The sequence below is a fragment of the Rhodohalobacter mucosus genome (genome assembly GCF_003150675.1).
In the GTDB taxonomy this organism is placed as follows: Bacteria; Bacteroidota; Rhodothermia; order Balneolales; family Balneolaceae; genus Rhodohalobacter; species Rhodohalobacter mucosus.
This window is the reverse complement of the sequence record NZ_QGGB01000001.1, coordinates 57,672-115,342: the sequence shown is the minus strand read 5'-3', so window position 1 is coordinate 115,342 and position 57,671 is coordinate 57,672. Positions and strand designations below refer to the sequence as shown.

The 57,671-nt window shown below is 47.5% G+C and carries 44 protein-coding genes (2 of these 44 cut by a window edge); 26 read left to right on the top strand and 18 right to left on the bottom strand.

The window, feature by feature from the left end; translation table 11 throughout:
* From DDZ15_RS00425 to DDZ15_RS00410, 4 genes are all read right to left on the bottom strand, one after another.
* Positions 1-399 carry the 5' portion of a cupin domain-containing protein gene (locus tag DDZ15_RS00425; protein ID WP_199222838.1) on the bottom strand. It extends 69 nt beyond the left edge of the window, so 399 of the gene's 468 nt are visible here — the first part of the coding sequence; the start codon lies at positions 397-399; its stop codon lies off the left edge, out of view.
* Positions 400-584: 185 nt separating this feature from the next.
* Entirely contained in the window at positions 585-2,345 is a 1,761-nt protein-coding gene (locus DDZ15_RS00420; protein ID WP_109643744.1) for a tetratricopeptide repeat protein, read from the bottom strand.
* Positions 2,346-2,409: 64 nt separating this feature from the next.
* Positions 2,410-3,516, bottom strand: coding sequence for an aminopeptidase (locus tag DDZ15_RS00415; protein WP_109643741.1), 1,107 nt, complete (start codon positions 3,514-3,516; stop codon positions 2,410-2,412).
* 11 nt (positions 3,517-3,527) lie between these two features.
* On the bottom strand, positions 3,528-4,142 hold the full coding sequence (locus DDZ15_RS00410) for an ABC transporter ATP-binding protein (RefSeq protein WP_109643739.1): 615 nt from the start codon (positions 4,140-4,142) through the stop codon (positions 3,528-3,530).
* 138 nt (positions 4,143-4,280) lie between these two features.
* On the opposite strand from DDZ15_RS00410, the gene DDZ15_RS00405 reads away from it, so the two are divergent.
* Positions 4,281-5,966, top strand: a complete 1,686-nt coding sequence (locus DDZ15_RS00405; protein ID WP_109643737.1) for an ICP22 family protein — start codon at positions 4,281-4,283, stop codon at positions 5,964-5,966.
* A gap of 15 nt (positions 5,967-5,981) precedes the next feature.
* Positions 5,982-7,532 (top strand): acyl-CoA carboxylase subunit beta, encoded by a 1,551-nt coding sequence (locus tag DDZ15_RS00400; RefSeq protein WP_109643735.1) that lies wholly within the window; start codon positions 5,982-5,984, stop codon positions 7,530-7,532.
* Positions 7,533-7,717: 185 nt separating this feature from the next.
* On the opposite strand, the gene DDZ15_RS00395 is transcribed toward DDZ15_RS00400, so the two are convergent.
* The gene (locus tag DDZ15_RS00395; protein ID WP_109644004.1) at positions 7,718-8,155 is read right to left on the bottom strand and encodes a CBS domain-containing protein; all 438 of its coding nucleotides are present in this window, start codon (positions 8,153-8,155) and stop codon (positions 7,718-7,720) included.
* A gap of 107 nt (positions 8,156-8,262) precedes the next feature.
* Here DDZ15_RS00395 and DDZ15_RS00390 point away from each other — a divergent pair, with 107 nt between their 5' ends.
* A complete protein-coding gene (locus DDZ15_RS00390) occupies positions 8,263-9,612 on the top strand; it encodes a replication-associated recombination protein A (RefSeq protein ID WP_109643733.1) in 1,350 nt (449 codons plus the stop codon).
* A 349-nt stretch (positions 9,613-9,961) separates the two neighbouring features.
* A complete protein-coding gene (locus tag DDZ15_RS00385; RefSeq protein ID WP_109643731.1) occupies positions 9,962-10,528 on the top strand; it encodes an NADPH-dependent FMN reductase in 567 nt (188 codons plus the stop codon).
* Here DDZ15_RS00385 and DDZ15_RS00380 read toward each other — a convergent pair.
* The 5 genes from DDZ15_RS00380 to DDZ15_RS00360 all read right to left on the bottom strand — a co-directional run bounded on the left by DDZ15_RS00380 (position 10,521) and on the right by DDZ15_RS00360 (position 17,139).
* Positions 10,521-11,225: a response regulator transcription factor gene (locus tag DDZ15_RS00380; RefSeq protein WP_109643729.1), complete on the bottom strand. Its 705-nt coding sequence runs from the start codon at positions 11,223-11,225 to the stop codon at positions 10,521-10,523. The two genes, DDZ15_RS00385 and DDZ15_RS00380, sit on opposite strands and share 8 nt — an antisense overlap.
* Positions 11,215-12,939, bottom strand: coding sequence for a sensor histidine kinase (locus DDZ15_RS00375; protein WP_109643727.1), 1,725 nt, complete (start codon positions 12,937-12,939; stop codon positions 11,215-11,217). Before DDZ15_RS00375 ends, DDZ15_RS00380 begins: the two co-directional genes overlap by 11 nt.
* 93 nt (positions 12,940-13,032) lie before the next feature.
* Positions 13,033-15,069, bottom strand: coding sequence for a M1 family metallopeptidase (locus tag DDZ15_RS00370; RefSeq protein ID WP_109643725.1), 2,037 nt, complete (start codon positions 15,067-15,069; stop codon positions 13,033-13,035).
* A 127-nt stretch (positions 15,070-15,196) separates the two neighbouring features.
* Complete coding sequence (locus DDZ15_RS00365) at positions 15,197-15,577, bottom strand: response regulator (RefSeq protein WP_199222837.1); 381 nt, start codon at positions 15,575-15,577, stop codon at positions 15,197-15,199.
* Between the two features lie 179 nt (positions 15,578-15,756).
* Complete coding sequence (locus DDZ15_RS00360; RefSeq protein ID WP_158278567.1) at positions 15,757-17,139, bottom strand: GWxTD domain-containing protein; 1,383 nt, start codon at positions 17,137-17,139, stop codon at positions 15,757-15,759.
* Between the two features lie 202 nt (positions 17,140-17,341).
* On the opposite strand from DDZ15_RS00360, the gene pyk reads away from it, so the two are divergent.
* Together pyk and porW are read left to right on the top strand one after the other, a co-directional pair.
* Positions 17,342-18,778, top strand: coding sequence for a pyruvate kinase (gene pyk, locus DDZ15_RS00355; protein WP_109643721.1), 1,437 nt, complete (start codon positions 17,342-17,344; stop codon positions 18,776-18,778).
* 72 nt (positions 18,779-18,850) lie between these two features.
* Positions 18,851-21,514, top strand: coding sequence for a type IX secretion system periplasmic lipoprotein PorW/SprE (gene porW, locus DDZ15_RS00350; RefSeq protein WP_109643719.1), 2,664 nt, complete (start codon positions 18,851-18,853; stop codon positions 21,512-21,514).
* On the opposite strand, the gene DDZ15_RS00345 is transcribed toward porW, so the two are convergent.
* Complete coding sequence (locus tag DDZ15_RS00345) at positions 21,492-22,601, bottom strand: quinone-dependent dihydroorotate dehydrogenase (RefSeq protein WP_242978805.1); 1,110 nt, start codon at positions 22,599-22,601, stop codon at positions 21,492-21,494. The genes porW and DDZ15_RS00345 overlap by 23 nt on opposite strands.
* Before the next feature lie 92 nt (positions 22,602-22,693).
* On the opposite strand from DDZ15_RS00345, the gene DDZ15_RS00340 reads away from it, so the two are divergent.
* Together DDZ15_RS00340 and DDZ15_RS00335 are read left to right on the top strand one after the other, a co-directional pair.
* Positions 22,694-24,007 carry an anthranilate synthase component I family protein gene (locus tag DDZ15_RS00340; protein WP_158278566.1) on the top strand — a complete coding sequence of 438 codons (1,314 nt, stop codon included), beginning with the start codon at positions 22,694-22,696 and terminating at the stop codon, positions 24,005-24,007.
* Between the two features lie 70 nt (positions 24,008-24,077).
* On the top strand, positions 24,078-25,565 hold the full coding sequence (locus DDZ15_RS00335) for a sigma 54-interacting transcriptional regulator (protein ID WP_109643713.1): 1,488 nt from the start codon (positions 24,078-24,080) through the stop codon (positions 25,563-25,565).
* Positions 25,566-25,763: 198 nt separating this feature from the next.
* Here DDZ15_RS00335 and proC read toward each other — a convergent pair whose 3' ends face one another.
* Positions 25,764-26,573 (bottom strand): pyrroline-5-carboxylate reductase, encoded by an 810-nt coding sequence (proC, locus tag DDZ15_RS00330; protein WP_109643711.1) that lies wholly within the window; start codon positions 26,571-26,573, stop codon positions 25,764-25,766.
* Positions 26,574-26,798: 225 nt separating this feature from the next.
* On the opposite strand from proC, the gene DDZ15_RS00325 reads away from it, so the two are divergent.
* From DDZ15_RS00325 to DDZ15_RS00290, 8 genes are all read left to right on the top strand, one after another.
* Positions 26,799-27,278 (top strand): Lrp/AsnC family transcriptional regulator, encoded by a 480-nt coding sequence (locus DDZ15_RS00325; protein ID WP_109643709.1) that lies wholly within the window; start codon positions 26,799-26,801, stop codon positions 27,276-27,278.
* Positions 27,268-28,554, top strand: coding sequence for a trans-sulfuration enzyme family protein (locus tag DDZ15_RS00320; protein ID WP_109643707.1), 1,287 nt, complete (start codon positions 27,268-27,270; stop codon positions 28,552-28,554). The genes DDZ15_RS00325 and DDZ15_RS00320 overlap by 11 nt, the downstream gene beginning before the upstream one ends.
* A gap of 165 nt (positions 28,555-28,719) precedes the next feature.
* Positions 28,720-31,197 carry a bifunctional aspartate kinase/homoserine dehydrogenase I gene (thrA, locus tag DDZ15_RS00315; RefSeq protein WP_109643705.1) on the top strand — a complete coding sequence of 826 codons (2,478 nt, stop codon included), beginning with the start codon at positions 28,720-28,722 and terminating at the stop codon, positions 31,195-31,197.
* On the top strand, positions 31,184-32,149 hold the full coding sequence (locus DDZ15_RS00310) for a homoserine kinase (protein WP_109643703.1): 966 nt from the start codon (positions 31,184-31,186) through the stop codon (positions 32,147-32,149). Before thrA ends, DDZ15_RS00310 begins: the two co-directional genes overlap by 14 nt.
* The gene (thrC, locus tag DDZ15_RS00305; protein ID WP_109643701.1) at positions 32,146-33,459 is read left to right on the top strand and encodes a threonine synthase; all 1,314 of its coding nucleotides are present in this window, start codon (positions 32,146-32,148) and stop codon (positions 33,457-33,459) included. Before DDZ15_RS00310 ends, thrC begins: the two co-directional genes overlap by 4 nt.
* A gap of 56 nt (positions 33,460-33,515) precedes the next feature.
* Positions 33,516-34,232, top strand: a complete 717-nt coding sequence (locus tag DDZ15_RS00300; protein ID WP_146198469.1) for an HAD family hydrolase — start codon at positions 33,516-33,518, stop codon at positions 34,230-34,232.
* 36 nt (positions 34,233-34,268) lie between these two features.
* Positions 34,269-35,462 carry a phosphoglycerate kinase gene (locus DDZ15_RS00295; protein ID WP_109643697.1) on the top strand — a complete coding sequence of 398 codons (1,194 nt, stop codon included), beginning with the start codon at positions 34,269-34,271 and terminating at the stop codon, positions 35,460-35,462.
* Between the two features lie 115 nt (positions 35,463-35,577).
* Entirely contained in the window at positions 35,578-36,858 is a 1,281-nt protein-coding gene (locus tag DDZ15_RS00290; protein WP_109644001.1) for a metal-dependent hydrolase family protein, read from the top strand.
* A 178-nt stretch (positions 36,859-37,036) separates the two neighbouring features.
* Here DDZ15_RS00290 and DDZ15_RS00285 read toward each other — a convergent pair whose 3' ends face one another.
* The 3 genes from DDZ15_RS00285 to DDZ15_RS00275 are packed head-to-tail and all read right to left on the bottom strand — an operon-like array spanning position 37,037 to position 40,860.
* Positions 37,037-37,939: a universal stress protein gene (locus DDZ15_RS00285; protein ID WP_109643695.1), complete on the bottom strand. Its 903-nt coding sequence runs from the start codon at positions 37,937-37,939 to the stop codon at positions 37,037-37,039.
* 8 nt (positions 37,940-37,947) lie between these two features.
* Entirely contained in the window at positions 37,948-39,570 is a 1,623-nt protein-coding gene (locus tag DDZ15_RS00280; protein ID WP_109643693.1) for a BCCT family transporter, read from the bottom strand.
* Between the two features lie 48 nt (positions 39,571-39,618).
* Positions 39,619-40,860, bottom strand: coding sequence for a hypothetical protein (locus DDZ15_RS00275; protein ID WP_109643691.1), 1,242 nt, complete (start codon positions 40,858-40,860; stop codon positions 39,619-39,621).
* A 145-nt stretch (positions 40,861-41,005) separates the two neighbouring features.
* Between DDZ15_RS00275 and DDZ15_RS00270 the strand changes: the two genes are divergently transcribed.
* Positions 41,006-42,427 carry a DASH family cryptochrome gene (locus tag DDZ15_RS00270; RefSeq protein WP_109643690.1) on the top strand — a complete coding sequence of 474 codons (1,422 nt, stop codon included), beginning with the start codon at positions 41,006-41,008 and terminating at the stop codon, positions 42,425-42,427.
* Positions 42,428-42,510: 83 nt separating this feature from the next.
* Positions 42,511-44,253 (top strand): DUF885 domain-containing protein, encoded by a 1,743-nt coding sequence (locus tag DDZ15_RS00265; RefSeq protein WP_109643688.1) that lies wholly within the window; start codon positions 42,511-42,513, stop codon positions 44,251-44,253.
* On the opposite strand, the gene DDZ15_RS00260 is transcribed toward DDZ15_RS00265, so the two are convergent.
* On the bottom strand, positions 44,242-44,745 hold the full coding sequence (locus DDZ15_RS00260) for a GNAT family N-acetyltransferase (protein WP_109643686.1): 504 nt from the start codon (positions 44,743-44,745) through the stop codon (positions 44,242-44,244). The genes DDZ15_RS00265 and DDZ15_RS00260 overlap by 12 nt on opposite strands.
* Positions 44,746-44,972: 227 nt before the next feature.
* Here DDZ15_RS00260 and DDZ15_RS00255 point away from each other — a divergent pair, with 227 nt between their 5' ends.
* A complete protein-coding gene (locus tag DDZ15_RS00255) occupies positions 44,973-45,887 on the top strand; it encodes a DUF697 domain-containing protein (RefSeq protein WP_109643683.1) in 915 nt (304 codons plus the stop codon).
* A 110-nt stretch (positions 45,888-45,997) separates the two neighbouring features.
* Here DDZ15_RS00255 and hisS read toward each other — a convergent pair whose 3' ends face one another.
* On the bottom strand, positions 45,998-47,281 hold the full coding sequence (gene hisS, locus DDZ15_RS00250) for a histidine--tRNA ligase (protein WP_109643681.1): 1,284 nt from the start codon (positions 47,279-47,281) through the stop codon (positions 45,998-46,000).
* Between the two features lie 311 nt (positions 47,282-47,592).
* Between hisS and DDZ15_RS00245 the strand changes: the two genes are divergently transcribed.
* The 7 genes from DDZ15_RS00245 (at position 47,593) to DDZ15_RS00215 (ending at position 56,892) form a co-directional block, all read left to right on the top strand.
* Complete coding sequence (locus DDZ15_RS00245; RefSeq protein WP_109643679.1) at positions 47,593-49,518, top strand: CBS domain-containing protein; 1,926 nt, start codon at positions 47,593-47,595, stop codon at positions 49,516-49,518.
* A 25-nt stretch (positions 49,519-49,543) separates the two neighbouring features.
* Positions 49,544-51,436 carry a glutamate-cysteine ligase family protein gene (locus tag DDZ15_RS00240; RefSeq protein WP_109643677.1) on the top strand — a complete coding sequence of 631 codons (1,893 nt, stop codon included), beginning with the start codon at positions 49,544-49,546 and terminating at the stop codon, positions 51,434-51,436.
* The gene (locus DDZ15_RS00235) at positions 51,429-52,595 is read left to right on the top strand and encodes a succinylglutamate desuccinylase/aspartoacylase family protein (RefSeq protein WP_109643675.1); all 1,167 of its coding nucleotides are present in this window, start codon (positions 51,429-51,431) and stop codon (positions 52,593-52,595) included. Before DDZ15_RS00240 ends, DDZ15_RS00235 begins: the two co-directional genes overlap by 8 nt.
* Positions 52,596-52,729: 134 nt before the next feature.
* The gene (gene scpB, locus DDZ15_RS00230) at positions 52,730-53,551 is read left to right on the top strand and encodes an SMC-Scp complex subunit ScpB (protein ID WP_109643673.1); all 822 of its coding nucleotides are present in this window, start codon (positions 52,730-52,732) and stop codon (positions 53,549-53,551) included.
* 207 nt (positions 53,552-53,758) lie between these two features.
* Positions 53,759-54,202 carry a MerC domain-containing protein gene (locus DDZ15_RS00225; protein WP_158278565.1) on the top strand — a complete coding sequence of 148 codons (444 nt, stop codon included), beginning with the start codon at positions 53,759-53,761 and terminating at the stop codon, positions 54,200-54,202.
* Positions 54,199-54,531, top strand: coding sequence for a hypothetical protein (locus DDZ15_RS00220; protein ID WP_109643669.1), 333 nt, complete (start codon positions 54,199-54,201; stop codon positions 54,529-54,531). The genes DDZ15_RS00225 and DDZ15_RS00220 overlap by 4 nt, the downstream gene beginning before the upstream one ends.
* A 189-nt stretch (positions 54,532-54,720) precedes the next feature.
* On the top strand, positions 54,721-56,892 hold the full coding sequence (locus tag DDZ15_RS00215) for a S46 family peptidase (protein ID WP_109643667.1): 2,172 nt from the start codon (positions 54,721-54,723) through the stop codon (positions 56,890-56,892).
* Positions 56,893-57,077: 185 nt separating this feature from the next.
* Here DDZ15_RS00215 and DDZ15_RS00210 read toward each other — a convergent pair whose 3' ends face one another.
* Positions 57,078-57,671 carry the final stretch of an FG-GAP repeat domain-containing protein gene (locus DDZ15_RS00210; RefSeq protein ID WP_158278564.1) on the bottom strand. It continues 1,182 nt past the right edge of the window, so 594 of the gene's 1,776 nt are visible here — the last part of the coding sequence; its start codon lies beyond the right edge, outside the window; it ends in the stop codon at positions 57,078-57,080.

Sequence of the window (57,671 nt, the reverse complement as noted above, 5' to 3'; positions counted from 1 at the left end):
ATCCGACAGGCAGGAAGCACGATGCGGTTTTTCAGGGGGACCGTATGCGTAGGAACCGGTCGTGATTATTTCGGCTTCTTGCCCCTCGTATTTGACTTCCATCTCTCCGGAAACCAATACCATTCTTTCTGCTGAGTTATGCCAGTGGGCGGGTACAGTGGTATTGCCCTGCATTTTGAAAAAAACGTCTGCATTGGGATTGGCCGGGTTGCCGTGCAGAACTGCAATTCTGCAACTTTCAGTCATGAATGCAGGACAGCTGCCCCACTCCAGTTTGTCATCATCAGCGGTGTGTGTAAACGACATCACTTGATCCTGTGCGGATAAAGGCTGGTGACCCAGCAAGAAAAGGGCAAAAATGAAAAGTATCGAAGTTGTGAGTTGTGCCTTCATGTTCATGTAGCTCCTGATTGCTTAATTTTATTGATTGAAAGTGAAATGGATTACCATGTGCATGACCCGGTTGCGGAAACCATCCGGGTTCCCGGAAATGGGTCTGCAAAAACCTATGCGCTGTGAGTCAGAAGGGCAACTTTCAGCGGGTCAACAATCGGTAAACAAAAAGGGTGAACCGTGACGTACGGCTATCTGATGGAGGATTTTAAATTCTTTTTTTCAAAATCGGCCAGGAACCCGGACAGACTGTCTTTAGTATTCAGCCCCAGTTTTTTACGAAGACGATACCTTGCAGTTTTTACGCTGGCGGGTGTAATGCCCAAAATAGTGGCTGTTTCTTTGACGGAGAGACGCAATTTTGCCAATGCGGCAAGCCTTAATTCATTGGGCGTAAGATCCGGGCAGGCAGACTTAAGGGAATCGAAAAACCCAGAGTGAACAGCTTTGAAATAGTGTCGGAACTGTTCCCAGTCATCATCCAGATTGAAACTGTAGTCAACAATATTCTCGAGGCTTTGCAACTCCCTGCCGTTAACTTCACTTTTAAGGCGAATTTCTTTGATTGTCTCTTTCAACTCTTTCATCATCTCATTCTTCTGAACAAGATGGAGTGACTGATTTGTCAGTTCTCTTTTTTTATGGGCAAGATCTTTTGAGAGCTGATCTTCTTTCAGCTTCTTGTTTTCAAGCTCGGTACGGTTTTTCTCAATTTTCAGCTTTTGACGATTATAGATCAGAAGACCAATGATCGCAACCAGAATGAGGCCCGATAGAAATACATTTCGAAGCATGGCTTCCCGCTGTCTCTCTTCCTCAAGAAGGGCAATCTCCTTCTCCTTTTGGGCTGTTTCGTACTTCGTCTGAAGTTCGTTGATTTGACGCGACATTTCTATATTCAGAATAGAATCTTTTATGGATGTCATACTCCGCTGGGATTCGTAAGCCTCTTCGAACCTGCCCATTTTGCCGTAAATTCCGGCCATCAGCTCATATCCAACCTGTACACCAAGCATCGTACCATACTCTTCCGAAAGCGTCCTGGTTTTACGTGCATGAACCAGTGCAGAATCAAGCATACCCGCCGATTCATATGATCGGGCAAGGTTTTCGTGAATGATACTGGAAAGCTCCGGATCGCTGTCCTGGTTTATCTGCATGGCCGTATGCAACGAGTCGATGGCCCTCACGTTTTCGCCCTGTTGCATGAGCAGCCGGCCGATATTGTTCAGGCTGTTTGCAATTTCAATTGTATAACCCAGTTCTTTGCGGAGTTTAAGTGCCTTTTCGTGGTAATTTTGTGCCTGCTTATACCTTCCCTCGTCACCGTGTAACAGGCCGATGTTGTTATATGTTTTGGCCAGAGAGCTCTCATCTCCAAGCGTTTCATTTAGTTCAAGTGCCTGTGTATAATATTCAAGAGCACGGTCATTCCGATCCATTTCAAAGTAGGAGAGACCAATATTACCCAGCGTTACCGCCACTCCACGCTGAAGGTCAAGTTCCCGACAAAGACGCAGGGCTTCAAAGTAGAGTTCAATGGCCGATTCGTATTCATTTCTGGATTTATAAATAGAGCCCAGGTCGTTAATCTTAGAAACCCATCCCAGGCTGTCCCCGATAGCGCGGCTTATTGCGATTCCATGATTTAAATGATCAATTGCCTTGCGAAAATCTCCTTTCACGCTGTAAGCATACCCCAGTTCGCCATGGGCACCGGCAATTCCTTTTTTGTAGGAGTTCTCTTTTGACAGGCGAAGAGCGCTGTCTGCAAACATAAGGGCACGGTCCGGATTGGAAAAGGCGTTCTCGTAACTGGAGTCGATAAGCGAATGAATGAGTAAAGAATCGGAGGCTGCAGCTTGCAGAGCCTCTCGGGTGGAAACTTCAGCCTCTTGCACCTGCCACACAATAAAAAGAATGGTTATTATTGTGATGACAGAATTGTGCATGTAATACTCCCGCAATGAGTTATACGTACACTATAATAAGTGGGGTTATTGGCCCAAAATCAAATTATGGTGCTGTAAGCTTGTCAATATTCAACCCCAGAAGGTCATCGGCAATAAAATTACGGCCCTCCCGAACAAGTTTGCCGTCGAAGTATACATTCGCGCCGATACAAACCAGGTCCCAATGGATACTGCTCGAATTGCCGTTTGGCGCGATCTCATAATCCTTACCCAGTGTGAGATGATTTGAACCGTATATTTTCTCATCAAAAAGTATGTCATACATCGGCTCCCTGATGATGGGGTTGAGTCCGAAACTAAACTCTCCAAACCTTCTGGCACCCTCATCGGTATTCAGAATTTCTTCAAGTGCCTGATTATTGGAGGAATCGAAATCGATAACTACTCCGTTTTTCACAATCAGTTTCACATATTCGAACGGTTTCCCCTGGTACACCGACGGGGCATAGGTAATCTGGCCGTTCACGGAGTCCAGAATGGGTGATGAAAAGAGTTCACCATCCGGGATATTGCGTTTTCCATAGCACGGAATCCAGTTTTGGCCTTCTACGGAAAACTCAATATCCGTACCTACTCCCTCCAGGCGGATGATGCCTGTTTTCCGGAGCCGTTCTTCCAGGGGCTTCATGGCTTCATGGAGCCTGTTGTAGTCGAACAGGCAGGCATCATAATAAAATGTCCGGAAGCGTTCGGTCGGCATTTTCGCGTTCATGGCGAAAGCAGCGGATGGGTAGCGCAAAACTGCCCATTTGGTGTTGTTTACACGCTCCTCAAAATGTACTGGATTCAGAAATTTGTCACTGTAGGCTTTATTCGCTTCACTGCTTACATTCGAATTCTCGTAGATATTTTCTGCCCCCCGAATACCGATAAAGGCATTCATCTGTTTCATCAGCGGCAGCTGGTCTGTGATGGCCTGATTCTGCCAGAAAGCGTCGTCTCCGTTTTCAAGCAGAATTCTGTTGGTTTCAGGATCCTCTAATTTTATAAAAGGATGGGCATTTCTGTTCCTGGTTTCCTCAGCAAGGGCGCGGATCAGTCCGATTCCGTTCAGCCCGATGAGCTGCAGCATTACATTTTCTCCCTCCTTAAGTTCAATGCTGTGTTCAAGTAATTTTTTTGCAAGCTTGAGGTCGTCAGGTGTGTACATGGATAAATGATTTATTTGTTCAGATCAATAATTTTATCGCATAATTTCAGCTCATCCAGCTGGTTTGAAGCAATGATGGTCATTTTGCCCCGGCTGGAATAGTCGTGAACCATATCTTCAACCAGCTTTTTACCTTTTGCATCCAGATTTGAGCCGGGTTCATCGAGTATTAAAATGGACGGATCCTTGACGGCAGACGCAGCAAGTTTGACTCGCTGCTGCTGACCTGTTGACAAATTACCGTAAAGTGAATCAGAAAATTCAGCCGAATCATACGTTTTAAGAAGTCCAGTCAGGTCGCTCTGTCTTGCATGGTTTCCAAGATCCGATAAAAACTGTAAATTCTCGGCAACGGTAAGTTCTTCATATAGCTGGATGTATGGAGCAGCATAGCCAAGATGAGATTTTAAATCAGCCTGGTTTATAATTATCCCCTCGATTTGCCAGGTAACGGATCCTGAAGAGGGTTTCAGTAATCCTGTGAGGCATTTTAATAACGTTGTCTTGCCAGACCCGTTTGCTCCTGCAATACCCAGTATTGTACCCTCATATGAGAAACTAATTCCGTTTAGAACGGATTTCTTTCCATATCGCTTGGTAAGTGAGTCGGCCTGCAGCTGAATCATTTTATTAGTTTTGAATATAATCTGACGCATTAAAGAGCGAAAGGCAAAAAAGTAAAGAAATTTACAATGATATGACTGATCTAAAGTTGAAGTTGTATATTACAGAACCCCTAATAAAATCATCATAACCCTGCTGCTATGGAGCAGATGATACGAGACATAACGATGCGGCTTACAGGCAGGTTACCTGAAGACAGAGAGTTTTACACTCCTGAAGATCTTCAGGTTCTTGATATTCCTGAATTCGTAACGGAGAGAGTCGTTATAGAGATGAACCAAAACCTGAATGAATCCCTGGTACCGCCCGATACCGAATGGGCTAATATGGACAGCCCTGCGGTACAGTTTGCGTGGAAAAACTTTATTGAGGCTATTAAGGCAGAAGTTATGATGCCTGCTTCATACAGTAAATCCATTTTTGAAGCTGCTGTAGCCGATACGATGGATCTGGCCCTCAGGCCCAGACGGGCAATCCCGGATTCTCTTTTTGGCGCTGATACGGAACTCACAATAAGTCAGGTAAAAAAACGGATTCGATACATTACGGTTGGACGGCAACTCGCCGCAGCATTGGTTCGGTACATGGAGAAGAAAAACAAAAGTGCAATTTCGCTAAACGAGTGTCGTGAAATCGTAACGAAGGTAGACGAAAAGCTTATTAAAGGGCACAACTCACTGGATTGGGCCAAAGAGACGGAACCTCTTTTTCTGTTGGCGGGACCCAAAGTGGATACGGAATTTCTGAGAATTTACTTTCAGGACAAAGGGCTGCCAAAACTGGCTGATAAATTTGACAGGATTGATCAACCGGTGAACAGGACAGAGTTTATCGAAGTGCTTTCAGCACCGGACCCTGTTGAAAAAGAAGAACAGCAAGCGGGTGAAGTTACAGACTCCGAAGCCAAATCTCCCGAGGGGAAAAAGGCAAAAGATTCAGAGAAGGCCGCTTCAGATCTGCCGAAAAAAAGAAAAGGACAATCCGGAGAACTCTACATACCTGACGACAGTATATTGGGCTCATTTCAAATGCGCCGGGGTGAGGGTGAACAGGCAGAGGATTTTGAAAAGGAAACTGAATCCCAACCCTCATCTTCTGACTATGGTGATGCTCCGTCTGATGAAATCGAGGATTCTGAGTCAAAACCTCTCCATGAACGGTTTGTATTTGATGAGGAAGCGGCTGATGAAACACCGCCCCGTGATACTGAAGAGCCGGAGACTATTTACGATGAGATGAATTTCAAAAAAGAGAGCAGTGAACATGACGATTTGGATGAGCCCCGGCAATCATCTATTCCGCAATTCGACCCGGAACTTCTTCGAAAATGGAAAACAATTGGAGGACTTAGCGAAGAGGAGGATGAACCTATACTGGAAGAGACAGACAAACCCGATGATGATGATGAGCCTGTAGCCTCCATTGAGCTATACAATGAAACGGACGACGAGGAAGACGTACCCATGTGGAGAGCGTTTCTGGAGCGGGAAGATTTGAGTAAAATAAGGGAAGAGGAAGAGGAAGAAGAGGAAACATTGCAGGAATCGCAGCCCGCAGAACGTTTTTATGCTGAAAATGCTGCTTATTCAGACCTGGACAAATGGCTGGAACCGGAACGAAAGCGTATTATTGATGAAATCTTTGGCGGTTCAAAAAATGAATATGAAGCAGCAATTTCCGGATTATCCTCCAAAAAGGATTGGAAATCAGCGGCAGGCTATCTTGAAAAGGAAGTCTTTAAGAAAAATAACATTAACCTGTTGGATGAAGCAGCTGTTGGTTTTACGGACAGGCTGCAAAGCTATTACACGAAAAGGAAAGGATAAATAAATCATTTAAAGATGAGTACAAACGCAAAAGAAGAGCGCCTGAAAAAGTTACGCGAAGATTCTAAAAAGGGAGGCGGTGAAAATCGGATAAAAAAACAGCATAAAAAGGGAAAGCTGACAGCAAGAGAACGAATCGACCTCCTGGCCGATAAAGGGAGCTTTCAGGAGATCGATGCATTTGTAACCCATCGCAGTTCTGCTTTTGGGCTTGAGGGGCAGCGTGTACTGGGCGATGGCGTAGTGACCGGCTTTGCAAAGATTGACGGCCGGCCGGTATATCTTTTCAGTCAGGATTTTACGGTTTTTGGCGGGTCCCTTTCCGAGACCCATGCGGAAAAAATATGTAAGATTATGGATCTGGCAATGAAAAACGGTGTGCCGGTCATAGGGTTGAACGACTCGGGCGGAGCGCGCATCCAGGAGGGAGTGAGTTCTCTTGGAGGTTATGCGGAAGTGTTCTGGAGAAATTCAATGGCCTCGGGCGTGGTCCCACAGATTTCAGCCGTCATGGGACCCTGCGCCGGTGGAGCGGTATACAGTCCTGCCCTTACCGATTTTGTCTACATGGTAAAAAATACGAGCTACATGTTCGTAACCGGCCCCAATGTGGTTAAAACAGTAACCCATGAAGAGGTAACATCAGAAGATCTGGGAGGTGCATCAGCCCACGGAACGAAGTCGGGTGTAGCACATTTTACCGTTGAAAATGATGCAATCTGCCTCAATGACATCAGAAAGCTTCTGAGTTATTTACCGCAAAACTGTGAGGAGAAAACTCCGAAACAGCAGCCCCTTGCAGCGGATTCTTCGAAGGCGGCGAAACTTGATGATATCGTACCCCTCAATCCGAACAAGCCGTACGATATTAAAGAAGTGATTGAAGGGGTGATGGATAAAGGGTCGTTCTATGAAGTTCAGGAAAACTATGCGGACAATATTGTGATCGGTTTTGCACGGCTCGACGGCAGGTCTGTAGGTGTCGTTGCCAATCAACCGCTCTCGCTTGCAGGAGTTCTGGATATTGATGCATCCCTCAAGGGAGCGCGATTTGTCCGATTCTGCGATGCATTCAATATCCCGCTTGTGGTATTCGAGGATGTGCCGGGCTTTCTGCCGGGAACCGACCAGGAGTGGGGGGGAATCATCAAACACGGAGCCAAGCTCCTCTATGCTTTCTGTGAAGCAACAGTGCCCAAAATGACGGTGATCACGCGTAAAGCCTATGGCGGCGCCTATGATGTGATGAATTCAAAGCATATCCGCGCCGATTACAACGTGGCCTGGCCAACAGCGGAAATTGCAGTAATGGGGACAAAAGGAGCAGTTGAAATTATTTTCAGAAGGGAAATCGCTGCGGCTGACGATCCCGAAGCAAAACAGAAAGAACTGGAAGACCAATATAACGAAGAGTTTGCGCACCCGTATAAAGCCGCCGCCCGTGGGTTTATAGATGATGTGATCATGCCCTCCGAAACAAGGGAAAAATTGATCCATGCGTTTGAGGTATGTCAGAACAAGGCGGAGAGTGTTCCGCGTAAAAAGCACGACAACCTGCCGCTCTAGTCTTTTCGGTGCTATAATACAATAAGGAATCTGAGTTCGATGTAAATCGAATGCAGGCTCGTGATGTAAGTACCCTCCTTAAAGGTGATACCCGGCGACAACAGGGTTTTCAAATCTTTGTCCCGTAGTCACCTTAAATTAGAGCCGTTGATTGTGGCGGGCAAAACGGAAGCCGTTTTTTTTGGTCAGCCGGGATAGCTGCCCGCTATATACTCTCTGAGTGTATGGATCTCTACTTTTTGTTGATCGATAACTGATTTTACAACATCTCCGATTGAGATCAGGCCGGCAAGGCTTCCTTTTTCAAGTACAGGGAGATGACGTATTTTTTTATCGGTCATGATTTTCATGCATGTATGAACATTGTCGGATGTGCTTACACAAAAAACCTGCTTCGACATAATATCCTTTACCGGTGTGGAAGCCGATGAACGACCCTTTAAAATAATTTTGCTTGTGTAATCACGTTCGGAAATCATCCCATAAATGGTATCCTGCTCCGCGACAACGAGGGCCCCGATTTCAAGGTCAGTCATCTTTTTGATGGCATCGTACACCGATTCGTGCGGATGAATGGAATAAACCTGATTACCTTTTCGATTTAGGATATCTTTAACGGTCATGGCTCCTCCCTGTTTATTTATTGTATACATCTTTTTAATAAGAAATTTTGCTTTTTGCAAACGTATCGATGCGGTTGCACAACATTTAATAAGTATGAGGCGATATCATGGATCTGTTTAATGAAGAACAGAACAATGACATGGAAATGGACGAATCGCGGTCGTCTGGGCCGCTGGCTACCAGGATGAGGCCTGATTCACTTGATGAATTTACGGGTCAGCATCACCTGGTTGGGGAGGGCAAAATGCTTAGGCGCATGATCGAGAGCGGCGTTATCGGGTCAATGATTTTTTACGGACCCCCAAGTTCAGGCAAAACAACGCTGGCAAATGTGATATCGAAAGAGATAGACGCCCGGTTTGAGGTCATAAATGCGGTATTGGATGGGGTGAAGGAGCTCAGAAAGGTTGTTGCAAAAGCAAAACAGCAAAAAAAAGCCAATGGCAGGAAGACCATACTATTTGTGGATGAAATCCACAGGTGGAACAAAGCCCAGCAGGATGCCCTGCTTCCACATCTTGAATCGGGCGTGATTACGCTGGTAGGTGCAACAACGGAAAATCCTTTTTACTCTCTTGTGAATCCGCTGCTCTCACGATGTCAGCTGTTTGAGCTCTACCCGCTTACCAAAGAGAACGTAAAGCTGATGATTGACCGGGCTCTTGCGGATTCGAACAAGGGGCTCGGTTTTATGGATATTGTGCTTTACGACGAAGCAAAGGAGTATCTGGCGGAGTATGCAGGGGGTGACGTGCGCAACGCACTGAACGCCCTTGAAGTAGCAGCGCTTTCCACACCCAGATCAGAAGACGGCTCCGTGAAAATAACCCTTGAAATTGCGAAAGAGTCAATTCAGAAGCGAAGCGTGCGATTCGATCGCTCGGGAGATGAGCATTATCATTTTGCGTCAGCCTTTATCAAATCTATGAGAGGGTCGGATGCAGACGCGGCACTTTACTGGCTAAATGCAATGCTGGAGGGTGGGGAAGACCCTGGATTCATTTTCAGGAGACTTCTGATATTTGCATCCGAGGATGTTGGAATGGCGGATCCCTATGCAATTACGGTTATCAACAGTACACACGAGGCTTTTCTTAAAACGGGTATGCCGGAGGGGTTCTATTTTCTGGCACATGCAGTCATCTTTCTCTCCCTATGCCCTAAAAGCAATAGCACAAAAGCTGTATTTGAAGTTCGTGAACAGATTACGAAAAGCGGAGTGGAGGAAGTGCCTGCCCACCTGAAGGATAAGACCGCGAATAAATTAGCTTCCAGGTATCTGGATATCGAAAATGCTTCGGACGAATACCTCTATCCGCATAATTATAGCGGTCATTGGGTAGACCAGCAATATCTTCCGGATCATTTGAAATCGGCCGGATGGTATAAGCCCGGTAATCAGGGAAGAGAGCCCTCCCTTTGGCAGCGCCTTCAAAAAATTAAAGAAGGTGATTAAGTAGGATGCGTGGTACATGGAACTAAAAAAAGACTTGCCCGGAATTGTCCATTCCGGGCAAGCGAAGTATTGGAGCTATTGCTCGATGTCTACCATAACATGAGCTCGTGCGGTTCAATTTTGAACCCTTAATTTCAGCCGAATGATAGGGGCGATTCACATTTATATCAAATAAAATTAAGGAATCAAGATAAAGAGTAACTTTAATTAAGGCTTGGCGCCTAAAAAAGCGCTTTTTTTAAAGAAAAAAATTTATTCTCCAGGGCAGGGCTATGCGATTTATTGAATGATCTTCATTGATAAGCTGTTGAGGGCATCGACGTAAATAAGTAACCATTTTATAAGATAAATGAGCCTGATACATATTTTATCATCCACCGACCGGCCGGGATCCAACGCCCTGAAGGTATCCGAGTATGCCAGTAACCTGATAGCAGAGAATGCGGAGTGCCGCATTTTCAGCCTCATGGATTTTCCTCTTGCCGATGTTCATGGGGGTAAATACGGCAGTACACCGGATTCGGTAAAAGAATTTAATGAGAGTTTTCTGGAAGCAGATGGTTTTCTTTTTGTAATCCCAGAATACAATGGAGGTTTTCCAGGCATACTAAAGGTGTTTTTTGATTATCTGCCGTTTCCAAAAGCTATGGAAATGGTTCCTGTGAGTACAATCGGAGAGGCTGCGGGTGCTTTTGGGGCTCTGCGGCCGGTTGAACAGTTTGAACAACTGCTTAAATACAGGAAAGCATATGTCTACCCTGAGCGGATGTTTATTCAAAGAGTGAACGACTCCTTTGACCCTGAAAAAGGGCTAAGCAGTGATCTGTTGCAGGATCTGTTGGAGAGCCAGCTAAGAAATTTCCCGGATTTTGTGGATCAGATCGCAGAGAGGAAGAAAGAAAAGGCTGTCAGTTGAGCCTCAGCATGTACCCCACGCCATGGAGTGTGACCAAGTAGCGGGGATCATCAGGCTGCATTTCGATTTTGGCACGCAGCTTGGATATGTGGACATCGACCGTCCGCGTGTTGGTGCTGTATTCATAACGCCATACATGTTCCAGCAGGTCGTCTCTTGATATGGGCTGATTGGCCTTGGATACAAGATATTGAATCAGCTCCACTTCCCGTGTTGAGAGTTCATGAACCGTTCCGTCAGGCTTGTTTACAACAGACTCTTTCAGGTCAATCTTAACATCGCCAAGCTTCAGCATTTCAACAGGACCGGATTTCGAATAGGCACTTGCTCGCCTGAGACGGGCTTTAATGCGGGCCAATAGCTCTTTCACGCCAAACGGTTTTGTCATGTAATCGTCAGCGCCGATGTTCAGGCCGGCAACCTTATCTATTTCCTGATCCCTTGCAGTGAGCATTATAATCGGGAAGGTATATTTTAGATCGCGTATCTCCTTACAGATATCGTATCCGCTTTTGCCGGGCAGCATCAGGTCAAGTATCATCAGGTCAGGTTCTATCTCCTTTACCTTGTCAATGGCATGTGAGCCATCAGTAACCACCGTAACGGCATATCCCTCGGATTCGAGTGTGTCCTGAAGGGTAAATACAAGACTGGGTTCGTCTTCTACAATTAAAATCTTCTTTTGCTTATCCGACATATTCTTCTTCCCTATTCAATTTTTCAGCAGCCCCCGTACGTTTGGCGGCTTCTGAAGATCCCATTTCCTGAACAAGCACAGGGAATGTGATAGTAAACGTGGATCCTTTGACCGGCGTACTTTCAAGTGAAATATTGCCTCCGTTCATCTCTACGAGATTTTTTACAATTGCCAGTCCGAGGCCGTGACCTTTGGTTTTAACCGTTAAGTCGCCTTCCACACGATAGAACTTTTCGAAGATCAGTTTCTGGGATTTTTTGGGAATCCCGTCTCCTTTATCGGTTACTGATACTGCAACAGAGCCGTTAAGGTTCCGTACATCGATGAGAATATATTTTTCATCGGAGCTATATTTGACCGCATTCTCGATCAGGTTTTTAAGAATGGTTTCAACGTGATCCGCATCTACCATCACAAACGGTACCTTACCGCCGGTGTTGATTTCAAACCGAAAGCCTTTCGACTCTACAAAATCCTTTGACGACCGGTATACATTTTCTGCGATTTCATCAAGTTGAAATGGTGCCAGTTCAACCACATTCTGACCCGCATCCACCCTGGCCACATCCAGTAGTTTTTCAATCATTTTGCGCAGCCGGATCGCCTCTTCATAGATGTGGTCGCCGTATGTTCTGAGCCTGTTTCCATCTGTTACGCGTCCGTCTGAAATATTTTCCCCTGCAGCCTGCATTACTGCGAGAGGCGTTTTAAGCTCGTGGGTGATGTTGGCCAGAAAGCCCGCCTGACGCTGTGCAAGTTCACGCTCGCGCTGTGCATTGATGAACATGAATACCAACGCTCCGAAGAGTGCAAAGACTGCAAAACCAAGCACAATCAGATTTCGGGTAAGTGAGGCGTTGGAAGCAGCTACCGTGGGTGATTCCAGAAACGTAGCATGGAGTACCCAATTGTCGAGCAGGTTCGGAAAGCCCTGCCTGAAGTCAATTTCATAAACGTCACGGTTGTAGACGTAGCGGTGATCGCTGCTGGTAAGGATTTCATCCTGCATCCAGTCCCGCAGCCAAACCACGACGCCCGACTCATCTGCGGTACCGAACTGTTTCCGGAGTTCTCTTTCAAAATAGTCGTTTACCATGTAGTCCCGGTCAATAACCAGGTTGATATGGCCCACAACAGACTTCTCTTTCAGATTGATAAGGGAAACCGTCATGCTGCGGTGTGCATCGAAGGTCACACGGTTGTTCCATTTATATTCATTCAGCGCAACCTGGGTACGGCTCACTGCCAGGCTGAACCCATCGCATACGATTTGGGGAATATTATTCTCATTTTCAGGAAGAAATACTTCAGACTCCGAGTCGAATTTATAAACCGGAGCGGAGTCGTCATGACAAGCATTTATATTTTGCGGGATAAAATGGATACTTGTAAACAGTGAGTCGGATAAGGCTTCGCTGAGAACCTTGTTATAGCGTCTCGGGAAATTGCTGCTGGCATTCCATGTATTCTGCAGCTGTTCCGTGTTCAGCTTTACCAGATTCATAAAAGGACTGCTGAACCGGTTTCGGACCTGATCGGTAAACTCTTCCAGCTGATTCTTTTTATTGTCTTTGGCCGAATCGATGGTAGATTGGCGCAGGGCATATAGTGAATAGACGTTCAATGTGGTTAAGGCCAGAACAGCGACAATACCAATGCCCAAGAAGATCCACCTGAGTCTGTTCTGTCTGTGATATGATTTTAAGAATTCCATAAGAATGCGATTTTACATTCTATAATGATCGAGAAAAATGTAGTAACTGTAAAGAAATTCAGATACCGTAATAGCTTTTTACAAACGTATAAGTCAGGAGTTTCTTTCCCAGGTCAATTCAGAGGCATAATGATAGGGGAAATGGTTCCCGGGGTCGATAACCACTTTCTGAATACCGGTAATCCCTTCAAGTGTAATAGCCGCAGAAGTGTGGCCATGAAGCCAGTGCTCCACTTCTACGCTTTCTCTGACGACAGATCCGTCACGAAGTGTGATTTCAGCGGTAAGGGGCATAGGTACATTCCCTAAATCTTGAACTCTGATTATCGTATTACCGCCGTCCTCCAGAACATCTGAAATTGTATGGTTGAGCGTCCAGGTTTCATAGTACCAGGGCCTCCAGAACCAGGAGAGGTCGCGTCCCGAAACATCTTCAAAGGTATTCATTATGTCCCAGGGGTATGCGTGCCTGTAGTTCCATCGGCGAACAACCTCACGGTGCGCTTCATTAAAAACCTCTTCGCCCAGCACACCCCGCAGGGCGATCAATACAGAAGCCGGTTTGGGATAGGAGGCCACACCGTATGCCGGGCCGGGATAGTGATAGTCGGACCACCGCATGATTTCACCTTCCATATCTGTACCCGCAATCTGCAGGTATCCGCTGAATACGTCATCGTGGGTAAATTGATCCCCGAAAAAATCCTTATTGGCTTCGTTGGTATGAAATGTAGTGTGCCCCTCATCAATCCACGCATAGCGTCGTTCATTGGTATTGATGATCATGGGAAACCACATGTGTGCCAGTTCATGCGCGGTAACGCCATAGAGCCTCGTTGCACCGGCGCTGTTGTAATCCCCGATAACGGTCATCATCGGGAACTCCATTCCCCCGCCTATAATCCCCGCACCCTCTACCGACGTCATGTGGTACCAGGGATACTCAAGATCGGTGTACTCCGAAAAAAAGGTGATGGCATGCCTGGCGTACGACGCCTGAGCCGTCCAAAGGGGGGCTGATTCACGATAAAATGAATTGATCCGGGTGTAATCTGTCACGCCATCATTGTCGGGATCGCCGACCGGAGTTCGTGCGCCATCCCATTGTGAAGCTTTTGTTGCACTGAAAGCCACGTCCCGTATCCGTTCTGCGCTGAACTTCCATGTAAGTGTACCATTTTCGCTTGCTGCCGTAGCACGGGATGTGTCGGCAAATGAAACGATGGTGACCGGCTCGTCACTGTTGCCTGCTTCCAGGTAGCGCGAAAGGGTTTCCGGTGCAAGGGTCTCTCCGGGGTTCAGGAATTCACCTGTTGCCATCACAATCCAGTCCTGCGGCATAGTAATTTCCAGTTGGTAATCAGCAAAAGGATGGTAAAATTCAGCATTTCCCAGAAAATCATCAGACATCCAACCGTACACGTCGTCATATACGTTAATCTGAGGATACCAATAGGCGATGAAGTAGAGATTGTCGCGGCTTCTTCCCATCCTGCCCGATGCCCCGTCTTGCGGAATTGTGAACGACCATTCAAATTCAAAATCGGCGGAGGAGCTTGAAATGACAGGGTCGTCGGGAAAAACATACATCCGGGTGCCTTCGACAATGTACCCGCTGCTTCTTTGGGTCCACCATTCAGGCCATGAAATTTCAGGGACCTCGGAGCCATTAACAATCACTTTTTCCAGTGACGTGCCCCCGGTAATCTCCGTCAAATCCTTTTTGGGCGTGCCCGCCTTATGAAGATTTTGGGCCAGTTCCATGATAATCACTTCAAGATCATCGGGTGAATTATTGTAATAAGTGACTGAAGATGAACCAGAAAGAGTATGCGTAGATGGATCAATCTCTGCATGCATCGTGTAGTGTGCAGTATTCTGCCAATACGCAGGTCCCGGATAACCGTTCGATGTTCTAGTCTCATTCTCAATTGCAAGCCTGAAGGCATCCGGTATTTCAATCGGATTCGGTACCGGCCTGTCTAACTCCGAAAATTCAATTATCGCAGCTTCAACAGCTTCAGCGGGTTCATCGGCAACTCTGCTGCTTGTGCTGCATGACCAGGAGGTACATGCTGTGATCAGTATCAGGGCGTAGATAAAATAGAAGGGGGGTTTTTTAAACATCATGGATAAAAAGTTAACAAATAATGCGAATGGGTTAGGTCTGGAACGAAGGCTATTCAAGGCTGTAGATTCCTAAACAGAACAGTAGAAAAATACCTGCAGGAGTGAACAATAAAATACCGGCTCAGACTTAATCAGACTCTACAATCCCGGCTTGGACAAGGCTGTCTTTCAGCTCATTGAATTCGATGGGTTTAATCAGGTAATCGGTATACTGGGTTTCTTCAGCTCTCACCTGATGTGCCTTATCGGAATTGCCTGTTATGTAGATAACCGGTACGTCTGAAAATTTACGGATTTCAAGCATAGCTTCGATTCCATCCATATCTCCCTCAAGTGAGATGTCCATCAGGATCAGGTCGGGCGCAACCTTTTTTGCCATTTCAATAGCGGTTTTACCATAAACGAGTTCTCCCTCCGTCTCAAAACCGAGTTTCTCCATGTAGCTTTCGTAGAGAAGATTCAGAATGAGATCATCTTCAACTATCAGTACCTTTTTCGTCTTCGACATGACCGAATATTACGTTTCTGTAAGTAAGCCAGGTTAATCTAACATAATTTTGCGTGATCGCTAACATCCGTTGAGGATTTCCTGCACCGGAGCCGCTTTAAAGATCACAAACATACGAATAAATTTTGCATCCGTATGTCAGGATGTAAAGTGTAAAGATAGTTTGCACCGCTCTTAAATCAAATTCTGGATGTGAGTATTGCGCCCGTCAGCCAAAGCTGTATCTGGCGATACTGTATATTGAAATACCCCTGACTGCGCTGAAGAAGGTAGTTATTAAACGGGAAGTATTCATTTTTGAGATTTGGCCGCTCAAATGTATAGTTATAACGCGGATCGTTTCTGTCGTATGCATATGACCACTGCATGGTATTAAGATAGCGGTCGATATACCATGGGGGGCCAAACAAAATGTAGATCATTCCCAGGTCGGTTTTCCAGCCGGCCTTGAAATTTGTAAACTGTTTGTTGGCCTGTTCCACGCGTTCATAGTAGAGCTCTATCACCGAGCGTGCCTGGTTCACGTTGCCAATATTGGAAAGCCAGAACCGGTCGACAGCCTCTTTCAGCGAGTCGGGGTCCTGTATCTGCATCATTTCTTCATGATCGCGCCTGTCCATCAGGTAGATGAGAGGTTCTGCAAGTTCCCTGGGAGTCTGAATGTTGGGATAGTTTTCACTCAGAACGGAAAAATCGCGGGCCCTGTAGATTCGTTCTCCATTTTCATCCTCGGTTTCAACTTCAAAACGATAGGTGCCGATGTCGAGCAGATCGTATTTAAAGTCGATGAGCACGCTTCCGGGCTCATCAAGCCGGCGGATATTGTCATCTACCACATCCGGACGCCTCATGTCGACCCCGATATAAGGGAGTGAAGATGGGCTGTAGTTGTTAAAGTTCATTGGACGCGCTGGAGATTTGTCGGCCGGATACTTAAGGAGTCGGGTTTCGACGGTAAGCGGGTCTTCCAGGTCGTTGTTGGTTACCTGAAACTGAAAATTAAGGCTGTCGAGTCTGGAGGGGACCGTATAGGTAGTAATAGGAAAAAATTCCGTTGAGCTCTCCTCATTAATATTTTTTCCAAGTAACCTGACCGTGGTAATACCAATTTGCGGATCTTCCGGATCAGGTATCGTGGCAGTTGATTCCCGGCTGGAGGCTTTGCCCGAGGTCTGGTCAAGAACCGTTACTTGAACGTCGAATGTTCCTGGCACTACATCGATGACTTCTTCGTGAGTAAATACTTCCTGTGAGGTATATGAACCGTCGAATGACTCTTCCACCCTGAAGCTTTTCTGAACGGTTTCAGAAAAATCGCCATTCTGCTGCAGAATGCGGATCTCCAGGGAGATTCGGGCAATACGCGTGTTTTCATTATCGTCGGGAGATGTGTAAATAAGGCTGCCCAGTACGATATCTGACGTTACGTTGATCTGAGCCTGATCATCCGGACTCAGTATCCCGATGGATGACGTTCTCAGTTCAGGAAAACCATCCCTGTACTGAAAAAGAGACCCTCTTTCAACGTCGGGATTGGCAGTTCTGGCGCAGCTGCTCAGCAAGAACATGCTGATTATGAACGCCGGGAATAGTAAATTTTTCACATATGCCATCATAAACTTATCTTTAACATCACAATAAAAAATTGGGCTGTATCATTCTTGATCGACTTTAAATATAACATCTATCTCGGTCGATAATTGTTTACATTCCTGAGCATTTCAGTATCTATTTAAAAAAAACTTCATTTACAATCACTTATTTATGCTAAGCGGCACCCGCAGAACCAAGATTGTTTGCACACTGGGACCCAGCAGCAACACTTTGGAACAGATTGAAAACCTCTACCGTGCCGGAATGAACGTGGTGCGTATAAATTTTTCGCACGGCAGCCACGAAGGTCACAAAAAAACCATTGGCCTTGTCCGCAAGGTTGCAAAAAAACATGAGTACTCGATACCTGTACTTATGGATTTGCAGGGGCCCAAAATCAGGGTGGGTCAGATGAAAGATGGAATGCAGGTCATAAAAAAGGGGGCGCTGGTTAAAATTACCACCAAATCGGTAGAAGGTGATTCCGGCCTTATTCCTATTGATTACAGTGGCCTGGCGGAGGACGCCCGTGAAGGGAACCAGATTTTGATTGATGATGGACTTCTTGAGCTTAAAATTATCAAGAAGGATGGTGAAGATATTATCGCCAAAGTGGTAGTAGGGGGCGAGCTGAAATCCAGAAAAGGAGTGAATCTGCCCGACGTGAAAATCTCCATGTCGTCCCTGACTGAAAAAGATCTGAATGACCTTGAATTTGGATTAAAGGTGGGAGTCGATTTTGTTGCTATGTCTTTTGTGCGCTCGGCCAGGGATATACAGGATGTTATATCCAGAATACGGGCGGCGGGAAGCAATGCTGCGGTGATTGCAAAAATTGAGAAACCGGAAGCTATTGAGGTGATCGATGAAATTATCGAGGAGGCAGACGGGATCATGGTGGCCAGAGGCGACCTTGGAATCGAGATACCCAGCGAACGGGTTCCCCTTATTCAGAAAAATATTATCGAGCGATGCCGTCTGGCAGGTAAACCCGTTATTACCGCCACACAGATGCTCGATTCCATGATCGGTAACCCCCGGGCCACACGGGCTGAGAGCTCGGATGTTGCGAATGCTGTTCTTGACGGAACCGATGCCGTTATGCTATCGGGCGAAACAGCAGCAGGAAAATATCCGGTTGAGGCAGTCAGGACGATGGCAAAAATTATCCGGTCTGTGGAAGAGAATACACCGGGCCTCTACTACAGCCTTAAGTATCGCAAACCGGACTGGAAAGAGAAGCAGATTATTGAATCACTGGCCTATTCATGCGTCACAATCGCTGAAAATGTGGATGCAAGGGCTATTGCAACGATTACACACTCAGGAAATACCGCAAGGCGTATTGCCAAATTCAGGCCCGCTGTACCCATTGTTGCTTTTACAGAAAGCAAAATTGTAAGACGCCAGCTGAATCTTGTTTGGGGTGTGGAGTCTGTTCGGCTCGAAGAACTTTTCGACACAGACATAAGCGTGAAGCTGATGGAGGATTACCTGAGAGACCACGGACTGGTAAATGTGGACGACCGGGTCATTATTGCAACGGGAATGCCTCTGGCGAAAAGAGGCCGTACCAACATGGTAAAAGTAAGTACCATTGAAAAATAGTTTGCACACGCTATCCAAACGTGCACCGTTATTAGTTTTGTGAGAAAACTTTTTCAAATACTCTTACCGGTAATGTTTCTGGCAGGATGTGCCGGGCCCATAAAACAGAGCTGGAACAATTTTACCGCTTACTACAATACGTTTTACAACGCCAAATCCTATTTTTCGGAAGGCGAAGAGTTAAACCGGAGCCAGGCAGCCCTGATTAATCCGCAGGAGCTTATACAGGTTTTTCCGGGCCCGTCTGATGCGGGGGCCGAACAGTTTGATGAGGCAATTTCAAGAGCCGCATCGATACTCAGAAAACACGAGCAGTCGCAATATGTGATTCCCTCAATACTCATGATCGGAAAGTCGTACTTCTACAAGTCGGAGTTTTTTTCGGCACTTGAGAAGTTCAGGGAAGCCGGTACTATTGCTGAAAACCGTGAATATGCTGAATCTGTTGTTTGGGAGGCGCGGGTGCTTTACGAGATGAATAACATTGAAGGAGGACTGCTGGTAACCTCGCAGGCGCTGAACAGTGCTGATCAATGGGATCTCGATCAACGTGGTGAATTGTATGCTATTAATGGTCAGTTGCATGCGGCTCAGCAAGACTGGGAACGGGCATCTCTGAGTTTGCTGCGGGCCGAGGAGCTTATGGAAAGCCAGGCGATGCTGGCTAGAGTCTATTTCTTGCATGGTCAGGTGCTGGAAAACCTGGAAAACCTGGTACAGGCACGGGCTGCCTTCGGGTTTGCCGCAGAGATAAAGTCCGACTATGACGTCGAATTCCATGCCATGAAGAAGCAGGCTGATATTTCGCGCAGAATAGGGGATTACGATGACGCACTTTCCCTCTACAGAAGGCTTGAGCGTGACGACAAGTTTTCCGATCAAAGAGTGAGAATGCGCTATGAAATTGCCCGGACTCATCAGATTATGGGCGATGCCGATCTGGCTTTTAACCAGTATAGCTCAATATTAAACCACCCTTTCGATGTGGCAGATAATGTAACCCTGGCACGTACCTATTTTGGGTTGGGAGAGCTTTTTCGGGACGAGCAGGATAATTTTACGATGGCGGCTGCATATTTCGATTCAGCAGCTTCCGTAAATGTTGCTGATGAACGGATTTCACTCGAATTTGATGCGTCTGAGCTTGCCGAGTCTTTCAGTGACTATGCATTCCTGAAACAGGAACTGGCAATGCGGGACAGCCTCCTGAAGCTGGCGAGCCTGAATCCGGCAGAGCTTGATTCGGTACTCGCTGACATCCGCCAGGAGCTGGAAGAGGAAGCGCAACAGGATCGTGAGCGTATTACACAGCCAAATACAATTGCGCTCACAGATGCGGGCCAGGCACCCGAAGCGGCCGGCAGCGCTGAATTTGGCTTTCTGAATCATATGAACCGGGACCGGCTGAGAGAGGCCAGCCTGCAGTTTCAGGCTGTATGGGGCGACAGGCCTCTGGAAGATAACTGGAGAAGAAGAGATGCCGTTACCGGGAGCCGTTTTGACAGAGCTGAAAGCCCTGCATTGAGTGATCAGGGTGAAAACCCTGTTTCACAAAATATGCTTATGGCACAATTTGCACCCGACCTGTCGGCTATTCCTTTTGAAGAAGATGCTCAGGTTGAGATGAAATTAGAGATGGAGGAGCTTACATACAGGCTTGCAAATCTGTTTCTTCTCTCTCTTAACATGCCCGACAGTGCACGCTTTTACTACGAAGATCAACTCAGGAGCGGACTGAACAGTTCGGTTTCGCCCAGGTCGCTCTTCAGCCTCATTGATCTGGATCTGCAGGAGGGCAATGAACGTGCTGCTAGGGAAAAAGCAGGCAGAATAATTGAAAACTTCCCCGACTCACCGTTTACAGAGGAAGTAAGAGAGAGGCTTGGGTATCCGGGCGGGGAAGAGTTATCAGACGCCCCCGCTAAGAGTGATAAGTATACACTGGCAGCACAGCTGCTTGAAATGGAGCGCACCGATACGCTCATGAGTCCGATCGAAAAAGCTGATTTGTTCCGGCAACTGGGCGAGACAAGTGATGATGCAAATCAAAAAGAGCTGCTATTCTACGAATCGGCCCGAATCTATCTTGAAGAGGCAGTACGAATGAGTGAAGACAAGGAGGCCATATCATCCTGGCTGGCCGATTCATCAGGCAGGGGCGCCGACGTATCCGGTCTGCAGGATGCACAGGCAGATTCCGTGGCCGCAGATTCACCTACATCAACTGTCAACCAGGATGAGTACCCTTTTGAAGGTGCCTATTGGGACAGTACGAGAAGTATGCTGGAGAAAGTATTATCCTTGAATCAAACCGGGCGAATCGCCACAGAAGCGGACGCGCTTTTCGAAGTGCTGCAGAAACCCGGTCCAGCTGCCGAAGATACAGTCAGAACCATGGCATTTCCGCCCGACCGGTACCCAACCGACCCCGGCCCGGATATGAACAACTGTCTGGAGGCAGGACTTGAACTGAATGTCGAAGGCGGAATGACCGGTTTTATGAGCAGGGTACGGTTTCCTGACTGGGCATACGGGTCCGGACTTAAAACGGAGATCACCTACCGTTTAACCGTGAACGCAGAGGGTAACGTAGTTGAGTATGAGCAGATTTCAGAGATTAGCCGTTCAGGAATACCGGAAGCTGTGGAGGCATCGATAGAGGAAGAGCTGGAATTCAAGCCTCTTACCGGAATTGACTCCTACAGCTGTGAACTCAGGTTTCCAATTGACCTGTAGCGGATTTTTTGGATGAGCTTCTGATCTGATAGATGTTGTCGAGGCCTTCTTTCTTCAGATAACCCGACAATCCTTTGTTGATTCTTTTGACAAGGCCCGGTCCTTCATATACGAGCCCCGTGTAAATCTGCAGAAGGTCAGCACCGGCTTTCAGTTTTTCAATGGCGTGCTCTGCCGAATTTACTCCCCCGACGCCAATGATGGGCTTTTCCCTGTTCGTGTAGTCAGAGATTTTTTCAATCATGGCCGTGCTCTTGTTGCGTATGGCTTGCCCGCTTAGTCCGCCCCTTCCAATTCTGGAAAGTCTGGACTCTGATGTTTTCAGGTTATCCCTTTCTGAGGAGGTGTTGGTAGCCACGTATCCGCCAACAGAATGGCTTTCGCACACCTCAATAAGCTCTTTTAACATGGTTTCGCCCAAATCAACAGAAAACTTAACGAGAACCGGAGGAAGGCTTGAATCATCGCGTATGCTCAGCTTTTTCAGCAAACTGTTAAGGGTTTCAGGGTCCTCAAATGTTTTTCCCTCCTCGGTATTGGGGCAGGAGATGTTGATTGTTATGTAATCGGCAATATCCTTAACCAGATCGAAGCTGATTTTATAATCCTCCAGGGCAGCATCTCCCATGATGGCAGGATTATGGGTTTTTGCAATATTGATCCCAAGGGGAATATTCAGGTTCAGCTTCCCAACGCGGCGTGAGATAGTCCGGGCTCCGTCATTGTTAAGTCCAAGGCGATTGATTAGGGATTCATCTTTTGGAAGCCGGAAAGATCGCGGTTTGGGGTTGCCGGTGGAGGGGTCTGCTGTGACACTCCCGATCTCAACAAAACCGAACCCCAGGGCCTCCATCAGTGGAGCCGCAGAACCGTTTTTGTCAAACCCGGCCGCCAGCCCAATGGGATTTTCAAATTCCAGACCGAAGATTTTCTGTTTCAGCGATGGATCTTTGTAAGTATAAACAGAGCGTGCAATGCTCAGAGCCCAGTCTTTTTTGCTGACCGAGCCAGCAGTTGATATCGCCAGATCGTGGGCTGCATCTGAATTTAGCCTGAATAACAAGGGCCTGGCCAGAATTTTATACATGAGAGTGAATTCGTGAGTTTCGGGTAAGGTAAAGAGGTTGTATGTGGATTGAAACATGTAATAAAGCTGCACGATTTACCTTATCATTGAGCATGACCGATTTCGACAGTAAAAAATTTATCCGAAAGGCCGTATACGATTCCGGCCCGGGCGACTGTATTTTGCTTGAATCACAGAGCAGAGACCACCCTTCATCGGTGATCAGCCTGTTAGCCGCGCATCCCGTTCGCACACTCAGAAGCAAAGGCGGTAAGTTGATATGGGAAGAGAAGGGGAAAGAGCATCGATTCCACGGGAACCCCTGGCAAGCGCTGCGTGAATTCAGAAAGGAGTGCAAGGCACCGATTTTTGGCTATCTGGGCTATGACCTCAAAAACTTTTCAGTGAAGCCACCGCTTGCATCCGACAATCCGGAGTTGATTGAGGCCTCGGAGATGTATTTTATGGAACCCGGCACTCTGGTGCACTTCAATGAGTTTGGGATCAGCAGCTCACATGGCCAGTCCGTCAGCGACTATTTAAAGGAAAAAGGAATTGAACCTGAAATTGCGCAGGCACCAGGTCTGGAGCCGGGCATTACAGTTGATGAGTACATCAGAAACGTAGAGGAGATAAAACGCAGAATTCACGAAGGTGATTTTTACGAGCTCAACTACTCCTACCCCTTCACCAGTACATTCAGCGGTGATCCGCTCGATCTGTATGAAAGGATGAGAGCTATAAATCCGGTGCCTTTCGGTGCTTTTATACGGTGCGAAGATCTTCATGTTTGCTGCTCTTCACCCGAAAGGTATTTGAAAAAAGCCGGGAATGAGATTGTTTCGGAACCTATAAAGGGGACTGCAGCGCGACACAGGGACCCGGCTGCCGATACGCTCCAGAAAGAAAGTTTACTAAATGAAAAGAACAGGGCAGAGAACCTGATGATCGTTGATCTGGTGAGGCATGACCTTTCACAGATTGCCAAAACGGGCAGCGTTGAGGTATCTCGTCTATACGATATTCAGTCATTTGGTACGGTGCATCAGCTTATTTCAACGGTTAGGGCAGAAGCGGATGATGGGGCGGATCCGGTAGACATCCTGGAAGCTTGTTTTCCAATGGGTTCCATGACCGGTGCGCCTAAAATTGCTGTCATGAAAGCCATAGAGGAGCTGGAAGTTTATAAAAGAGGTATTTATTCCGGTGCCATTGGCTATATCGATCAGGAGGGTGATTTTGATTTTAATGTGGTTATAAGAACGGCTGTGATCCGAAAGGGCAGGCTTGTATATCCGGTAGGGGGTGCCATTACGGGAGACTCGGACCCTTTGGATGAGTGGAAAGAAACATTGATTAAAGCGCGGGTGCTTACGGAGGCGCTTTCAAAAAGGGGTGCTGCGCGAAATGAAGTGGAGAGTAAATGAGTTATAGAGCAGAGCGTCAGAGATATCTGGGCTATGATTGAACTGCAATAGATGAATTGAAAGAATATATATGAGCAATAAGATTGATACTCTGGGCAAGCTAAAAGAAAGCGGTTGGCAGTCGAGAAGCGTGAAAGACGAACTTCGGGGCAATATGCTGCAAGCCATGCAGAAAGGCGAGGTACTATTTCCCGGTATTCTGGGATATGAAAAAACGGTAATACCGCAGATTCAGAATGCCATACTGGCGCAACACGACATGATTCTGCTGGGGCTTCGCGGACAGGCCAAAACCAGGATTCTGCGCATGCTAGTTCGGTTTCTGGACGAGAAGATGCCCGTTATTGTCGGTTCCGAGATAAACGATGACCCCTACAACCCCGTTTCGAGGTATGCTCTCAGAATTATTGACGAGATGGGGGATGATGCCCCTGTAAATTGGGTGTCGAGGCATGAACGGTATGGCGAAAAACTTGCAACACCGGATACGACCGTAGCCGACCTGATCGGAGATATTGACCCGATAAAAGCCGCATCAAAAAAACTTTCGCTTGCTGACGAAGAGGTTATCAATTATGGTTTGATACCGCGGACCAACCGGGGAATTTTTGTAATCAATGAACTCCCCGACTTGCAGCCCCGCATTCAGGTTGCGCTGCTGAACATTATGCAGGAGCGGGATATACAGATTCGCGGCTTTAACATTCGTATACCCCTTGATGTGTCCATGGCGTTTTCCGCCAATCCTGAAGACTACACAAACCGCGGAAACATAATAACCCCGCTGAAAGACCGCATCGATTCACAGATTATTACGCACTATCCGCGTGAATTGTCGGTAGCCCGCGAAATTACCAGACAGGAGTCATGGAGCGAACGAAATGGTGCTGTGACCATCCATATTCCGGATCTGTACAGAACCATCCTGGAGTATGTGGCATTTGAAGCGCGGAACAGTGAGTATATAGACCAGAAAAGCGGCGTATCCACACGGATGACCATTACGGCTATGGAGCAGGCGATCTCTGCAGCCGAACGAAGGGCGGTGCACAATAAGGAGAAAGAGGCTACTCTCCGAATGACGGATCTCTACTTTATGGTGCCTGCACTGACCGGTAAGCTTGAGCTGGTGTATGAAGGAGAACAGGAGGGAGCTGTGAACGTGGCCAAGCATATTATCGGTAAGGCTGTAAGTGCTACATTCAAAACCCTTTTTCCCGACCCAAATAAGAAAGCCGGAGATGAATCGGATACTACGTACAAAGATATACTCAATTGGTTTGAAGCGGGTAACAGCCTTGAAATCCCGGATCTTGAGAGCGAAAAGTCGTACCGCAAGAAGCTGGATAAGGTGAATGGCCTGCAAAAGCTGGTTAAAAACTATGCATCTCCGGACAAGAAAGACCTCTATGCGGTAATGGATTTTGTGATTGACGGCCTTCACCAGTTTTCCAAACTGGGCAAAGACGACCTGGACGACTCACGTTCTTATACCGATATGCTCGGCAGCATGCTTGGAGGCATGGGTGATTTTGAAGAAGGAGATTTCGAGATTTGACAGGATTTAAAGTGAGTGCCTGAAACAGCCCATGTTTTCCCGGGTTTGTATATTCATTCAATCCAAAAGAAGGATTGAATGGAGTGTATGATTGGTGCTCACTTTGAGGTGAGGGTGCCTGCTGCAAGTTAGCTGCGGGCGATTCAAATCCTGCCGTCAAACTCAGATTTTTGTCAAAAAAACATTTAACCTGTCTATTCAGTAGAGTTTTTCTGCTTTTTCTGATGATGTGACGATCCCGCGAATCATCGCAGAGCTGAACCCTCCATGCTCCATTTGATTCAACCCGGAGATGGTACAGCCTTTAGGTGTGGTAACTCTGTCAATTTCAAATTCGGGGTGATTTTTCATCGCTTTCAGTAGTCCAGCTGCTCCAAGGGCCGTTTGTGTTGCCATGGTGATGGCTTCAGTGGAATCAAACCCGATTTCAATTCCACCCTGCGACGCTGCGCGGATGGCACGCAGAAAAAAGGCAATACCACATGCACAAAGAGCCGTTGCGGAGGTCATCTGATCTTCCCTGATTACCCTCGTTACTCCAACGGTGTCAAAAATTTGAAGGGTTGCTTCAAGCGATTTTTGGTCGTTTTCGCTGCCGCAGATACAGGTCATCGATTCACGGATCGCAATTGCCGTATTGGGCATGGCTCTTGTGACCGGCAACCCATCCGGTATTTGCTGCTGTATGGATTGAATTGAAGCTCCGGATACAACGGATATAATCAGATGCCTGCCCGGATCCAGGGCTGATGAAATTTCGCTCAGAAGATCATTTAGCTGATGCGGTTCTACACACAGTATCAGAATTTTCGATGCATTTACAGCAAGCAGGTTGTCGGATGTAACCCGAAAACCCTGATTTTCAAATGATTCAAGTTTATCTGTTCTTCTCCTTGTGAGCGTGATGGCGGAGGGGCTAAATTCGCCTGATCTGGCAAGGCCATCAGCAATTGCGCAGCCGATATTCCCTGCGCCGAGAATAGCCATTGTGTTTTGATTGCTTCCCATTTTGGATCTGGATTGTTTTCGTTAAATCAGACAGAGAGAATCTATCTAATTGTGAGTTCTGAACGTACGTGCACTGTATCTACGGTAATAGAACTATAAAAACAAAAAGTAAAGGAGAAAAGCACAGTTTAACTGAAAAGAATTCAGGTTATAAATCTCTTATCGGTTTCTATTGAAGAATGATATTCTTAATTTTATAGTATAATATAGAATAAAGTTCTTCATATGCCTGTTAAATTGGATGAAACGGATAAGCAGATACTCGATCTGCTGCAAGAGAACGGCAGAATGCCGAATAATGAGCTGGCAAAGCGCATTGGGCTTACAACCACACCTACGCTTGAACGGGTAAAACGGCTTGAACGAGAAGGGGTGATCAGGGGGTATACGGCCTGGATCGACAAGGAATCGATTGGAAAAGGCCTGACTGTATTCTGCTCCATCAAATTGTCTGTACATCAACTGGGAAAGATGGAGGAGTTTTCGAAACACATTCACAGCATCCCGGAAATCCTGGCTTGTTATAACATAACGGGTGAATATGATTACCTGCTGCACGTGGTGGTAAAGGATACCGGAGAGTATGAGCGTTTTCTGAGAACAAGCCTGACCCGAATTCCCGGTGTGGAAAGGATACACACAGGTATTGTATTGTCTGTGACTAAAGAGCAATCGAAAATAACGGTGATGAAAGATGGAAAGTAAAAAAACAGAGTACAGGGCGATTGAAACGATTTGTGCGCAAGCAGATCATCCCGATAAAGACCCGTATGGTTCACATGCCATGCCTCTCTACCAGACATCAACTTTTGCATTCAAGGATGCAGAGTCGGGCAGAAAGTTTTTTGCACATGAGCCCGGTGGCGCTACACACAGTTATTCGCGGCTTGGCAATCCAACCGTTGAGAAAGCCGAGCAGGTGATCGCAGACCTGGAGGGATTGGATCTGGAAGAACGAACAGAAGGAATGCTGTTCGGTTCCGGAATGGCTGCCATTACCACAGCTTTCCTGGCCCTTGCATCAGGAAAACGAATTCTGGCCCAGAAGGCACTGTATGGCTGTACATCACAGTTTCTTCAGGAGCAGGCCGGGAAAATGAATATCCGGGTTCAAAATGTGGACCCTAATACACCTGACGACATCATACAGGCTTTTAAAAAGTATAAGGATATTGGTCTGGTTTATCTGGAGAGCATAGCCAATCCCACAATGAGGGTTTGCAACCTGGAATTGATTTCAGAGATTGCCCATGAACACGGAGCGTTGGTTATGGTGGATAACACCTTTGCCACTCCCTATCATATTCGTCCCATGAGCTGGGGTGCCGATCTGGTGGCTCATTCTACCACAAAATATCTGAATGGCCACGGAACCGTCGTTGGCGGAGCACTGGCGGCCAGAAAAGGATTTTTTGAGAAACATGGAATTCCTGTATACCGCAAGAACCTGGGTGGTATTTCAGGACCTTTTGACGCATGGCTCACGCTAATGGGGATTAAAACATTTCCGCTCAGAATGAAGCAGCATAACCTGAATGGTAAGGCGGTGGCTGACTATCTGGACCGCCATCCGGCCGTCAGCCGTATCTGGCATACCGGACTCGAAACACATCCCGACGGGGAAATTATCGAAAAGCTTATGGTTAACGGGTACGGTGCAATGATTGCTTTTGAGCTCAAAGGGGGTCTGGACGCCGGTATACAGCTTATGAACCGGGTTGAACTGTGTACGCTTGCCGTAAGTTTGGGAACGGTGGATTCACTGATTCAGCACCCGGCAAGTATGACACACTCTGTTGTTGACCCCGTAATCCGCGGAGAGGCGGGTATTACGGACGGCCTGGTGAGGCTTTCCGTGGGAATCGAAAATGCTTCCGATATCATTGCAGACCTGAACCGTGCATTGAGTTCAATAAAGTATCAAAAATCAGTTGCCTCTGACCCTGAAAACCAAGAATCACGGCTTGCCTCAGCAGAATAGCAGCATGACAGAAGGGACATGCAGGATAAAAGGGCGAGGATAATTGAACAGTATACCGAAAAGCGCTTCTCACTTTTTTTATGATTCAGGAACATAATTTGTTGAACGGGTACATTTGAATAGGTAACATGCAGGAATAATATCATCCGATGAATAATCAAATTTATGAAAGTACTGAAGTTCGGAGGCAGCTCGGTCGGCAGCCCCGAAGCTCTTGAAAATGTATTCAGCATTATCTCAAAGGAGGCGAAGAGCGGAAAACCACCGGTTGTTGTGGTATCGGCGTTCAGGGGAGTCACCGATCAGCTATTTGAGATTGCGGATCTCGCAGCCGCCGGTAACAGGCGATATCGCGACATCCTGGAGGAAATGGATGCGCGGCATCTGACCGCTATAAGGAAACTTGTACCCGCCAGTCATCAAACCGATGTGATTACACGGTTTAAGATTACATTCAACGAACTTGAAGACGTACTTCAGGGAGTTGCGCTAACCTGTGAGCTCACTGCCAAAACCCTCGATTTTATAGTAGGGTTCGGTGAACGCTTTTGTGCGTTGATTTTAGCTTCCATGCTGAATACACGCGGTGTCAGCGCACTCTACAGCGATACCCGAAAGCTTATAAAAACCGATGAGCATTTTGGTATGGCAAACGTTTTAACTGCCCCCACCTATCGCAATATCGCTTCACATATTGAAACAAACAGTGAAACGGTGATTGTTGCTACAGGTTTTATTGCATCGACTGAACGACAGGAGTCCACAACACTGGGCCGGGGCGGTTCTGACTACACAGCGTCACTTTTTGGCGCCGCGCTCAGCGCTGAGATGGTGGAAATTTGGACCGACGTGGATGGACTCATGACGGCTGATCCCGGTAAGGTGCAGCGTGCGTTTCCCGTATCGAAAGCATCGTACGAAGAGGCAATGGAGCTGTCGCATTTCGGCGCCAAAGTGATTTATCCGCCCACTATTCAGCCTGCACTGAAATCCGGAATACCGATTGCAATCAAAAATACATTCAAGCCTGAACATCCCGGAACGCTCATTTCAGATCAGGCCACGAAAACATCAGGCATTATCCGTGGCATCTCTTCAATTGATGAAATTGCGCTTATTTCAATAAAAGGAACGGGGATGATCGGGGTTAGCGGTGTGGCATCGCGTATTTTCAATGCACTTGCCCGAAAGAAGATTAACATCATTCTGATTACCCAATCCTCCTCCGAACACACCGTAACCATCGCCGTACTGCCTGCTGACGCCGGAAGAGCAAAAATGGCCATAGCGGATGAATTTGCGGGTGAGGTGGAATCGGATGCAATCGATGAGATTAAAGTGGAAACGGATCTCTCCGTTATCGCGGTTGTAGGCGATAATATGCGCCAGATTCCGGGAATTGCAGGACGTGTATTTAATGCACTCGGACGCAACGGAATCAATATCGTGGCGATTGCACAGGGCTCATCAGAGCGTAATATTTCTTTTGTTGTTGATCAGGAGAATGAACGCAAAGCCATGAACACGCTCCATGATGCATTTTTCCTGGCGGGAGTCAAAAGTGTGAATTTGTTTGTGGTTGGTCTGGGTCTAATAGGCGGGCGTTTGCTGGAGATGCTTGCGGAGCAGGCAAAAAACCTTTTTGACGACTATCAGATTGAAATCAACCTGAAAGGGATTGCGAACAGCAACAGGATGCTTGTCCGTGAAGAGTCTATCCCTCTCGATATGTGGCAGGGAGAGCTTGAAAAGGAGGGGTATGGAATGAAACTGGAGCGTTTTGCACTAGAGGTAAAAAAGCTGAATCTCCCCAATTCGATCTTTGTGGACTGTACGGCAAGCGGGGATATTCAGCGCATTTATCCTGAATTTTTAAAGAAAAGCATCTCGGTTGTCACGCCAAATAAACTGGCTAATTCCTCAAATCAGGAGCTGTTTGACGAACTTCAGAAAATGGCGTTTCAGCATAACTGCGCCTACAGATATGAGACCAATGTGGGTGCGGGCCTGCCGCTGATTGGCACGATGCATGAACTGGTGACGACGGGAGATCATGTGGAAAGGATTGAAGGTGTTCTTTCAGGTACGTTAAGCTATATTTTCAATAATTTTGACGGGTCTGTGCCATTCAGCGATATCGTGCGCGAAGCCCGCAAAAAAGGCTACACCGAGCCCGATCCGCGTGAGGACCTGAATGGACATGATGTTGGCAGAAAGCTGCTTATTCTGGCCAGGGTTGCCGGGTACAAGCTCGAATTCGAGGATATAGAAATAGAGAACCTGGTACCCGAAGGTGCCATGGAGGCCGAAAGCACGGAAGATTTTTTTGAAGCGCTGAAGAAATACGATTCAGAATTTGAAAGCCTCAGGCTGGAAGCGGAAAAAAAAGATAAAAAACTATGCTACATCGCCCGGTTTGATGGCGGTAAACCAACGGTTGTTCTTGAAAAAATTGATAAGGACCATCCATTCTACAATCTTTCAGGCAGCGACAATATTGTTGCACTCTATACCCGTCATTATAATGAGCATCCGATGGTTATACAGGGCCCGGGAGCAGGAGCGGATGTTACGGCCGGCGGGATTATTGCTGATATCCTGCGGGTAACCAACACCAAGGTATTCAATAATGCGGGATCCTGAAAAACCACAAAGCGTTAAAGCTTTTGCACCGGCCACGGTGGCAAACGTGGGTTGCGGGTTCGATGTGCTTGGGTTTGCACTTCATAAGCTTGGGGATTTTGTAACCGCAACGATGATGGATACTCCCGGTGTACGTATTTCCCGCATTACCGGAGATGGCGGAATGCTGCCGCTGGATGCTGAGAAAAATACCGCCGGACTCTCGGTTCTGAAGCTGCTGAACGAGCTTGGAATGAATGATATTGGCATCGACCTTGTGATCGAAAAGAAGATGCCCCTCGGCAGCGGCCTGGGCTCAAGCGCTGCAAGTTCTGTGGCGGCCGCATATGCTGTAAACAAACTCCTGGAGGAGCCATTTTCACTTCCTGAACTGCTCCCATTTACCGTGGAGGGCGAAATGGCAGCCAGCGGAACCCCCCATGCCGATAATGCTGCAGCGGCACTCTTTGGAGGATTTATTTTGGTAAAAACGCATCTTCCGCCCGATGTGATCTCCCTTCCCACACCGCCTGACCTGTTCTGTACCATCATTCACCCGAAAATTGAAATTCAAACACGGCACAGCAGACAAATTTTAAAAAAAGATGTGGCGCTCGAAAAGGCGGTTTCGCAATGGGCAAATGTTGGAAGTTTGGTAGCGGCCCTTTTTAAAGAGGATTATGACCTGATAGGCCGTTCACTTCATGATGAAATCATTGAGCCTGTACGTTCCGTTCTTATTCCGGGATTCGACCGGATGAAGCTAGCTGCAGAAGAAGCCGGAGCCCTGGGATGCTCCATTTCAGGTTCCGGCCCGTCGTTGTTTGCCCTCTCGCGCGGCAAAGAGACTGCCAGAAAGGCTGCCTCCGCTATGGGATCGGAGTTGCAAAAGCTGGGTCTTGAATACAATGATCTTATCTCATCTGTGAACACCCAAGGTGCAACCACAGTCGAAGAAAAGGCGTCATCATGATGTTCGAAAGCACAAAAGGAACCTGCCCGGAAGCCGGGTTTTTTGAAGCAATGAGAAGGGGACTTGCACCTGACGGCGGACTTTATATGCCTGTATCCATTCCCGGAATTGATTTTTCTGAGCACTTGTCGGGTTCAGAACTTCACTTTGCAGAACTTGCAGCCGACATGGCGCAACCATATCTCGATACAGAGCTTAGTGAAGAGCGAATCAGAAGTGTTGCACGGGATGCATTCAATTTTCCCCTGGAACTCAAAGAGATAGGACAGAATCTCTATGTGCTCGAACTTTTTCACGGTCCTACGCTCGCTTTCAAGGATTTTGGTGCCCGCTTCATGGCCAGGCTTTTTTCAGAGCAGGCCTCAAAAGCCGGAGAAAAGATTACCATACTGGTTGCAACTTCAGGAGATACCGGAAGTGCCGTTGCAAACGGTTTTTACAACGTAGAGGGCGTTGAGGTTTGCATACTCTATCCCAAAGGAAGAATAAGCCGGCTGCAGGAGATGCAGATGGCTACGCTGGGCGGCAATATACGAGCAATGGAGGTTTCCGGTGTATTTGATGACTGTCAGCGGTTGGTGAAACAAGCGATTATGGATGAGTCGTTGAGGTCAGAAATTCAGCTGAGCTCAGCCAATTCCATAAACATTGCACGCCTGATTCCGCAATCGTTTTACTATGCCTATGCCTCTCTATTGCTTCAAAGAATGAAGATGGAAATGGATGCACCTGTATTTTCAGTACCGAGCGGTAACTTCGGAAATCTGACGGGGGGTCTTGTAGCCGAACGAATGGGCATGGCCACCTCCGGCTTTATTGCAGCAACAAACCAAAACAGTGTTGTGCCTGAATTTCTTTCAGGCGGTGAATACAGGCCGCGCAAATCGGTGCCCACAATTTCGAATGCGATGGACGTGGGTGACCCGAGCAACTTTTCCAGAATTCGTTATCTGTTTGGCGGTTCAGATAGTGCCATAAGATCTGCACTGAAGGGATACTGGTTTGATGACAATCATACCCGAGAGGCAATTCTGGAGCTCCATCGCCGTACAGGTTATCTGATGTGCCCTCATACGGCTACCGGCTATCTTGCAGCTTCCGCCTGGAGGAAAAAGAATGGCAGCGAGAAACCTGTTGTTGTTCTTGGAACAGCGCACCCTGTTAAATTCAGGGATGTGATTGAACCGGTGACGGGTGAGCCTGTGGAGGTGCCTGAAAGGCTGCAGTCATGCCTGGAAGGGGAAAAGCAGGCCAAGGAACTAAAACCTGAATTCCCAGACTTTAAAAAGGCACTTCTTAAGCAGGCTTGATCCAAAAAAGTGGCTGTGTTTTTGTATTTTGCGTGCTGATTTAAACATTTAGAATTGTGGTAAAACGACTCATGAATCCTGACTTTATTTACTTTGATCTGGACAACACGCTGCTGAATCACTCCTCGGCAGAAACCAATGCACAGCGTGTAACCTATGAGTCGTATCCTGAACTTCAGCGTGTAACCCTTGACGAGTGGCTGAATGCCTACCGGGTCAATAATCACATGTTATGGAGCAGATACCAGAGAAACGAAATTGACCGTCACCATCTTCAGTTTTCACGCTTTCACGATACCATGAAGGAGCTGAATATGGATACATCGGTCAGCAGTGAGATCGGGAGTGCGTATATGACAAATTACCGGAATCACTGGATTTGGGTAGAGGGTGCTAAGGAAGCGCTGGAAAGGGTGAGCCGTAAGTATAAAACCGGCATTATCACGAATGGTTTCAAGGAGACTCAGGAGAAAAAATTTGAAATCATGGAGCTGAATCGCTACTGCAAAACATTCCTGATTTCGGAAGATGTTGGAAAGATGAAACCGCATCCTGCCGTATTCGACAAGGCCAGCGATATGGCAGGCGTGGAACGCAATAAAATTTTATATGTGGGCGATTCGTACGTCTCCGATATTGAAGGTGGGTCCAATGCGGGATGGAGCACCGCCTGGTATACGGGGTTTGAAACGGATATGTCCAATGGCAACAGAAACAGAGCGTCTGTCACATTCAGTGACTTCGCTACTCTTACGAACCTGCTGGATGTGTAAAAATAACTATCAACTGAACCTGTAATATTTAAGAATATGTCGAAATTAACGCTAAAAGATGCAGAGCTGAAGGGAAAAACGGTACTTATGAGGGTTGATTTCAATGTACCGATCGAAAATGGAACCATAACGGACGATAACCGGATAGTGCAGGCACTCGAATCTATCCGGTACGTGGTGGATGCTGAAGCCAAACTGATCCTTACCAGTCACCTGGGCCGTCCGGCAGGTAAACCGGATGAAGCATTCAGCCTCAGGCCGGTTGCAGACCATCTCAAAACACTGGTTGATGCGCCTGTTCACTTTGCGGAAGACTGCATCGGCGACAAGGCAGACAGTGTTATCCGTGAGGCTGAAACCGGTGAGATCGTTCTGCTAGAAAACGTTCGTTTTCATCCTGAAGAGAAGAAAAATGATCCTGAATTTGCAAAAAAGCTTGCTGCTCATGCAGACCTTTTTGTGAATGATGCATTCGGCAGCAGCCACCGAGCTCATGCATCTGTTGCAGGCGTTACCGAATATTTGCAGCCTGCAGTTTCCGGTTTTTTGCTGGAAAAGGAGATTCGCTATCTGGAAGAAAGCGTCAACAATCCAAGACGGCCCTTTGTAGCGATTCTGGGCGGTGCTAAAGTGTCCGATAAAATCGGCGTTATAGAAAACCTGTTGAGCAAAGTCGATACCATCATTATCGGTGGGGGGATGACGTACACATTTTACAAAGCCAAGGGGCTTGAAATCGGTGATTCACTCGTTGAAGAGGATAAAGTTGAGCTGGCAGGAGAACTCATGAAGAAAGCGGAAGAGGCCGGGGTTAAATTTATGCTTCCCCTCGACTCCGTAGTCGCCAGAGAGTTCAGCAATGATGCAGAGCACAAAGTGGTGGATGAAGACGGTATCGAACCCGGCTGGATGGCCGTTGATATCGGTCCGCAGTCGATCATTGCGTTCGGCAACCAGATCAAGCGTGCAGAAACAGTTGTCTGGAATGGCCCTATGGGCGTTTTTGAGATGCCCAACTTTGCAGATGGAACATTTGCAGTTGCCGAGGCGCTTGCCGAAGCAACAAAGTCGGGTGCAACCACCATTATCGGCGGCGGCGACTCATCTGCAGCCATTAAAAAGGCAGGCCTTGAAAAAGAGGTATCTCACGTATCAACGGGAGGAGGCGCCAGCCTGGAATATCTTGAAGGGAAAGAGCTGCCCGGGGTTAGCTCGCTTACTGATAAATAGATACTTCATGTATTGACACTTAATAGAAAGAGAGATAAAGCGGGCTTTCAGTTCTGGTTATCTGTGTTATATTTGGATGGTATTTTTTGAACCTCCAAATCCTAATCGGATCATGATGAAAATCTTTATCTCTCTTCTCACCTTTCTATTGCTGACTCTCCCGGTGATGGGGCAGCAGACATTTATTCACGCAGGACATCTGTTCGACGGAATCACCGGTGAGCTCGCTCAAAATAAAACCGTTGTTGTTGAAGACGGCCGCATTGTTTCCGTACTGGACGGTTTCGAGAGCCCTGCTTCCGGAGCAGAACTGATCGACCTTTCCGAAATGACTGTTCTACCCGGATTGATCGATCTGCACGTTCATCTTGAGGGTGAAACCAACCCAAACCGATATGTAGAGACCTACACCATGAATCCGGAAGAACGTGCCTTGCGATCGGTCATGTTTGCCCGCCGTACGCTGGATGCCGGTTTTACAACAGTTCGCGATCTTGGCGGATCCGGAGTAAATACGGCGTTGCGTGATGCCATCCGGGCAGGCTATGTGGATGGGCCCAGGGTAATCAGCGTAGGGAAATCACTGGCAACCACAGGCGGACACGCGGATCCCACCAACGGCCACAAGCGTGAATTCATGGGGGTCCCGGGTCCGGAGTCAGGCGTTATTAATGGCGTTGAGGACGCCCGAGAGGCAGTTCGGCAGCGATATAAAAACGGTGCGGATCACATAAAGATTACGGCTACGGGAGGCGTTCTTAGTGTAGCCAAATCGGGAATGAACCCCCAGTTTATGGATGATGAGCTTCAGGCGGTTGTAGAAACCGCGCGGGATTACGAAATGCATGTGGCGGCACACGCACACGGTAAAGAGGGGATGCTGCGTGCCGTTCGCGCTGGTGTACGTACCATCGAACACGGTACTTATATGGACGAAGAGGTGATGCAGGCTATGGTAGAAGCAGGCACCTACTATGTGCCAACCATCTCTGCAGGAAAGTTCGTAGCCGAAAAAGCAGAGGTGGAAGGATACTTTCCGGCTCTGGTGGAACCCAAAGCACGGGAGATAGGCCCGTTGATCCAAAGCACATTTGCTCAAGCCTACCGATACGGTGTAAATATAGCGTTTGGGACCGATGCAGGCGTTTTTCCTCACGGTGAAAATGGTCAGGAATTCGGCTATATGGTGGAAGCCGGCATGCCTCCGGTTGAGGCAATTATGAGCTCAGTAAAAACCGCCCCGGAAGTACTGGGCCTTGAAGATGAAATCGGTTCGATTGAAGCCGGGAAGCACGCCGATATCATTGCGGTGAGAGGTAATCCGCTAGAGGATATCACAATTCTTGAGGATGTACGATTTGTTATGAAAGGGGGAATGGTTTACAAACAGGAGTGATGGACGGAGACGGGAGACTGCAGTCATATTTCTTCTCTGCTTCTCTCTCACACATATCTGCTTTGCAGCATGCACGCGGCCTTCCCGAAAGGAATTCAGGAAGGCCCGTTGCCTGCTGTTTTAATGTATCGTGTGTGTAATTCCTTACGCCGAACTCAGGCTGACGAAAGATCTCCAATCAGCCGAAAAGCGACTTTAAAAACTTCATATGGCGTTCACGGTTTTTAAGGATCAATAGCGGGATGCCGAATGCATATTCCACCATTTTGTCCGTAAAATCATGCCGCACAAGTGCCCCAATTCGCTTCGATTTGGACGCCACCACTATAAGGTCGGATTGATCGCGCACGGCCTGATGATAGACAACATCCGCAATCTTGCCTTTTCTGTGAAGGGAGAGAACAAAGTGAATGTCTTCAGGAATGTCAGACTCTGCCCTGAAGTTCTCTTTCTTGCTCTCAATTTTACGGTCCACCTCTTTTTTCTCTTTATCTGAAAGTGAATAGGGGAAAAACTGAGCCCGGTATTGGTAGATGTGCTGTGCGGTTACGTTGCTGCTCTTTGTGAAGGAGGCAGCAGTATTAATCGCGGTAGCAGACTGTTCAGAAAAATCAACCGGTACCAGAATCTTATCGAGGCTGTATCGGCTGTTTTCAGGCACAAAAAGTACCGAAACCGGCACATAATCCAGGATTCGCATCGGAATCACGCCTTCACCCGCATAGCCGATTTTTTTACCCATAATTAAAAGATCCGGCTCAAGTGAATTGACTAGATCTATTATCTGGTCGGTGGGTTTCCCCTCTTTGATGACGATCCTGATCTCAATCTCATTCCCGCTGAAATGCTGCTTCACCTTGTCGTTGAGCTCTTCACGAATCAGATTGAGAAACTCCTCTTTCGTTTCAATTTCCGGGAATTGATCGACAAGCTCCACAGCGGTCGGCCCCGATTCTATAACATGAAAGAAGGTGATGGTTTCAGGTTTGATGACAGATGTCAGAAATGCGCTGTATCCAATCAGAATATCGTCCATGTTGGAAAGGTCCAGACATGCCATCCAGTGTTTTGAATTCTTCATAGTGTGAATTACTCCGCTTGTTTTTGTTTTTTAATTGCATTCATCACCAGGTCGCGATACGATTCACGCTCTTTATCGCGGTCTTTTCTCATCAGATCGTGGTGTTCACGATGCAGTCCTCTTTGGAGGCTGTAACACATCACAAGGAGCACGATTACAAAAGGCAGACCCGTACTGATGGCACCCGCCTGGAGCGCTGACAATCCGCCCCCAATCAGCAGTATGGCAGCGACTACACCCTCAATGGACGCCCAGAAGATGCGCTGGCCGACCGGTGCATCCAGTTTACCGCCGCTGGTAAGGCCATCAATGACAAGTGACCCTGAGTCGGAAGATGTCACAAAGAAACTGAGCACAAGTACAATGGCCAGAAATGATGTGATGGTAGCCCAGGGAAACTGATCCAGCAGTATAAAGAGAGATGTGGTTTGGTCTTGCTCAACAGCAGCTGCAATTTCCGCTATTCCGTTTGTTTCAAGAAAAATGGCACTGCCGCCGAATCCGCTCATCCAGAGAAAGGTGATGAGTGTGGGTACGATCAGAACGCCCAGCACAAACTGTTTTACCGTTCTGCCGCGTGAAATACGTGCTATAAACATCCCTACATATGGAGACCAGGAGATCCACCAGGCCCAGTAAAACACAGTCCATGTTGTCATAAATGATCCTTCTTCATACGATTGCGTCCAGAATGCAAAAGCCGGGAAGTTTTGAGCATAGTGGCCAATATTTTGAATAAAGGATGAGAGTATGAAAAATGTTGGTCCCACAACCAGTATGAAAAGCAGGAATAAAGCTGCAGTGCGTATGTTGAATTCACTCAGCACACGTACTCCCTTATCGATACCGAGTACAACGGATACCACTGCAATGGAGGTAACTACGATAATGATAATTACCTGCAGATTTACGGTATTTTCAAGTCCAAATACATACTGCATCCCCGCCCCGGCCTGTGAGGCTCCCAGACCAAGCGATGTTGCAAGGCCGAATAACGTAGCCAGCACGGCGAGTATGTCAATCACGTCTCCGATCCATCCTTCAATCCTGTCGCCAAGTATCGGATAAAAAACCGAACGGAAAGAGAGAGGCAACTTGCGATTGAATGCAAAGAAAGCGAGTGCGAGAGCTACGATGGCGTAGACGGCCCACGCGTGAAGGCCCCAATGCAAGAAAGTGACACCCATGGCGTCACGGATGGCTTCGGTCGTGCCGGCCTCTGAATGAGGCGGATAGAGCAGATGCCACATCGGCTCCGCAACCGAGAAAAACATCAAACCGATTCCCATCCCTGCACTGAAGAGCATGGCAAACCATGCCATTGTGCTGAAATCAGGTTCCGCATCTTCGCCGCCGAGCCGGATATTTCCGTATTTGCTGAAAGCGAAATAGAGTGCAAAACCGATAAAAATGTTGACGGCTCCCACAAAGAGCCAGCTGGCCCATTCCGTAATGCCCACCCGTACCGACTCAAAAGCCTCTTCTGCCGCCTCGCCTGCAATGAGCGTTCCTGCGATCAACAAAAAGATCAGTATAACGGATGGCCAGAAAACCGGCTTGTGAATGTCGAACAGGCGGTTCTTGCCGGAATTTTCTGACTCCGGCGAGTCATCTTGTCCTCGTAATGCCATAGGTGTACTCCTTGAATATTAGTGTGTTAATTTCTGAAACGGATAGGTTCAGAAGTAATAACCGATATTGATATTGAACCGGATGTTGTATTCCGATTCGCCCAGCCCCAGGTCTTCATGCCCAGGACCGACTCCTACACCGAAAGCGTCGGTCAGCCAGGGTTGATTCACTCCCTGTGCAATATCGAAGTATGTAAATACAGGACCTGCCGAAACAAGGAAGCCTGTGATGTTCTGGATGGTACTCTGGAAATTGTTATCCAGCGTAAGCGACTGGTCATTGGCTCGTATGGTGGTACCTTCACCAACCGTATTCTGCATATAGCTGAAATCATTGTAGAAATTGATATTGGTGACGGGCCCCCAGTCAACATCATAGGAGTAAGCCAGCCCCAGTGTTGCGATCCAGGCTTCCGTTGATACCTCGTAGGGTATACCATATGCACCCATATATACCGTGCTCAGCTCATTGCCGTCATCATCATCCGCATTCATGCCGTAATAGAGGAGCTGCGGCTTGATATTGAAATTGCCAATGTTATAGTCGGCATGAATGGCAAAAGCGTACTGGCTGTCGAAGAGGTCGTTCACCGTGTTGTAAAGCTGACCGAATTGAAAGGATGCCCCAATCTCACCGTTATCAAGCAAATAGGCTCCTCTGATATTGAACTGGTTGCGCTCGGTGAGTGATGCATTGCCCTCCGGAATCACGTCGTAGCTGTACCGTCCGGCACCCCCGACCCCGAAATTGGCCTGGCCAAATGCAGGGCCTTCCGGATCCGCCTGGAAGAAATAGGCTGCGTGCCATTCCATATTTTCTGTTTGCCTGATGAGCTTGATGCCCATGTCGTGATCATCTTCCAGACCCACGTAGTAAGGCAGGCTGAACCACCAGTTGTTCGAGTTGTACTGAATGTTGCCAAAAGGTACCTGCGTAACTCCCAGCTGCAATTCAGTTTTCTCGTCAACACTGTAATCAAGCCATCCCTGCTTGATAAAATGAGTGCCGAAAGTGGGATAAAAACGGTACTCAAAATTCAGTCCGATTCCACCCGGGTTGTCGTACAATACGTTGATGCGCCAGGTGTCCCAGGTAAACTGGGAGTTTCCTGCGTCTATGTCGCTTTCATAATTACTGAGAAGGAAATTATATCGTAGAGCACCGCCAACATGCAGCGATGACTCCTCCTCTTCGTCAGACTGCGCTTCTGCGGTAAACAAGAACCCCGTAAATAAGAGAGCACTTACCCCACATAGCAGCCATAGAGATTTCTCTATCAGGCTTGTCATGGTTAAGTGTTTAGTTAGTTAGCATTTGATTCTACACATACAAAGAACGTATGCCGAAATCATTCCGTCCATTTTTTATGGAATGCAAACGGGTCGTAACGGCGTTTTAGGCCGCGTATATAAACTATAAAGAAATTAAGGTTTCATGAAATCAATCATTTGGCATCGCAACGACCTTCGAATAAAGGACCATGAACCGCTTGTAACTGCCTGTAAACATGGGCAGATATTACCGGTTTATATATTTGATCCGGCATTGTTCGAATCAACCATGTATGGATTTCCCAAGACAGGCTCTCACCGCAAAAGGTTTCTGATTGAGAGTGTGGAGGCGCTGAGGAATGCATACCGGCAGAAGGGGGGAGATCTGATTGTGAGAACCGGAAATCCGGCTGAAGTTCTGAATGAAATTTGTGATCATTATCAAGCGGATAGGGTTCTCTGCTATGGTGAGGTAACCTCTGAAGAAACCGAAGCGGAAGAGCGGGTTCAATCCCTGATTCAAGTGCCGTTGGTAAAGTTCAGGGGACACGCTCTCTATCACCCAAACGACCTGCCGTTTGAAATCCGGGAGCTGCCCGTTGTGTTTACTCAATTCAGGAAAAAGGTTGAGAAAAAGTGCAGTGTGAGAAAGCCGCTTCCGGAACCTGAAAATATCAATTTTGCAGATCTCGGAGATCCGGGAAGTTTACCGGGGCTCGGGTCCTTTGGCGTGGATATTTCCGGCGGGGATGAACGGAGTGTTCTGGAATTTAAAGGAGGGGAAGAAGAAGCCTGGAATAGATTGAATCATTATTTTTTTGAGTCAGACAGCTTGCGCAACTACAAGTTCACCCGAAACGGGCTGCTCGGGGCCGACTACTCCTCAAAATTATCGCCGTGGCTGGCTCTCGGCTGCATATCTGCACGTTCAGTGCATGCGGAAGTCAAAAAATATGAGCGTGAGGTTCACAAGAATGTATCCACCTACTGGCTTATTTTTGAATTGATCTGGCGCGACTATTTCCGCTATTCAGCAGAGAAACATGGAAATAAAATTTTCCGGTTGGGAGGAATTCAGGGAAAAAATCTTGAAAAGCGAACGGATCCGGAGTGGTTCAAAAAATGGGCGCATGGCATGACCGGCATTCCATTCATAGATGCCAATATGAGGGAGCTTTGGCAGACCGGCTACATGAGCAATCGCGGGCGGCAAAACGTTGCCAGCTTCCTGGCTCAGAATATGGATATGGACTGGCGCTGGGGAGCCGCCTGGTTCGAGTCGATGCTGATCGATTATGATGTATGCAGCAACTGGGGGAACTGGGCCTACAATGCAACGGTAGGGCACGATCCGAGAAACCGGTACTTCAACATTCTGAATCAGGCTGATAAGTACGACAAGAAGGGGGAGTATGTCCGTACCTGGCTGCCGGAGCTTAGTGAGGTGCCTTCTGAATTCATACACAAGCTGCATACGATGAGTCCGGATCAGCAAAAACTTTTTGGCGTAAACATTGCCAAAGACTACCCTGAACCCATACTGGATCTTGAAGAAAGCTATGAGAGAATCAGGCAGGAAGGCTGAGTGGTATTTTTTTAAACAGCTTGCATGGTAATACAGCCAATTGTAACCTAAGCCGTTTCCATTAATCAAAATCCCTGTTCAGAATGGTCAGATTTCTGCTTCCTGTTATGTCTCTTATCCTGGTATCGTGCATATCCGGTGAGGAGCGCCTTCAAAATCTTTTTGATGATCACTGGGAATATTCACTCACCGATCAACCCCTGTTCGCCACGAACCAGGGCGACCACCGTTTTAATGACAAACTGCCCGAAACGAGTATAGAATCAATGGAGCGGCGATACGAGCAGGCCAAAGAGTTTCTGGTGCGGCTTGACCATATACAGAGAGAGAATCTGAGCGAAGCATCGAAACTGAACTATGACATTTTTAAAATCCAGCTTGAAAATGAAGTTCGGGCCTATGAACTCAACGACCATCTGCTGCCGCTGAACGGATGGTGGGACTATCACGCTTCCTTTGCAGACCTTGCCGGCAGGGTGCCTCTCAATACCGTGGAGGATTATAACAACTACCTGAGCCGGTTGAGAGCCTTCAGGATGTATAATGAAGGCTATATCGAAAGAATGCGGGCGGGATTGGTACTTGGTTTTGTTAGGCCGGAGGAGGTCTTTGAAGACTATATGGCTTCGATTGAAGCATTGATTCCGGAAGTACCTGAAGAGAGCCGGCTTTACGAACCGTTTGAGTCGTTTCCTGAGAGTTTTACAGAAGAAGAGCGGCAGAGGTTGTCGGCTGATGCGGCGGACGTGATCGGAGAGGTTGTAAATCCTGAGTTTGAGCGCCTCCTGCGTTTTCTGGAGGATGAGTATATACCCGGTGCCTCGGAATCACCCGGAATTACGGAAGTCCCCGGAGGTGAGGAGTACTATGCCTGGCTGGTTCAGATGCATACAACAATGGAGATTACGCCCGTGGAGGTGCACCGTACAGGCCTGGATGAGGTTTCCAGAATTCGCAGCGAGATGATGGAAATAGTACGTGAAACCGGATTTGGTGAGGATTTTGAGGGCTTTATAGAGTTTTTAAGAACCGATCCGCAGTTTTATGCCGAAACACCGGAAGAGCTACTTCAAAAAACTGCAATGGTTCTGAAGACCATGGATGGTAAGCTTCCCGAACTTTTTAAGACCCTGCCAAGGCTTCCTTATGGAATACGGCCGGTTCCCGATTACCTGGCGCCCCGAACGGCAACGGCATACTACAGCCGCGGAAGCGCAGACGGCACCCGGGCCGGGTACTATGCGGTGAATACTTACGATCTAAGAAGCCGTCCGCTCTATGAAGTAACGGCCCTTTCATTGCATGAGGCCGTTCCGGGACATCATCTGCAAATTGCGCTTCATCAGGAGCTGGAGGGACTGCCGAAGTTCAGATCTGTTTCAGGTTTTACGGCCTATACCGAGGGTTGGGCACTTTACTCGGAGCGGCTAGGGCTGGATACGGGAATGTATGATGATCCCTACCAGAACTTTGGCAGGCTCAGCTACGAGATGTGGCGAGCGCTTCGCCTGGTGGTAGACACCGGAATCCATTCGATGGGGTGGAGCCGGGAAGAAGCCGTACAGTATATGGCCGAAAACTCCGCATTATCGCTTCACAATATTCGCAGCGAAGTGAACAGATATATTTTTTGGCCGGGACAGGCGCTGGCGTATAAAATGGGAGAGATCAAAATCCGCGAACTTCGTGAAAATGCGGAACGTGAGCTGGGTGTGGATTTTGACCTGCGGGAGTTCCATGATGTGATTCTGCTGAGCGGAAGCGTGCCTTTACAGGTACTTGATGAGAATGTGAACGATTGGATTGAATCCGTATCAGTGCAGTGAGAGACCGTAAATGTATTGACCGGCACGAAGATCTTTAAGTCTTGCAACACCCGGAAAATGTCCCCATCGCTCAAAGCCGAATTTCTCGAGAAGTGAAATACTGGGTTCATTGATATCCAGTAAAATGGCTAATAGACGGTCAATTTCCAGTGGAGCACACTCTTCAATCGCATGCGTCATCAGAGCAGCGGCAACTCCCCGGCGCCGGAAACCCTCATGCACATAGTAGCTGATCTCTGCCGTATGTCTTAATGCATCGCGTCCGGCTCTCCAGGGGCTCAGCGACAGGTAACCCATCACCTGGTCTGTTTTGGTTTCTGCTGCCACAAATACAGGATATCCGGTCTGATCATGGTGCGCGAGCCACTCTTCCCGGTCTGTAACAGGTACAGGATCAGTAAATGCAGTTTCTCTGCCGGATTTAACGGCCTGGTTCAGTATGGCCGTGATTGCGTATGCATCCTCACGTGTTGCTTGCCGGATTCGGATCATGGTAGATTATGCTGGTACATGTAAGAAGGTTATCCATTTGGGATACGCTTCAATTCGATGCGGAATATAAGCCCGGGTTCTGTCATGAACATTAAAAAATGCAGAAGTTGTAAAGGGTCCCCGTTGCAACAGATTCTTAATATCGATGCATGAACCCGCCGAATCGTGTTATATTGAGTTAACAGGCTCACAAAAACAGGTTAACATCCTATATCGGGGAGGAAACGATGAAAAAACAGATGAAAACAGTGGCGGCGATTGCCGCTCTTGCCATAACGATTTTGCTCATTATTGTGATCATCAATCAGGCTGTACAGTTTTCCGGAGTTCTGGCAACCATTCATCCGCTGTTGGGACAGATTTCGCTCATTCTATTTGTGCTGGTGATTCTGACAGCCCTTCTTGCACCTCTCTATCTTTACATCAGGCTTCCATCACGATTGATACCTCCTGATTCGGAGGAAGGGCCGGACTACGATCGATACATGGATAAACTGTCGGTGCGCCTGTCATCGAATCCAAAGGTTAGCCTGGAGAAGGTTGTATCTGAAGAGGAGATACACCTGGCGCTCAAAGAACTGGATGCAGAGAGTGATCTTATCATTAAAAAGACGGCCTACCGTGCATTCATAACAACAGCTATTTCACAGAATGGTGCACTGGATGCCCTGTTCATACTGGGTCTTCAGTTTCGTCTGATCTGGGAACTTGCACGGGTCTATTCGCAGCGGCCCAATCTGAAGGAGCTGAGTTTTCTGTACACCAATGTTATGGTAACCGCATTTATTGCAAGCAGCCTGGATGAAGCGGAATATTTTGAAATTCTGGAATCATCCATGTCTCAGGGTGTTGGATCCGTTATTTCCATGGTTCCCGGAACGTCGTTAATTGTGAATTCAACCATCACGGGCAGCTCAAATGCGTTTCTGACTCTTCGTGTTGGGAAGGTGGCTCAAAAGTATTGTAACTCACTGGTTCGCAAAGAGCGACAGACCATACGAAATTCTGCAACAACGGAAGCAGCGAAAATGCTTGCAGGTATTATTTATGACGGAACCAAAAAACTGGTGGCTCACCTCGGCTCTGCTCCGATACGAATGGCCTCCCGCCCGTTCATGAGAAAAGATAAAGGGTCGGAGTAGTTGCCCGTTAACCTGATGTACCTCTTAATGTAAATATGAGCTGACCGGCAGAAACCTTCTATTTGGATTGTACAAGTAGATGGTACCCCATGAGTGCTATCAGCAATAAATCAGGATTCTTTCTGCCCTGTCAATGAATTTTTCAGAATCACGATAATCTCATCCAGCGATAGCTGCTGCTCGTCACTCTCCTTCATGTTTCGTAAAGTAAACCGGTTCTCCCTGAGCTCATTATCACCCACAATGAGGGCATAGTGTGCATTCTCCCGATTGGCGTCCTTCATCTGGGCCTTCATCGACCGCCCCATGTAATCCATGGTTGCGGATATTCCGCGGTTCCTAAATTGTCGCAGGCTGGAAAGTCCCCACCTGCGCGCCTGATCACCCAGTGTTACCACATAGAGATCCACATGCTTTTCCGTACCCAGGGGGATGTCAAGCTCTTCACAGGCGATCATAAGCCGCTCCATACCGGCAGCAAAACCTACGGCCGGCGTAGGCTGTCCGCCGATCTCCTCCACGAGCAGATCATAGCGTCCGCCACCAGCCAGGGCATCCTGAGCACCCAGATCGGGACTGATCAGCTCAAATGCAGTTTGTGTATAATAGTCCATTCCCCGAACCAGGTATGGATCTTCCTCAAAAGAGATGTCCAAATCACCAAGATACTGCTTCACCCGGTCGTAATGCGCTTTCGACTCCTGACTCAGATAGTCGGTAATGAGGGGTGCGCTTTCAATGAACGGACGATCTTCTTCCTCTTTCGAATCGAGTATTCGCAGCGGATTTTTTTCAAATCGTTTTTTTGAAACATCGCTCAGTTTGTCAAAATGAGGCTTCAGGTGGCTTTTCAGCGCATTTTTATAGGCTTCACGGCTTTCAGGATCACCGATTGAATTCAGTTTTAGTCTTGTATTTTTGATCCCGATCCTGTTGTAGATATGAATCATGAATGCGATGACCTCTGCGTCGGCAACGGCATCGCTGCTGCCGATAATCTCTACGCCGAACTGGTGAAACTGGCGCTGACGTCCTTTCTGCGGCCTCTCTGCGCGAAACATGGGTCCGATGTAGTAAAGCTTCTGCGATCCGCCACGCTGATCCAGATGATGCTCGATGTATGCACGCACAACCGGCGCCGTCAGCTCCGGCCGAAGTACGTAGTTATCATCCCCGCGACTGAATGCAAAAATCTCTTTTGAGACGATATCGGTAAGCTGGCCCAGGCCCCTTACAATCAACTCAGTCTGCTCCATGATGGGGGTACGAATCTCCTCAAAATTAAATCTGTGTGCCTCTTCACGGATCAGTTCCTCAAGAAATTGCCATTTGCGGACATCGTCCGGCAAAATATCCACCATTCCGGCATGTGTTGTATAGGTAGGCTGAGCCATGTGTTCAGTTAATCAGTGTATCGGTTAACGGTTTTAAGTGAGAAGAGAAGATACGAGTGATAGGGGAGAAATCGTATTGACTCTTGAGTACCTGGATTAAGACATGGTATGTCTGTTCGACCCGGATATTGGTTTCAAGATCGAATCCGGTTTCCGCCGCGGATCAACGGCTCAGCACAATACAGGCATACCATGTCTGCGATAGACCTGAGATTCCATACTCAAGACTCATGACTAATGCCCTTAAAAACCACTTGCTTTCTGAATGAATTATTCAATTATTAGGACGATGGAATCTATAGTCTGTATTTATGGGTGATGAACGCGTAAAATTACCGGAGTCGAAAGAGCAGTCACAGCAATTTCTTAAGTATCTGCTGAGGGATGTACGTGCTATGCGCAAGATGCTGGACGACGGCTGGTTTGAGACTGATAATGTCCGTATCGGGGCGGAACAGGAGCTTTGCCTTATTGACAACTATACAAGGCCTGCTTCACGTGCAATGGACCTGTTGCAAAGCATTGACAACCAGAGCTTTACTACCGAACTGGCACAGTTTAACCTGGAAGCAAACCTGACCCCCCTTCTCTTTAAGGATAAATGCCTTTCGAGCATGGAGACTCAGATTCTGCAGAAACTGGATACTGTGCGCGATGCCATTAATAAACTGAATGGAGATATTACCCTGGTTGGAGTGCTTCCAACCATTCGGAAATCGGATTTGAGCATCGACAACCTGACCCCGCTTCCGAGGTACCGCGCGCTCTGTGACGCGATCAATAAGCTTCGCGGTGAAGAGTATGATCTTCGGATACAGGGCACGGATGAACTGCTAATGAGGTTCAATACACCGCTTCTGGAAGCGTGCAACACCGGGTTTCAGGTGCACCTGCAGGTGAGTCCCGATGAGTTCGTTCAAAAATATAATCTTGCACAGGCAATTGCGGGCCCTGTACTGTCTTGTGCTGTCAATTCTCCCTTGCTCTTCGGCAAGCGGCTTTGGGCAGAGACCAGAATTGCGCTTTTCCACCAGTCGGTCGATACCCGCAAGGTGGGGGATCACCTGAGAGACTCAAGTCCGAGGGTTACATTCGGAAACCAATGGCTCAAAGAGAGTATCCTCGAAATTTATCAGGAAGATATTGCGCGTTACCGTGTCATTTTAAGCTCCGATATTGATGAAGACGTTGATTCAATGATTGAAGAGGGTACGGTTCCGGAGCTCCGTGCATTGCAAATTCATAACGGTACCGTGTATCGTTGGAACCGGCCCTGCTATGGTGTGAGCAATGGAAAGCCTCACCTTAGAATTGAAAACAGGGTGTTCCCTTCCGGACCCACGGTGACGGATGAGATAGCGAATGCGGCTTTTTGGCTTGGCCTGCTCAATGGAATGGGAGATGTATATGGGAATATCTCTGACACCATGGATTTTGACGATGCTAAAATGAACTTTTTTGCGGCCTCCAAACTGGGACTGGAAACGAAGTTCCGCTGGATCGATGACAAACGATATACGGCTGTGGATCTGATCTGTGAAGAGCTGCTTCCGATTGCCGTGGAGGGCCTTTTAAAAGCAGGGGTAGACAAGGGCGATGCGGACAGCTATCTTGATATAATCGGTGAACGTACGGAAGCCGGCCGCACTGGAAGCTATTGGATGATTAAGTCTTATAACTCTCTGAGTAAAAAAGTGTCGAGGGAGCAGGCTCTTACGGCCCTTACGAATGCAATGGTAAAAAACCAGAAGAAAGGAGAACCGATTCATAAGTGGGGCCTCGCCAAAGTGGACGATATGGAAACCTGGCAGCCTTCAACTCTCCTGGTTGAGGAGTTCATGACCACGGATCTCTTTACCGTTCAAAAGGATGATATTCTGGAACTGGTTGCGAACCTCATTGAATGGCGCCGAATACGGTATGTTCCCGTGGAGGACGACAGCAAGCATCTTGTGGGTTTGGTAACAATGCGAATGGTATTCAGGGAGTACAATGATATCATACATCAGAAAACAGATGGAAGCACATCGGTTGATGAGATCATGATCAAGAATCCTATTACCATTCACCCTGAAGCTTCCATACTTGAGGCGATTGAAATCATGGACGAGCAGAAGATAGGGTGTCTACCGGTTGTGAAAAATAACCGGTTGGTGGGCATCATTACCGAGCAGAACTATATGACAATCACAAAGCGTCTGCTGCGATTGCTCGATAAAAAGAGATTGCAGAAATAAACCGCATCAGGAGGAGCAGAAAAAAATGGGAAACCAAAATTTAGCAATTGCCAAAGATCCGGAAAGCAGAAAATATTTTCTGAAACACCTTCTTCACGATGTGGAGGCAATCGAAAAAATGCTCCGCGACGGTATGTTCGAGACCGGTGTTACCCGAATCGGGGCAGAGCAGGAATTTTGTCTGGTCGACAGGCACTTCAAGCCGTCAAAAAATGCATCCACCGTTCTGCATATCATTGACGATAAACACTTTACGTCGGAGTTGGCCAGGTATAACCTGGAAATCAACCTGGACCCATGTGAGGTTTGTTCCGACTGTTTTTCGAAGGTTGAAAAGCAGCTTATTGAAATGCTAGGACTTGCAGAAGAGGCGGCATCTTCGCTGGATGAAAAAATTATTCTGACCGGTATTCTGCCTTCGATTGATTTCAGGGCGGTTCAGCTTGATTATCTTACTCCCAAAATACGCTATCGGGCGCTCGCGGAGATCCTCTCAGAACTTCGGGGTGAAGAGTTTGAGATGAATATTACAGGGGTGGATGAACTGATTCTTCGTCACGATAACATCCTTTTTGAAGCCTGTAACACCAGCTTTCAATGCCATCTACAGGTGCAGCCTGACGAGTTCGCCGATATGTACAACTGGGCTCAAATGATTTCGGGACCGGTTCTGTCTGTCGTTGCAAACTCTCCGCTTCTGTTGGGAAAGCAGCTTTGGGCAGAGACCAGAATCCCGTTATTTCAGCAAAGCATCGATACACGCGGTAAAGTGTTCAACTTTCGGGAACGCGAGCAGCGGGTTACCTATGGAAACAGGTGGATTAAGGGTCTGGGGGATGTCTTCAAGAATGACATTGCAAGACATACCCTGCTATTTTCCACTAAAATTGAAACCGATTCACTTGAAACCCTGAAAGCGGGCGGTATTCCAAAACTTGAAGCACTTCAGCTCCATAACGGAACCATTTATAAATGGAACCGGCCCTGTTATGGCGTGGGCGGCGGTGTTCCTCACCTTCGCATTGAAAATCGTTATATGCCATCAGGTCCCACGGAAAAAGATGAAATTGCGAACCTGGCCTTTTGGGTCGGTATTATGAGCAACATGCCCGAAAATTACAGGGGGAACTGGGATAAGCACTCATTTGATGAAGCAAAGGAGAATTTTTATAAAGCGGCTATGTGGGGCATACAGAGCGGAATGGTATGGGAGGGAGAACTTATGTCGGCCAAAGCTCTCATTCTGGACAAGATGCTGCCGCTTGCAGAAGGTGGACTAAAAAAGCTTGGGATTGATGATAAAGAAATTGAGAATTATTTGTCTGTGATAGAGGGCAGAACCAGAACGCATATGACCGGATCGCGATGGATTGTGACCAGCTACCGGAATTTTCGGGAACATTTTGACCGTGAAGAAGCAACGGTTGCGCTAACGGCGGTGATGGATGAAATGCGTAAAACAGGCAAGCCGGTTTATGAGTGGGACGTTGCCGGAAAAAAGAAGTCCGATTATTTAAAAGTGCGTTATGACATTGTGAGCAGCGTCATGACCACGGATCTGGTGACGGTGCAGGAGAATGATCTTGCAGAATTGGTCCAGAAAATTATGGAATGGCGAAATATACGGCACATGCCCGTGGAGAGTTCGAAAGGGGAACTGAGAGGAATTATAACAAAAAAGCGGCTGAATGATTACCTTAAGAAACATTCAAACGATCCGTATATCGTAGCATCAGAGATTATGGAAGAAAATCCGGCTGTAATCAGCCCGGATGATGATCTCAAGTATGCGATGCTGCTGCTTCTTGATAAAAAAGTAAGCTGCCTCCCCGTCGTGGAAGATAACCGGCTGGTGGGTATTATAACAGATCATGACACCCGTGAAATCTGGGAAAAAATGAAGCATCAGAATGATTAAGAGTTCTGAAACAGACTTACCACAAGCGACTATTTCAAAAAGAGTTCGAAGTATCGGGGCAGGAAAGCCCGGATATCCCGTTGTTGTTTTTTTTGTCGGGATACATGGAAATGAACGTGCCGGGGTGGTTGCCATACAGAATATTCTGGAGGAGTATATGAATTCCGGAATTGAGCCTGATGGAAAAATATATGTCATTACAGGTAACCTGGAAGCACTGGAACGGGGTGTGCGCTATGTCGATACGGACCTGAACCGCCTTTGGGAAAAATTCAATACTGACCAGGATTTTACCGAACTGGCTGAATCCGGGAAATCCCTGCCGTCTGAATACTTTGAGAGTCTCGAAATCAAGTCGGAGATTGACAATATTCTGCATGCCCATGAACAGGACCGGCCGGATATCCTATTTGCCGACCTCCACACCACCTCTTCTGAAAGCTGCGCATTTATTTTGCTGAACGACACCCTTGCCAATCGGGAGCTTGCACAGAAATTTCCTGTGCCTCAGATTTTGGGAATAGAGGAAAATATACACGGAACACTTCTTAGCTATATCAACAACCTGGGATGCCGCGCCATCGGTTTTGAAGCGGGTGCTCACAGTTCGTTCGAATCCATAGAGCGAAGCAAAGCGTTTATCAGACTCCTTCTGCACCATATCGGCCTGGTCAAAGCCGGCTATCCCGATCTGGAGCAGTACGAAATCGAAATGGTGGACAATTCGGGTATGCCCAATTCCTATTACGAAATCAGATACCACCATTACATTGAGGATATAAATAACTTTAACATGTATCCTGGATACAGGAACTTTGATACCGTTGAGAAAGGTGAACCGCTTGCTATAGATGAGGGTGAGGTAATTAAAGCGCCGGAAGAGGGTCGAATCTTTATGCCACTCTATCAGAAAAGCGGAAATGATGGTTTTTTGATTATTCGTGAAGTGTCACCGTTCTGGCTCACATTTTCAGCCTGGCTCCGGGACAGCTCGATTCACAGTCTTCTTGCCTATCTGCCCGGAGTTACCCGCTCAGATAAGCAGGAGTTCATAGTGAACCTGGATATTGCACTCTTTTTCGTGAAAGAAATTTTTCACCTTCTGGGATACAGAGTCACCGAAAAAGACCGAAGTACGCTTATCTGCTACCGACGGTAGGGACTCACCCCTGACCTCCTCTCAGTTCGACTTCCAGCTTCTCTGCACGAGAAGCAGCAATCTCAAAAAGCTTTCTACTTTTCCCTTTTCACTCTATCTTCCAACCCACTTTTCATTCACCACATCCGATCTGAATGCTCGATTACCGTTTTGTTGATGGCACACGACTCACATCCGTGATTGAATCGCTTATTTTTGCAAGTCCCGAACCCATATCCTGGGAAAAGCTTTCGGAGATCGTAAAAGAAAGTGAGGAAGAGCTGGAACTTGACCGGCCCTTAATTGAGAGGATTGTGGAGCAGCTCAACGGACGGTACGAAGAGAACGACCTCTCGTTCCGGATTGAAGAGACCGGAGGTGGCTTTACCTTCGTAACCCAGCCCCGTTTCCATCCCTGGCTAAGTATTTTTCAGCACGAAAACGCATATCGCAAGCTGTCTCAGCCCGCTATTGAAACGCTTGCTATTGTGGCTTACCGGCAGCCGATCACCAAACCGGAAGTGGACCAGATTCGGGGTGTGGATTCAGGATATATCCTTCGTCAGCTGCTCGAAAAAATGCTTGTGAAGGTCTCGGGACGCGCTGATTCGCCCGGAAAGCCACTTCTGTATAAAACCACAACGTACTTTCTGAAGCATTTCGGGATCAATGCGGTGGATGAGCTTCCCAAACCCCGGGAGATTGATGAGATCCTGAAGGACGACGACATGGCGGAACACCGGCGGCTGCTCATGGAGCGACAGATGGAGCTCGATGAAGATGAAAATGCGGATGAAATAATTGAAGAGTATATCGAAAAATTCAGGGCAGAGGCGGAAGGTGTGGATCTTGATGATGTCGCGGATGATGATTTTGCCGAGTCTGGGTCCAACCCTGCAGCTGAAGCTGAAGCCGAAGATGATGCAGGACAAGAGGAGCGGGATGAAGAGAACAGGGAAAAAAAGGGAGGTGATTAGGACAGCGACCTGCCGAAAAATGGCAAGTAGGTCAGGGTTTATTTAATTGGGACAATAAACATAGAGTGCCCCCAGTCCAAAGTGCCGCAGCGTCGGTTCATACCCGTCTGCTCCATCAAATGAAGAAGAATGAGCCCGATCCTTGCACCTGTTTCATTAAAGTGTGTATATTAATACACACTGAATATGTAAATGATTTAAATTAAATTGGCTGAAAAGAGTATCACCGCTTCTATTTTATGGGACCGATTCGGGCTGAGCGTGTCCACCATTTGTGCCGTTCATTGTCTGTTTTTCCCTGTCCTGATCGCAATTTTACCTGTGGCTTCTGCCACGTTCATGCACGAGCTGGCCCACCCCATCTTTGCAGCTCTCATAGCGCCTACGGTCTACTTTGCATCCAGACGAAGCCACTACGACAAAAAGATCACCGGCCTGCTTATGGGCGGTTTTGCTTTGATCCTGATCGGATGGCTGGTTGGCCACTACCTTATCGGCCTTTGGTTCGAAACCGGAGTGACCGTTGCAGGAAGTATTGTATTGATATGGGGGCATTGGTTAAATTACAGGCATCATCGTACCTGTAACATTGCATCACATAAACATCATCCGGTTGCAAGCGATCCGGATAATCAGCAGGAGAAACCATGAAACGGCTCAATTTTACGCTCGACAATGCGACCGTCGACCTTCTGGACAAGTTGTCGGAAAAATATTACAAAGGAAACAAATCGCTGACGGTACGAGCAGCACTTGAGAGCCTGGCCGCCCACCAGGGGCATGACGGCTGGGTTATCACAGGCTATACGCCGATACGCATGGACCATGAGGTAAGCTGCCACTCCTGCGGCACCGAACATTCTGAAGGCAATGTTCTCTTCAAGCCCGTGTTTGAAAAAGGAAACAGCCCGGAAGCCATCGAGCACATTCCAAGCGAAGAGTGGGTTGAGTGCACCAGGTGTGTTGAACAGGCCCGATAAAGCAATGCTGAGCCTGGGAGCCCTGGATTACTACGTTTACTAAACGTCACTATCGATGACCGAACTTGAGCTGCACATAGAAGATTTGCAGATGATTACCGAAAGCAAAAGAAACCGATACTCAACGTAATGAGACTTGCGATTTTGCAGTAGCTTCAAAGTTTTAAAATCTAAACTAATATCTGTCTGATGAAACGATACTTCAATAAACTTGCCTCAATAATCACCGTTTTATTTCTGGTTTCGGCCTGTGCAGCTCCTCAACATACAACAGAAACAGTCCGGCAACAGCAAACCCTCTCCCAGGAGGCACCGGCCTCAACGCTGCCCGAATTTGAGCCTGTTGAATCGTCTATCCTGGACAACGGCCGCATGTGGACATTCGAGTACGCGCCGGTCGACTATTTTGCCGAGACCTATAATTTCGATCCCGACAGTGCCTGGTTTGAGCATGCCCGAATGAGCGCGGTTCGGATCCCCGGATGCTCCGGCTCGTTTGTGTCAAATATGGGGTTGGTGATGACCAACCATCACTGTGCCCGAAGTTCAATTACCCAGATCGGTATGGAAGGGGAGAATACTCTTGATAATGGATTTTATGCATCTACACTATCTGATGAGCGCAAAATCGAGGATTATTATGTAGATCAACTTGTTGAAATTCGTGATGTAACGGATCGGATTTTGAGTGATGTGGATGCTGTTCCGGTTGAAAATCGGGCAGAAGCACGTCAGCAAGCTATCAGCAGGGTGCAGTCTGAAATCAGCGAAGAGGTGGCTGAATATGGAGACCGTCAGGTTCAGGTGGTTTCTCTTTTTAATGGCGGTCGTTATTCCGCGTACATTTTCCGACGTTTTACGGATGTGCGAATGGTGATGGCGCCTGAACTGCAAATTGGTTATTTCGGCGGCGATTCAGATAATTTTACCTATCCGAGATACAACCTGGATATGACGTTTTACCGCGTATATGTGGATGATGAACCCTATCAGCCGGAGTTTTACTTTCCATTTTCTGAAACAGGAGCGGAAGAAGGGGATGGTGTTTTCATGATTGGCAACCCCGGGCGTACAACCAGGCTCAATACGGTTTCTCAGCTGGCTTACAGCGGTACATACGACCTTCCGTTCAGGCACAGCTTGTTTACGCGACTCATCGAAGGTCTTGAGGCTTATTTTGATTATGCTCCCGAATCGCCCGAAGCTCAACAGCTAAGAAATACCATTTTTGGCCTTAAAAACTCACAAAAACTGCTTAGCGGACAAATTGAAGCCCACAATAATGAATATCTGATGGGACGAAAGGTTGATAACCAGCAGAAATTTCGAGACGCACTTAATGAGTCGCCTGAGCTGCGCGACACATATATACCTATCATTGATCGTATTGCGGAGATTCAGGAAGAGAAGGCTGCACTTGCGCCGTACCCGTATATAACGCTTGGAATTGCTCCAAACTCTATTGCTTCTGCCGCAATACTGCAACGCGGTTATTTTTACGCCATGATGGAGCAAATTGAAGATAATGAGCAGAGAAAATCATCGATTCTTAACCAGATACAAAACATCCAGGACAAACCGCCATTTCTGGAAAAGCAGTTGATCATATCTCACCTTAACTATCTTGCAGATGGTCTCGGTACTGACCACCCATACCTGATGAAGATTACAAACGGGCAGGATTATGAAACTGTGGCTGACAATTTGATAGAGAATAGTGGCTTTGCGACTGCAGAAAAAACAGATGAACTACTTGAAAGCAGTGAGTCAGCATCATCAGATCCGGCTGTAGCCTATTTCAAAACATTCGGGGAGACTCTGTTTGAGAACATCGAACGCTTCAGGGAACTGTCACAGGAAGAAAGTGAGCTGCAAACGAGACTTGGCCGCGGTTGGTTCGCCGTTTACGGAACATCGATTCCGCCTGACGCAACCTTCTCGCCCAGAATTCAGGATGGTGTAGTGAACGGATATGAATATAACGGAACCGTAGCACCTGCTTACACAACGTTTTATGGTATGTATGATCGTCATTATTCACACACAGGCGAGCCCGAGTGGGACTTGCCGGAGCGATGGGCAACTCCGTCTTCATCACTCGATCTTTCTACGCCCGTAAACTTTGTCTCCACCAATGATATCATCGGCGGAAATTCGGGATCACCGGTAGTAAATATCGATCTTGAGGTCGTTGGATTGGCATTCGACGGCAATGTGGAAAGTATGGGGTCAAGTACCTTTATTCTGGACGATCGCAGCGCACGTGCCGTTTCTGTTGACGTCCGCGGCATGCTGGAATCCCTAAGGAATGTCTATAACGCCACCCGGATTGTGGAAGAGCTGGAAAACGCCAGAAACTGATTCGATAATTTTTAACTATGCTCTCCTGTAAAAGGGATACTTTTTTTTGAGGGCTTTGCATACCTGTGCTTTTTGTAAGTACAGGATTTTGATTGCCGTAAAAACTGAATGGCGGTTTGAAGATCCAGTATCAGTATACGGGATGAGGTTTGATGAGGTTTTGCAAAGCCCTCTGCAATGCTAATCTACCGATATAAATAAACCCCTCCGCTTCGTCCGCCTAAAAGCTGCTCCATATCGCCATCACCATTCAGGTCGGCAAACCTTGGGGTGATAAATTGTGTGGAGACCACATGAAAGGGCAGTGGCTCTTTTTGAAAAACGGCTTCCTGCGGATTACCGGTATTTCGGTAGAATTGAACACCCTCCTGCTTGGAACCAAGAAACAGGTCCAGGTCGCCGTCAGCATCAATATCATAAAGGGAAGGTGCGCTACGGTGCGTTACTTCTACGTTTGAAAAGGCGTCTTGCTCCAGTACAAACCCGGGGTTTTCAGGTGTTCCGGTATTTCGGAAAAAGAGTAAACCTCCTCCCGATTCGCCCACTAGCAGGTCCAAATCTCCGTCCGCATCAATATCTGCAGTCACCGGAACGGCGTTGCTTCCCCTTGGAAGCTCAGCGAGTGTTTCCTGTGCCAGATCAAATCCCGAGCCGTTGTTGCGGTAAAGCGCGATATTACCTTTCCAGTTGCCTAAAATGAGATCGTCCAGTCCGTCTCCGTCCATGTCGGCCAGTGCCGGGGCGTAGTGGTAGGCGTCCGGAAAGTTGAGTGTACCGGC

Coding starts and splice junctions, on each gene's coding strand:
- DDZ15_RS00285 (WP_109643695.1), bottom strand. CDS start 37,939: ATGAAGAATTCAAAACACTGGATGGCATGTCTGGACCTTTCCAACATG.
- DDZ15_RS00380 (WP_109643729.1), bottom strand. CDS start 11,225: ATGTCGGATAAGCAAAAGAAGATTTTAATTGTAGAAGACGAACCCAGT.
- thrA (WP_109643705.1), top strand. CDS start 28,720: ATGAAAGTACTGAAGTTCGGAGGCAGCTCGGTCGGCAGCCCCGAAGCT.
- DDZ15_RS00290 (WP_109644001.1), top strand. CDS start 35,578: ATGAAAATCTTTATCTCTCTTCTCACCTTTCTATTGCTGACTCTCCCG.
- DDZ15_RS00415 (WP_109643741.1), bottom strand. CDS start 3,516: ATGTACACACCTGACGACCTCAAGCTTGCAAAAAAATTACTTGAACAC.
- DDZ15_RS00255 (WP_109643683.1), top strand. CDS start 44,973: ATGAAAAAACAGATGAAAACAGTGGCGGCGATTGCCGCTCTTGCCATA.
- DDZ15_RS00320 (WP_109643707.1), top strand. CDS start 27,268: ATGGAAAGTAAAAAAACAGAGTACAGGGCGATTGAAACGATTTGTGCG.
- DDZ15_RS00400 (WP_109643735.1), top strand. CDS start 5,982: ATGAGTACAAACGCAAAAGAAGAGCGCCTGAAAAAGTTACGCGAAGAT.
- DDZ15_RS00265 (WP_109643688.1), top strand. CDS start 42,511: ATGGTCAGATTTCTGCTTCCTGTTATGTCTCTTATCCTGGTATCGTGC.
- DDZ15_RS00240 (WP_109643677.1), top strand. CDS start 49,544: ATGGGAAACCAAAATTTAGCAATTGCCAAAGATCCGGAAAGCAGAAAA.
- proC (WP_109643711.1), bottom strand. CDS start 26,573: ATGGGAAGCAATCAAAACACAATGGCTATTCTCGGCGCAGGGAATATC.
- DDZ15_RS00335 (WP_109643713.1), top strand. CDS start 24,078: ATGAGCAATAAGATTGATACTCTGGGCAAGCTAAAAGAAAGCGGTTGG.
- DDZ15_RS00310 (WP_109643703.1), top strand. CDS start 31,184: ATGCGGGATCCTGAAAAACCACAAAGCGTTAAAGCTTTTGCACCGGCC.
- DDZ15_RS00345 (WP_242978805.1), bottom strand. CDS start 22,601: ATGTATAAAATTCTGGCCAGGCCCTTGTTATTCAGGCTAAATTCAGAT.
- DDZ15_RS00280 (WP_109643693.1), bottom strand. CDS start 39,570: ATGGCATTACGAGGACAAGATGACTCGCCGGAGTCAGAAAATTCCGGC.
- hisS (WP_109643681.1), bottom strand. CDS start 47,281: ATGGCTCAGCCTACCTATACAACACATGCCGGAATGGTGGATATTTTG.
- scpB (WP_109643673.1), top strand. CDS start 52,730: ATGCTCGATTACCGTTTTGTTGATGGCACACGACTCACATCCGTGATT.
- DDZ15_RS00270 (WP_109643690.1), top strand. CDS start 41,006: ATGAAATCAATCATTTGGCATCGCAACGACCTTCGAATAAAGGACCAT.
- DDZ15_RS00410 (WP_109643739.1), bottom strand. CDS start 4,142: ATGATTCAGCTGCAGGCCGACTCACTTACCAAGCGATATGGAAAGAAA.
- DDZ15_RS00215 (WP_109643667.1), top strand. CDS start 54,721: ATGAAACGATACTTCAATAAACTTGCCTCAATAATCACCGTTTTATTT.
- DDZ15_RS00375 (WP_109643727.1), bottom strand. CDS start 12,939: ATGGAATTCTTAAAATCATATCACAGACAGAACAGACTCAGGTGGATC.
- DDZ15_RS00245 (WP_109643679.1), top strand. CDS start 47,593: ATGGGTGATGAACGCGTAAAATTACCGGAGTCGAAAGAGCAGTCACAG.
- pyk (WP_109643721.1), top strand. CDS start 17,342: ATGCTAAGCGGCACCCGCAGAACCAAGATTGTTTGCACACTGGGACCC.
- DDZ15_RS00385 (WP_109643731.1), top strand. CDS start 9,962: ATGAGCCTGATACATATTTTATCATCCACCGACCGGCCGGGATCCAAC.
- DDZ15_RS00370 (WP_109643725.1), bottom strand. CDS start 15,069: ATGATGTTTAAAAAACCCCCCTTCTATTTTATCTACGCCCTGATACTG.
- DDZ15_RS00390 (WP_109643733.1), top strand. CDS start 8,263: ATGGATCTGTTTAATGAAGAACAGAACAATGACATGGAAATGGACGAA.
- DDZ15_RS00235 (WP_109643675.1), top strand. CDS start 51,429: ATGATTAAGAGTTCTGAAACAGACTTACCACAAGCGACTATTTCAAAA.
- DDZ15_RS00395 (WP_109644004.1), bottom strand. CDS start 8,155: ATGACCGTTAAAGATATCCTAAATCGAAAAGGTAATCAGGTTTATTCC.
- DDZ15_RS00220 (WP_109643669.1), top strand. CDS start 54,199: ATGAAACGGCTCAATTTTACGCTCGACAATGCGACCGTCGACCTTCTG.
- porW (WP_109643719.1), top strand. CDS start 18,851: ATGTTTCTGGCAGGATGTGCCGGGCCCATAAAACAGAGCTGGAACAAT.
- DDZ15_RS00275 (WP_109643691.1), bottom strand. CDS start 40,860: ATGACAAGCCTGATAGAGAAATCTCTATGGCTGCTATGTGGGGTAAGT.
- DDZ15_RS00260 (WP_109643686.1), bottom strand. CDS start 44,745: ATGATCCGAATCCGGCAAGCAACACGTGAGGATGCATACGCAATCACG.
- DDZ15_RS00295 (WP_109643697.1), top strand. CDS start 34,269: ATGTCGAAATTAACGCTAAAAGATGCAGAGCTGAAGGGAAAAACGGTA.
- DDZ15_RS00340 (WP_158278566.1), top strand. CDS start 22,694: ATGACCGATTTCGACAGTAAAAAATTTATCCGAAAGGCCGTATACGAT.
- DDZ15_RS00325 (WP_109643709.1), top strand. CDS start 26,799: ATGCCTGTTAAATTGGATGAAACGGATAAGCAGATACTCGATCTGCTG.
- DDZ15_RS00405 (WP_109643737.1), top strand. CDS start 4,281: ATGGAGCAGATGATACGAGACATAACGATGCGGCTTACAGGCAGGTTA.
- thrC (WP_109643701.1), top strand. CDS start 32,146: ATGATGTTCGAAAGCACAAAAGGAACCTGCCCGGAAGCCGGGTTTTTT.
- DDZ15_RS00365 (WP_199222837.1), bottom strand. CDS start 15,577: ATGTCGAAGACGAAAAAGGTACTGATAGTTGAAGATGATCTCATTCTG.
- DDZ15_RS00420 (WP_109643744.1), bottom strand. CDS start 2,345: ATGCACAATTCTGTCATCACAATAATAACCATTCTTTTTATTGTGTGG.